Annotated in this window: 55 protein-coding genes and 1 pseudogene (1 of these 56 cut by a window edge); 21 read left to right on the forward strand and 35 right to left on the reverse strand. The window is 66.1% G+C overall.

Annotation, left to right across the window (positions count from 1 at the left end):
• The first annotated feature begins 576 nt into the window (after positions 1-576).
• Entirely contained in the window at positions 577-1,206 is a 630-nt protein-coding gene (locus HWX31_RS29275) for a hypothetical protein (RefSeq protein WP_174961090.1), read from the forward strand.
• A gap of 39 nt (positions 1,207-1,245) precedes the next feature.
• Here the strand turns inward: HWX31_RS29275 and HWX31_RS29280 are convergent, their stop codons facing one another.
• On the reverse strand, positions 1,246-1,704 hold the full coding sequence (locus HWX31_RS29280; RefSeq protein WP_174961092.1) for a DUF6623 family protein: 459 nt from the start codon (positions 1,702-1,704) through the stop codon (positions 1,246-1,248).
• A 343-nt stretch (positions 1,705-2,047) separates the two neighbouring features.
• Here HWX31_RS29280 and HWX31_RS29285 point away from each other — a divergent pair, with 343 nt between their 5' ends.
• Positions 2,048-2,956: a helix-turn-helix domain-containing protein gene (locus tag HWX31_RS29285; RefSeq protein WP_174961094.1), complete on the forward strand. Its 909-nt coding sequence runs from the start codon at positions 2,048-2,050 to the stop codon at positions 2,954-2,956.
• Between the two features lie 305 nt (positions 2,957-3,261).
• Positions 3,262-4,743, forward strand: a complete 1,482-nt coding sequence (locus HWX31_RS29290; protein WP_174961096.1) for an ATP-binding protein — start codon at positions 3,262-3,264, stop codon at positions 4,741-4,743.
• 21 nt (positions 4,744-4,764) lie between these two features.
• On the opposite strand, the gene yfiB is transcribed toward HWX31_RS29290, so the two are convergent.
• From yfiB to yfiR, 3 genes are all read right to left on the reverse strand, one after another.
• On the reverse strand, positions 4,765-5,274 hold the full coding sequence (gene yfiB / locus HWX31_RS29295; RefSeq protein ID WP_174961147.1) for an outer membrane lipoprotein YfiB: 510 nt from the start codon (positions 5,272-5,274) through the stop codon (positions 4,765-4,767).
• Between the two features lie 87 nt (positions 5,275-5,361).
• On the reverse strand, positions 5,362-6,630 hold the full coding sequence (gene dgcN / locus HWX31_RS29300) for a diguanylate cyclase DgcN/YfiN (RefSeq protein ID WP_174961098.1): 1,269 nt from the start codon (positions 6,628-6,630) through the stop codon (positions 5,362-5,364).
• Entirely contained in the window at positions 6,627-7,325 is a 699-nt protein-coding gene (yfiR, locus tag HWX31_RS29305; RefSeq protein ID WP_174961149.1) for a regulatory sequestration protein YfiR, read from the reverse strand. Before yfiR ends, dgcN begins: the two co-directional genes overlap by 4 nt.
• A gap of 414 nt (positions 7,326-7,739) precedes the next feature.
• Between yfiR and HWX31_RS29310 the strand changes: the two genes are divergently transcribed.
• The 4 genes from HWX31_RS29310 (at position 7,740) to HWX31_RS29325 (ending at position 11,405) form a co-directional block, all read left to right on the forward strand.
• A complete protein-coding gene (locus HWX31_RS29310; RefSeq protein ID WP_174961100.1) occupies positions 7,740-7,889 on the forward strand; it encodes a hypothetical protein in 150 nt (49 codons plus the stop codon).
• Positions 7,886-9,061, forward strand: coding sequence for a class C beta-lactamase (gene ampC / locus HWX31_RS29315; protein WP_174961102.1), 1,176 nt, complete (start codon positions 7,886-7,888; stop codon positions 9,059-9,061). Before HWX31_RS29310 ends, ampC begins: the two co-directional genes overlap by 4 nt.
• A 48-nt stretch (positions 9,062-9,109) precedes the next feature.
• Complete coding sequence (locus tag HWX31_RS29320) at positions 9,110-9,823, forward strand: hypothetical protein (protein ID WP_174961104.1); 714 nt, start codon at positions 9,110-9,112, stop codon at positions 9,821-9,823.
• 262 nt (positions 9,824-10,085) lie between these two features.
• Positions 10,086-11,405 (forward strand): hypothetical protein, encoded by a 1,320-nt coding sequence (locus HWX31_RS29325; RefSeq protein ID WP_244143878.1) that lies wholly within the window; start codon positions 10,086-10,088, stop codon positions 11,403-11,405.
• A 248-nt stretch (positions 11,406-11,653) separates the two neighbouring features.
• Here HWX31_RS29325 and HWX31_RS29330 read toward each other — a convergent pair whose 3' ends face one another.
• Positions 11,654-11,941 (reverse strand): barstar family protein, encoded by a 288-nt coding sequence (locus HWX31_RS29330; RefSeq protein ID WP_174961106.1) that lies wholly within the window; start codon positions 11,939-11,941, stop codon positions 11,654-11,656.
• Positions 11,942-12,159: 218 nt separating this feature from the next.
• Here HWX31_RS29330 and HWX31_RS29335 point away from each other — a divergent pair, with 218 nt between their 5' ends.
• The gene (locus tag HWX31_RS29335) at positions 12,160-12,654 is read left to right on the forward strand and encodes a hypothetical protein (protein WP_174961108.1); all 495 of its coding nucleotides are present in this window, start codon (positions 12,160-12,162) and stop codon (positions 12,652-12,654) included.
• Between the two features lie 512 nt (positions 12,655-13,166).
• Here HWX31_RS29335 and HWX31_RS29340 read toward each other — a convergent pair.
• Positions 13,167-13,718 (reverse strand): GNAT family N-acetyltransferase, encoded by a 552-nt coding sequence (locus HWX31_RS29340; protein ID WP_174961153.1) that lies wholly within the window; start codon positions 13,716-13,718, stop codon positions 13,167-13,169.
• Positions 13,719-13,911: 193 nt separating this feature from the next.
• Between HWX31_RS29340 and HWX31_RS29345 the strand changes: the two genes are divergently transcribed.
• Positions 13,912-15,153 (forward strand): NAD(P)/FAD-dependent oxidoreductase, encoded by a 1,242-nt coding sequence (locus HWX31_RS29345; RefSeq protein WP_174961110.1) that lies wholly within the window; start codon positions 13,912-13,914, stop codon positions 15,151-15,153.
• Positions 15,154-15,908: 755 nt separating this feature from the next.
• Positions 15,909-16,073, forward strand: a pseudogene (locus HWX31_RS29350) (NAD(P)/FAD-dependent oxidoreductase); the annotation flags it as partial.
• A 27-nt stretch (positions 16,074-16,100) separates the two neighbouring features.
• Here the strand turns inward: HWX31_RS29350 and HWX31_RS29355 are convergent.
• From HWX31_RS29355 to HWX31_RS29400, 10 genes are all read right to left on the reverse strand, one after another.
• Complete coding sequence (locus HWX31_RS29355; protein WP_174961112.1) at positions 16,101-16,859, reverse strand: FadR/GntR family transcriptional regulator; 759 nt, start codon at positions 16,857-16,859, stop codon at positions 16,101-16,103.
• A gap of 105 nt (positions 16,860-16,964) precedes the next feature.
• Entirely contained in the window at positions 16,965-17,837 is an 873-nt protein-coding gene (locus HWX31_RS29360; protein WP_174961113.1) for an L-fucono-1,5-lactonase, read from the reverse strand.
• A 32-nt stretch (positions 17,838-17,869) separates the two neighbouring features.
• A complete protein-coding gene (locus HWX31_RS29365) occupies positions 17,870-18,811 on the reverse strand; it encodes an ABC transporter substrate-binding protein (RefSeq protein ID WP_042588448.1) in 942 nt (313 codons plus the stop codon).
• Positions 18,812-18,851: 40 nt separating this feature from the next.
• The gene (locus HWX31_RS29370) at positions 18,852-19,889 is read right to left on the reverse strand and encodes an ABC transporter permease (protein ID WP_174961116.1); all 1,038 of its coding nucleotides are present in this window, start codon (positions 19,887-19,889) and stop codon (positions 18,852-18,854) included.
• 21 nt (positions 19,890-19,910) lie between these two features.
• Positions 19,911-21,467 carry a sugar ABC transporter ATP-binding protein gene (locus HWX31_RS29375; RefSeq protein ID WP_174961118.1) on the reverse strand — a complete coding sequence of 519 codons (1,557 nt, stop codon included), beginning with the start codon at positions 21,465-21,467 and terminating at the stop codon, positions 19,911-19,913.
• 35 nt (positions 21,468-21,502) lie between these two features.
• Positions 21,503-22,279, reverse strand: coding sequence for an SDR family oxidoreductase (locus HWX31_RS29380; protein ID WP_174961121.1), 777 nt, complete (start codon positions 22,277-22,279; stop codon positions 21,503-21,505).
• A gap of 39 nt (positions 22,280-22,318) precedes the next feature.
• On the reverse strand, positions 22,319-23,596 hold the full coding sequence (locus HWX31_RS29385) for an L-fuconate dehydratase (RefSeq protein ID WP_174961123.1): 1,278 nt from the start codon (positions 23,594-23,596) through the stop codon (positions 22,319-22,321).
• Between the two features lie 38 nt (positions 23,597-23,634).
• Positions 23,635-24,477: an ureidoglycolate lyase gene (locus HWX31_RS29390; protein ID WP_059718882.1), complete on the reverse strand. Its 843-nt coding sequence runs from the start codon at positions 24,475-24,477 to the stop codon at positions 23,635-23,637.
• A 55-nt stretch (positions 24,478-24,532) separates the two neighbouring features.
• Complete coding sequence (locus HWX31_RS29395) at positions 24,533-25,297, reverse strand: SDR family oxidoreductase (RefSeq protein WP_174961125.1); 765 nt, start codon at positions 25,295-25,297, stop codon at positions 24,533-24,535.
• A 180-nt stretch (positions 25,298-25,477) separates the two neighbouring features.
• Positions 25,478-25,783: a hypothetical protein gene (locus HWX31_RS29400; RefSeq protein ID WP_174961127.1), complete on the reverse strand. Its 306-nt coding sequence runs from the start codon at positions 25,781-25,783 to the stop codon at positions 25,478-25,480.
• A 107-nt stretch (positions 25,784-25,890) separates the two neighbouring features.
• On the opposite strand from HWX31_RS29400, the gene HWX31_RS29405 reads away from it, so the two are divergent.
• The 3 genes from HWX31_RS29405 (at position 25,891) to HWX31_RS29415 (ending at position 27,834) form a co-directional block, all read left to right on the forward strand.
• A complete protein-coding gene (locus tag HWX31_RS29405; protein ID WP_174961129.1) occupies positions 25,891-26,181 on the forward strand; it encodes a DUF3331 domain-containing protein in 291 nt (96 codons plus the stop codon).
• Between the two features lie 139 nt (positions 26,182-26,320).
• Positions 26,321-27,316 carry an oxidoreductase gene (locus HWX31_RS29410; RefSeq protein WP_175933995.1) on the forward strand — a complete coding sequence of 332 codons (996 nt, stop codon included), beginning with the start codon at positions 26,321-26,323 and terminating at the stop codon, positions 27,314-27,316.
• A gap of 215 nt (positions 27,317-27,531) precedes the next feature.
• Entirely contained in the window at positions 27,532-27,834 is a 303-nt protein-coding gene (locus HWX31_RS29415) for a DUF4148 domain-containing protein (protein ID WP_059588975.1), read from the forward strand.
• 163 nt (positions 27,835-27,997) lie between these two features.
• On the opposite strand, the gene HWX31_RS29420 is transcribed toward HWX31_RS29415, so the two are convergent.
• From HWX31_RS29420 to HWX31_RS29445, 6 genes are all read right to left on the reverse strand, one after another.
• Positions 27,998-29,185 (reverse strand): TauD/TfdA family dioxygenase, encoded by a 1,188-nt coding sequence (locus HWX31_RS29420; RefSeq protein ID WP_174964991.1) that lies wholly within the window; start codon positions 29,183-29,185, stop codon positions 27,998-28,000.
• 22 nt (positions 29,186-29,207) lie between these two features.
• Positions 29,208-30,131: an alpha/beta hydrolase gene (locus HWX31_RS29425; RefSeq protein WP_174964990.1), complete on the reverse strand. Its 924-nt coding sequence runs from the start codon at positions 30,129-30,131 to the stop codon at positions 29,208-29,210.
• A gap of 15 nt (positions 30,132-30,146) precedes the next feature.
• A complete protein-coding gene (locus tag HWX31_RS29430) occupies positions 30,147-30,638 on the reverse strand; it encodes a thioesterase family protein (protein ID WP_059730960.1) in 492 nt (163 codons plus the stop codon).
• A gap of 2 nt (positions 30,639-30,640) precedes the next feature.
• Positions 30,641-31,606 carry an L-carnitine dehydrogenase gene (locus HWX31_RS29435; RefSeq protein WP_059588986.1) on the reverse strand — a complete coding sequence of 322 codons (966 nt, stop codon included), beginning with the start codon at positions 31,604-31,606 and terminating at the stop codon, positions 30,641-30,643.
• Between the two features lie 79 nt (positions 31,607-31,685).
• Positions 31,686-32,615, reverse strand: coding sequence for a 3-dehydrocarnitine:acetyl-CoA trimethylamine transferase CdhC (gene cdhC, locus HWX31_RS29440; protein WP_059609672.1), 930 nt, complete (start codon positions 32,613-32,615; stop codon positions 31,686-31,688).
• 67 nt (positions 32,616-32,682) lie between these two features.
• Positions 32,683-33,636: a choline ABC transporter substrate-binding protein gene (locus HWX31_RS29445; protein ID WP_059609673.1), complete on the reverse strand. Its 954-nt coding sequence runs from the start codon at positions 33,634-33,636 to the stop codon at positions 32,683-32,685.
• 263 nt (positions 33,637-33,899) lie between these two features.
• On the opposite strand from HWX31_RS29445, the gene HWX31_RS29450 reads away from it, so the two are divergent.
• The 4 genes from HWX31_RS29450 to HWX31_RS29465 all read left to right on the forward strand — a co-directional run bounded on the left by HWX31_RS29450 (position 33,900) and on the right by HWX31_RS29465 (position 38,875).
• The gene (locus HWX31_RS29450) at positions 33,900-34,844 is read left to right on the forward strand and encodes a GlxA family transcriptional regulator (RefSeq protein ID WP_059637028.1); all 945 of its coding nucleotides are present in this window, start codon (positions 33,900-33,902) and stop codon (positions 34,842-34,844) included.
• A 495-nt stretch (positions 34,845-35,339) separates the two neighbouring features.
• Positions 35,340-37,052, forward strand: a complete 1,713-nt coding sequence (locus HWX31_RS29455; protein ID WP_174964989.1) for a M36 family metallopeptidase — start codon at positions 35,340-35,342, stop codon at positions 37,050-37,052.
• Between the two features lie 80 nt (positions 37,053-37,132).
• Complete coding sequence (locus HWX31_RS29460; RefSeq protein WP_174964988.1) at positions 37,133-38,374, forward strand: M20/M25/M40 family metallo-hydrolase; 1,242 nt, start codon at positions 37,133-37,135, stop codon at positions 38,372-38,374.
• Between the two features lie 135 nt (positions 38,375-38,509).
• On the forward strand, positions 38,510-38,875 hold the full coding sequence (locus HWX31_RS29465; RefSeq protein WP_174964987.1) for a YbjQ family protein: 366 nt from the start codon (positions 38,510-38,512) through the stop codon (positions 38,873-38,875).
• Between the two features lie 43 nt (positions 38,876-38,918).
• On the opposite strand, the gene HWX31_RS29470 is transcribed toward HWX31_RS29465, so the two are convergent.
• The gene (locus HWX31_RS29470) at positions 38,919-39,791 is read right to left on the reverse strand and encodes a LysR substrate-binding domain-containing protein (RefSeq protein WP_174964985.1); all 873 of its coding nucleotides are present in this window, start codon (positions 39,789-39,791) and stop codon (positions 38,919-38,921) included.
• A gap of 130 nt (positions 39,792-39,921) precedes the next feature.
• Here HWX31_RS29470 and HWX31_RS29475 point away from each other — a divergent pair, with 130 nt between their 5' ends.
• Positions 39,922-40,554, forward strand: coding sequence for an FMN-dependent NADH-azoreductase (locus HWX31_RS29475; protein ID WP_174964983.1), 633 nt, complete (start codon positions 39,922-39,924; stop codon positions 40,552-40,554).
• A 163-nt stretch (positions 40,555-40,717) separates the two neighbouring features.
• On the opposite strand, the gene HWX31_RS29480 is transcribed toward HWX31_RS29475, so the two are convergent.
• The 6 genes from HWX31_RS29480 to HWX31_RS29505 form a co-directional block, all read right to left on the reverse strand.
• On the reverse strand, positions 40,718-41,098 hold the full coding sequence (locus tag HWX31_RS29480; RefSeq protein WP_174964981.1) for a hypothetical protein: 381 nt from the start codon (positions 41,096-41,098) through the stop codon (positions 40,718-40,720).
• 10 nt (positions 41,099-41,108) lie between these two features.
• Entirely contained in the window at positions 41,109-41,522 is a 414-nt protein-coding gene (locus HWX31_RS29485) for a DsrE/DsrF/TusD sulfur relay family protein (protein WP_174964979.1), read from the reverse strand.
• A 15-nt stretch (positions 41,523-41,537) separates the two neighbouring features.
• Positions 41,538-41,864, reverse strand: coding sequence for a DsrE family protein (locus HWX31_RS29490; RefSeq protein WP_174964977.1), 327 nt, complete (start codon positions 41,862-41,864; stop codon positions 41,538-41,540).
• 158 nt (positions 41,865-42,022) lie between these two features.
• Positions 42,023-42,328 carry a hypothetical protein gene (locus HWX31_RS35070; protein ID WP_244143879.1) on the reverse strand — a complete coding sequence of 102 codons (306 nt, stop codon included), beginning with the start codon at positions 42,326-42,328 and terminating at the stop codon, positions 42,023-42,025.
• A gap of 40 nt (positions 42,329-42,368) precedes the next feature.
• Positions 42,369-43,322: an alpha/beta hydrolase gene (locus HWX31_RS29500; protein ID WP_244143880.1), complete on the reverse strand. Its 954-nt coding sequence runs from the start codon at positions 43,320-43,322 to the stop codon at positions 42,369-42,371.
• Positions 43,323-43,332: 10 nt separating this feature from the next.
• Positions 43,333-44,844 (reverse strand): flavin-containing monooxygenase, encoded by a 1,512-nt coding sequence (locus HWX31_RS29505; protein ID WP_174964975.1) that lies wholly within the window; start codon positions 44,842-44,844, stop codon positions 43,333-43,335.
• Positions 44,845-44,944: 100 nt separating this feature from the next.
• Here HWX31_RS29505 and HWX31_RS29510 point away from each other — a divergent pair, with 100 nt between their 5' ends.
• Positions 44,945-45,991, forward strand: a complete 1,047-nt coding sequence (locus HWX31_RS29510; protein WP_174964973.1) for an AraC family transcriptional regulator — start codon at positions 44,945-44,947, stop codon at positions 45,989-45,991.
• Positions 45,992-46,073: 82 nt separating this feature from the next.
• On the opposite strand, the gene HWX31_RS29515 is transcribed toward HWX31_RS29510, so the two are convergent.
• The 5 genes from HWX31_RS29515 to betC form a co-directional block, all read right to left on the reverse strand.
• Entirely contained in the window at positions 46,074-46,421 is a 348-nt protein-coding gene (locus tag HWX31_RS29515) for an MTH938/NDUFAF3 family protein (protein ID WP_174964971.1), read from the reverse strand.
• A gap of 89 nt (positions 46,422-46,510) precedes the next feature.
• Positions 46,511-46,789 carry a hypothetical protein gene (locus tag HWX31_RS29520; protein WP_174964969.1) on the reverse strand — a complete coding sequence of 93 codons (279 nt, stop codon included), beginning with the start codon at positions 46,787-46,789 and terminating at the stop codon, positions 46,511-46,513.
• A gap of 189 nt (positions 46,790-46,978) precedes the next feature.
• Positions 46,979-48,121, reverse strand: coding sequence for a porin (locus HWX31_RS29525; RefSeq protein WP_174964967.1), 1,143 nt, complete (start codon positions 48,119-48,121; stop codon positions 46,979-46,981).
• A gap of 246 nt (positions 48,122-48,367) precedes the next feature.
• Positions 48,368-49,339 carry a choline ABC transporter substrate-binding protein gene (choX, locus tag HWX31_RS29530; RefSeq protein ID WP_174964965.1) on the reverse strand — a complete coding sequence of 324 codons (972 nt, stop codon included), beginning with the start codon at positions 49,337-49,339 and terminating at the stop codon, positions 48,368-48,370.
• A 37-nt stretch (positions 49,340-49,376) separates the two neighbouring features.
• Entirely contained in the window at positions 49,377-50,912 is a 1,536-nt protein-coding gene (gene betC / locus HWX31_RS29535; protein ID WP_174964963.1) for a choline-sulfatase, read from the reverse strand.
• Between the two features lie 235 nt (positions 50,913-51,147).
• Between betC and HWX31_RS29540 the strand changes: the two genes are divergently transcribed.
• Positions 51,148-52,053, forward strand: coding sequence for a choline sulfate utilization transcriptional regulator (locus tag HWX31_RS29540; protein WP_174964961.1), 906 nt, complete (start codon positions 51,148-51,150; stop codon positions 52,051-52,053).
• A gap of 163 nt (positions 52,054-52,216) precedes the next feature.
• Positions 52,217-53,086: a formyltetrahydrofolate deformylase gene (gene purU / locus HWX31_RS29545; RefSeq protein ID WP_174964959.1), complete on the forward strand. Its 870-nt coding sequence runs from the start codon at positions 52,217-52,219 to the stop codon at positions 53,084-53,086.
• Positions 53,087-53,355: 269 nt separating this feature from the next.
• Here purU and HWX31_RS29550 read toward each other — a convergent pair whose 3' ends face one another.
• Positions 53,356-54,890: the 3' portion of a trimethylamine N-oxide permease gene (locus HWX31_RS29550; protein ID WP_174964957.1), read on the reverse strand. The gene runs 121 nt beyond the window's last position; 1,535 of the gene's 1,656 nt are visible here — the last part of the coding sequence; the start codon falls outside the window, past its right edge; the stop codon is at positions 53,356-53,358.

The following is a 54,890-nucleotide window of genomic DNA, read 5'->3' on the forward strand; positions in this document are numbered from 1 at the left end:
ATCGTGATGCGTCTTGCATTGCGCAAGCGTTTCGCCTGCCCCGCTTGCCAAAGCGCTCGCCGGATGGATGGTCCGACAGCCGTTGGCAAGGCAGTCGAAATTATATGGGCGTTTTTCTTTCATCTGTCAAAAATGCCGACCAACCAAGGGAAAACACGTAGGCGGAATCGGGGCGCGGTAGCGACGGCGGAGCAACCGTATTTAAAAGGGCACGCTTGCGTCAGGTGCAATCCGGTTGCGACGGCACACGGGATTTCGCCGTTCCGTGAGGCGGGACAAGGCGTTCGGGAATCCGGGGTATTCGACCGCGAGGGGGACGTGATTTAAAGGGAGATATCAGGCGGATAGGACAACCGAACGGCAGGCATGTGACGCATCGTTTCCGGGAATCGGGGCCGGACTGGCAGCCATACAATTTCCAGGCAGGTGGCGCTGCTTAGAAAGTTGTTTGTTATTTTTATGAAATAATGCGCACCCGTTTCCGCAGTCCAGCCAGCCCCCGCCGCGATGCGCGCCTGCCGCCAGCCAGCGATCTGCCCGTTTCTTTCAACGCATGTCGCCTGTCTTGCATCGCCCATGAATCACGCCTTTCGCTTCGTTCCCGCCGCCGCGCTCGCCGGTGCGCTTTTCGCCATGACTGCCTGCGCGTGGAGCCAGGGCATCCCCAACCGGGACGTGACCGGCACAAACGTGTTCCGTGCCGAGCGGCGCGCGACGAACGGCGTGCGCATCCCGCGCGATGCGCATGCCGGGCGCTACACCGCGTCCACGACGCGCGGCCCGTTCGAGACGAACGATACCCGCGAGCTTCGGATGTCCGGCGGCCGCCTCGTGCGCCGCGCGCAGGACAAGCGCGCCGGCGATTCGCACTGGCCCGCGAACCGCGTCACACCCGGCGCGGATGGTCTCGGCCGCCGCTTGCCGGAATATGAACGGCGCACGCTCAATTGGGATGAATATCTGAAGGCCAACGGGACGCCGTACGGCACAAGTCCGCGCGCGACGCAGATGTTTCCGCCGTCGAACCCGCGCATGCCGATGCATCCGTACGGCCGCGCGCACGGGCTGCCCGGCGTGCCGAATCCGTACGACCCGTCGGTGCCGCAGCCCGAGACGCGCGCGTTCTATAACAACGGCGCCGGCACGCGTTGCATCGCGACGGGCGGTGCGGGGACGTCGCGATCGTCGTGCGATCTCCGGTGGTGACGACTCGCGCGGCGCACGTTCTGCGACGGCCGGTCCTGCTCAGACGAAAAAGTCGCCGCCGGCAGACGAGACGATCAATCGCGCGTCAGGGATCGGCGAGTCGATGCCGATGTCGGCCACAAAGAAAAACGATACGCCCATCCCCCATACGACGGTGTGCGGCGCTGATAGATCGAACGTATTCGCAGTATCGAGTTCAGTCCGGTGCTCGCCCGTCAGCAGCAGGTTGTTGAATTCCTGCACCTTGCCCGAGCCGTCGTAGATATGGACATTGCGGATGCTGCCGGAGGTGGCCGCGAACATGAGAAACAGGCGCTGCACCTTCGAGCGCACATCGCCGATGATAACGGGCGTGGCTAGCGGAATGTGAAACCAGCTGTTTTGGCCGGGCTTTATCGCCATGTCTGCGCCCCAGCCGAAATGCCCGACGCGGTCAAGGCTGCCCGGGTTCTCAACTGTCAGCGCGTTGCCGTGAATCCAACTCGCATGAAGAGCCATGTCGTGTCACCCCTTTTTATGTTCATTTAATTGAGATAAACAGTAGTGGCTACGCGCAGCCAATTCAGTCAGCATTTTCCCGAATCAAGAATTCAATATTTCAGGCATTATTTTTGCCTAAATGTTTTATCGCCACCCAAAAACAATTACGCAATTTGAAATTATCTATTTAATATCATCGCCAAACGCCATATTAAAACTCGAGAGCCCGGAAAGACGATACGCGCCAGTTAGTACGGTCCACTTTGCCGCTGCGACGACACCTGCCGAGGCAGGCCATGCTTCCTGGAGCACCGAGCCGGCAAGGTAAAATCCGCTCGGTCATTGCAGCCAAGAGCTCCATATGTCAGAGAAAATGACGGACGCGGCGTCCGGCGACTTCATTCCAGCAGACGTCAGGCAGACGGTCGTCAGTCAGGTCTTGCCGCAAGCGCAAATTGGCGTCAGTCGTCTGCGCTCGTTCCGCCGGAACATGGGGCTGACCGCGCCATACCAACTGGAAGACGCCGATCTGGTCGTGCTGCAATTGCGGCCGTTTGGCGAGCAGCAGCTATGGGTCGACGGGCGGCCCGCTCCGTTCGTTCCGTATGACGCCGGCACCGTGACCGTGCACGATCTCGACAGGAACTGGGTGGCTGACCTCCAGGGCAGCTTCGATTGTCTGCACTTCCACCTGCCACGTCAGACGCTCGAGGAAGTCGCCGACGAAATAGGAGGCAGACGCAAGCCGCGACTCTTCCTGCCGCCGCACCTGAGCGTCCGCGATCCCGTCATTCATGGTCTGGGCCAGGCGTTACTTCCTGCGCTGGCAGAGCCCGAACGTGCATCACAGCTTTTCATCGATCATGTCGTCCTTGCCTTCCAGGCGCATATGGCACATCAGTACGGCGGGGCGATGGCCGACAGGCGGCGCGTCACTGGCCGTCTGGCAGCCTGGCAGGAACTGCGCGCGAAGGAATTCCTCATTCAGCACCTGGATAGCAACGTGTCTGTTGCCGACGTGGCGCGGGAATGCGGGCTGTCCCGCAATTACTTTCTTCGCGCTTTCAGGGAGACGACAGGACTGCCGCCTCATCGCTGGCTGCTCAACCAACGAGTCGAGCGTGCCAAAGTACTTTTGCTGAACAAAGCGCTTCCGCTTGGCACCGTAGCGCAACTGTGCGGTTTTGCGGATCAGAGCCATCTCACGCGGACTTTCAGCAAAGTGACGGGTGTCAGTCCGGGCCGCTGGCGCCTTGAAACTGGCCGATGAACTGCGCCCCGCTGCGAACGATGTCGACGTGCGGCCAGCACAGGCCAGCGGCGTCACGGCAACGGTGACGATCAGGCAATTTCATACAAAGATGAGACCTTTCTTCAAGACCGCCGCCCTGGGCGTACCTACAATCGCGTCGAGCTTCGAGCCTGCGGTCGGTAGCCTTTTCGGGAGTTCGACGCGGCCCGGAAGCCCGAGCTACATGGGCGCGCCCAGCTAGCCCGCCGTTGCTCGGCTCCGGTCCATCGTCAAGGACTGCAGCCCTCGTTGAACCTGTTGTTGAAAGCGAGGGTAGTCAAACCATGGTCGAGATCGGCGATTTGCAAATCGACTTTGCGCAGCGTCATGTAGAAAAGGATGGCGTTGCGATAAAAGTCAGCGGAAAGGCGCTTGACATACTTGAAGTCCTCTTCGACGCGGACGGCAAGGAAGTGTCGAAGTTCGACATCATAGAAAAAGTATGGCCGCACGTCATTGTGGAGGAGAACAATCTCCAGGTGCACATCGCCGCCTTGCGCAAAATCCTTGGCGGACGTCGAGAACTGATCAAAACCATCCCCGGGCGCGGTTACGTACTCGTGCCCGGGCAAGCGCAGCGACATCGTACTCAGCCCCCGGCCTCATCGACCACGACAGCACGCCCCTGCTTCCAGGCAAAGTTGATTGGACGCGATGCAGAACAGCGGACGATCTTCGACCTTCTCGACCGTTGTCGGATCGTCACGCTCGTAGGCGCGGGCGGCATCGGCAAGTCCAGTCTCGCCCGTGCTGTCGCGAATGCGGCGCACCATCAAGGCGTCGGCCGGGTGCTGTTCATCGAGCTAGCGGACGCATGCTCCGCTCACGCGGTGTGCGACACCATGCTGAGCACGCTGAAGCTCCCCCCGCAAGCGGATTTGCTCGCAGCACCGGAAGCCCTGGATGCGATCGCTGCCGCCTCGAATCTCCTCGTGCTCGACAATGTCGAGCAAGTGGCCGATATGGTGGCGTCGCTGACGGACGAGTTGGTCAGAAGGTCTCCAACCCTCCGCGTGCTCGTGACCAGCAGGCAGCCCCTTTGGGTTGTCGGGGAAACGCTGTTCCGCGTAAGGCCACTTGTCGCTCCCGGCGATGGCTACGACGTGGAGGCGATCTTCGCTTGCTCTGCAGTAACACTCTTCATCGAGCGGGCTCGCGCGAGCGCGCCGTCGTTTCCCGTCGACGCCCATAGCCTGGCAATGGTCGGCGAAGTATGCCGCCGGCTCGACGGTTTGCCCCTCGCGCTCGAGCTTGCCGCCTTGAGAGTTGCGACACTCGGATTGGAATTCCTGGCCAACCGGCTGGACGACAGGCTCGACCTGCTGACCGCCGGATTGCGATCGGCCTTGCCGCGGCACCAGTCGCTGCGGGCAACGTTCGACTGGAGCTATACGCTCCTGGACCCAGTCGCGCAGCGGCATTTCAGGCGCCTGGCGTTCTTTACAGATGCGTTCAGCTTCGAAGACGCCTACGCCGTGGCCGGCGACTGTGAAATGTCCGCAGGCAAATTCGCCCTCCTGATCGAGGAACTGACAACAAAGTCGCTGATTTCACTCCATTCCCTCAACGGCCAGCCGCGATACCGGCTATCCGAATGTGCGCGCGCGTATGCCATCGAGAAGCTGCGTGACGAGGGAGAATTGGCGACGGTGCAGATGAGGCATACCCAGTACGTGCGTGCCAGAAAATGCCACGCGTGCGCGGGTTCGTCGCCAGCGGAACGTCGGTCGTCTCTATGCGCCTCCGAACCTCGGCTACTCCCCTGAAGCAAAAAATCCGCCATTCCCTCACCTCGGCGACACCACGATCGCCGCCCTTCGATTCTGCGCCCTGCCCGCCGGCGTCCGGTTATCCCCCACCGGTTCGCGCTTCCCTCTCCCCACGATCGCAATGCGCTTCGCATCCAGCCCGACGTCGACGAGTTCGATCGCCACGACTTCCGCACGACGCCTGGACAACTCCAGGTCATATGCATCCGCGCCCTCCTCGTCCGAGTACCCATAAACGCGCACCCCGTTGATCCCCACCGAACTGAGCGTGCGCCCGATCCGCTCGACGATCCGGCGAACGTCGGGCTTGAGGTTGTACCGGTCGAAATCGAACAGGATCGGTCCGGTCGAACCGAACTCGAAACCCTGCCCGGTCTCATGGAACCCGGCCGACTTGAGCGCCGTGACCTGCGTCTGCGTCAGCCCACGATAAAGCGGCGGCGTCTTGCAGCCGCCGAGCAGCATGCACAGCAGCAGCGCGCCGCCGATGCACATCCGCCCAATGCTCACAGGAAACGGGTTTTCCATCATCGCATCCCCCTAAAACGCGCCGGCCATGCACGCACGGTTTCAAACCGCTGCGACAACCCCGCCCGCTGCGCGAGGCGATAACTTTCAAGCCGGCCCGGCGACCCCTTCAGCCAACTGCCACGACCCCGGCCGCGCGCGCTTGGCCCGGTACATCGCGGCATCCGCCGCGCGCAGCAGGCCGCTCGCGTCCGGCGCGTGATCGGGATACAGCGCAATGCCGATACTCATCATGGTGGGCACCGTGCGGCCATCGGCCAACACGATCGACGGCGCCATGCCGGACAGGATCGCGTCGGCGATCCGGCCGACACTGTCCGCTTCGCGCACGGGCGCCAGCATCACGGCGAATTCGTCGCCGCCCAGGCGAGCGACCAGATCGGCCTCGCGCAACTGCGCGCGCAGCCGCGACGCGATGCCGATCAGCACCACGTCGCCGGCTTCGTGGCCGAAGCCGTCGTTGATCTCCTTGAAACGATCGCAGTCGAGATACAGGACGGCGACCCGCTGGCCCGTCACCCTGGCCTCGCTGAGGGCGAGCGCGAGGCGCGACTCGAACTGCTCGCGGTTCGGCAGGCCCGTGAGGGCATCGTGCGTCGCCTTGTGTTCGAGCGACGCGTTTTCGTCGCGCAGGGTGTTCTGCCAGTCTTCCAACTCGTCGAGCAACGCATTGAAGTCGTCGCCGAGCTGGTTCAGTTCGGCGATCGCCACGGGCTCGACCCGCTGCTCGAACGCACGCTCGCGCCGCACGGCGTGCGCGACGCCGGCCAGCGCGCGCAGCGGCGAAACGATGCTGTGCAGCAGGCGCTTTGAACTGACATAAGCGCCGAACACGCTGACGGCCAGGCAGCCCAGAATGCCGCCGACACCGCCCAGCAGGAAACCGAAAAACTGGTGCCCTCGCCCGCGCACGACGACGTGACCGACGACGATGCCGTCGTGCACGACCGGAATGGTCACCGGCCCGGGCAGCGCAAGGTCGGCGACGCCTCGCTCGAGCCGGGCGATCTTGCTGCCGGCGGGCAACTGCCACGTCGCGAACGGCTGGCCCTTGCCATCCGTGACCACCACCTGCGCCACGTCCTCGTCGCCGGCGATCAGCGCGATCGCCTCGGCCGCCGCGACGCGATCGCCGAACACGAGCGCCGCCTCCACCGTGTAACCGAGCGAGCGGGCCAGCAGGTTCAGATTGTTGCCGGCATAGGCACGCAATGCGATCACGGCGACCACGATCAACGACACGGCGGCCATCGCGACGGCGACGAACGCCAGGCGCAGGTGTGCGCGGCGCAACACGCTTTGCAGCGTCGGGCGCGACGTGCGCGAAGGGGAAGCGGGGGGCGCGGACCGTGTCATGGCGTCACCGGCCGCCGCGCAAGACTGAGCACATTCGGGTGAACGCGCACGCCGCTGCGCGCCACGGCGTCGAGATTGACGTCGAACGTGACGCGTTCGCCGTCGACATTGAGACAGAACATGCTGCCCGCGGTGCAGGGCGGATCGTGTTCCGCAATCGTCAGGACCGGATGGCCGGCCACCGCGGCTCTCACCCGCGTTCGCTCGTCGTCGCTCAGGGTGCCGAGATAGACGACGTCGCAGGCCATGCCGAGCGAGGCATCGTCGAAGCGAACCCGCTGCACGTCGAGCTGCGTCGAGCCGGCCTGCAGCGTGTCGATCAGGCCGCGCGCGTAGTCGGGCCGGCCCGTCACGCACAGATGCAGGCTGACGGGCGTCGTCGGCCAGCGCGTGAAGCTGACGATGCCGAGCACGACCTGACGTACGGCGGCGTCGGGTGTCGAAACGGCGGGATCGGCACGGCTCGCGGCGACGATGCGCACGGTGTCGGCCGGATCGTCCGCGCTGGCGGGAGCCCCGGCGAGTACGGCGGGCGCCGCGCCCAGCACGCAAGCCACCGCGAGCAACGCATGGCGGCGCAGCAAGGCGGCCCGGCCGGGGCGGCCGGACGTCGTCCGCGCGGCGCTCGCCGCCGCGTCCGTTGGCGTCGTTGCAGTCGCAAGACTGGCAGCCGCCGCGCACACTGTCGCATCCATGATGGAAACATCCGCTGGCGTCGCCCGCGGCGCCGCCTCCTGCCCCCCGCCCTGTGCGTGCAGACACCGCATCACGCGCACGATTGCTTCATATTAGGTACAAAGTCGCGCGGACGACCAGTGAGAAACACCCGCCCCAAGCGTCGGAAAGCACGTTGAACGGGTGCTGTGCGCGATATATACAGGCGAATACCGAACCCGCCGCCGATCCGGTCCCGACGTCGGCGAATTGTTCAGCGGATTGAACGCCCTATCCAGCGCTCCGCGCCCCCGGGACAGGGAAGTCCCTTTCATTCGAATAGGTCCGTGCGACGTTTTCTCACAGGGCACACAAGCAAGAATTTCTTTTATCTCCAACAAAATATCCTCGCTTGTCGTCGTGCACTCCCCACATGACAATCACCCATCCGCCGCATGCGTCAGGAGCTCGTTGAATCAGAGATCGGCATCGGCAGCGAGCAAGATGACGGCTTTCCGGATTTTCTCCGTACGGCATCGCGAATTTGGCAAGCCGTCGCGCAGTCTCCAACCCGGCAGCAATCCAAAGGAATTGAAAAAATATGAAGCACGGAATCAAGTGCATCATGGCGGCCGCATTACTTTCCACATGTGCAACGGCAACCATCGGCTACGCGGCCGATGATCGGCAGGACACCGTCAAGAGCGTATCGGACAGCGTCGTCTTGCCGATCATGGCGAAATACGGCATTCCGGGGATGGCAGTAGGAATCGTTGCAGACGGGCAGACGTACGTTTTCAACTACGGCGTCGCATCGCGGCAATCCCGGCGGCCCGTCACGCGCGATACGCTGTTCGAGATCGGCTCCGTCAGCAAGACGTTCACCGCAACGCTTGCATCGTGGGCGCAAGTCTCCGGCCATCTTTCGATGTCGGACAAGACCGGAAAGTACCTGCCGAGCCTGCAGGGCAGCCCGTTCGGCAACGTCACGCTCGTTGAACTCGGCACACACACACCTGGCGGAGTGCCTTTGCAGGTTCCAGGCAACATCCGGAACGAAGATCAGTTGATGCGGTATCTCAAGGACTGGCAACCCACCTACTCGCCGGGCACCTATCGAACCTATTCCAACGTGAGCATCGGGACGCTCGGCCTGATTACGGCAACCAGCATGGGGCAGCGGGATTTCGCCGTGCCGTTGTCCCGTCATCTGCTATCGCCGCTGGGGATGAAAAGCAGCTACGTCGACGTGCCGCGCTCGCGTATGGCCGATTACGCACAAGGCTATACGAAGGATGGCGCGCCGACCAGGATGACCACCGACGTGTTGTCTTCGAAAACGTACGGGATCAAGACGACCGCCGCCGACCTGCTTCGTTTCGTGCAAGCCAACATGGGCGAAGTCAAGCTGGACAAACCGCTTCAGCAGGCAATCACCGACACGCACACCGGCTACTTCAACGCAGGTCCGATGACCCAGGACCTGATCTGGGAGCAGTATCCGTATCCGGTCGCATTGAAGACGCTGACCGAAGGCAATTCCTTGTCGATGGCACTCGATGCAATGCCGGTCAAGGAGATCAAGCCCCCTCAAGCGCCTCTGCAGCAGGTCTGGATCAACAAGACCGGTTCGACCGACGGGTTTGGCGCATATGTGGCTTTCGTTCCTGCCCGGCACATGGGCATCGTCATCCTGGCCAACCGGCACTACCCGAACGAGGAACGGGTCACGGCCGCGTACCGGATACTGACGTCGCTTGGCCTTGACGGTCGATAAGCGCACACCCCGAATACACTGACCCGCTTCTTCTCGACGCTTACCGCCATGTACTACTGGAACCAGCACAATTTCGAAGGGCTCTTGAAGCTGGCGGAAGCGTTCGATGCCCGCCCCGAACTGAAGCCGCTCGCGGACTATTGCCGCTTTCGCGAGCAAGGGCTGCGTCGATATGCATTCGCCGCGCTCGAGCGCTTTCTCGACGCTGCGAGCTCGTTTGACAGCACGACGGCCCGGCGCGCCGCCATCGAGATCCTCGAGGCCAATGCCCGGACTTCGGAAGCGCATCAGTTTCTCACGCAACCGCTGACGGACCGGTTCGTGCTGCCGACGTTGCAGACGTGGATGCACGACGAGCCGGATGCGAACCTGCCGGTCCGGTGGCTCGGCATCCTCAAGCGCGACGATGCACTGCTGGCCGCCGCACTCGCGATGTGCGCCGACGACGCGCCGGTCCGGAAGATGCTGATCGGGCATGCACTCGACTCCGTCGACTTCGCGACCCATCATCTCGACGAGTCGTGCTTCATCGGCAGCGTCGATCACGCGCTTGCAAAACTGGAGTGCGCGAGGCGCCTCATCGCCGATGCGCCGGATGCCGCGGCGTTCGCTCGCCTCGCGTCGGAAGTGGACCATTTCGACCGACTCGTTGCGGACTGGCAAGCGTGGTCACGGAATCCGGTCGGCTCGTTTCCCGAATGGTGCGCGGCGCAAGGGCGGGATTATCGATACGCGGTCAAGGTCTACTACGGCAAGTCGTGAGGCGGCGTTGTCTGGATTGTGCCGGCCCGCTGTCACTCATCGATGAAGACGGCTATCATCCGGCGACCAGGATCAAAAAAACACAATGAATCTAATCGAGAGAATCTTCCGCAGGCGGCCGTCTTCCACTGCAACTGTATCCACTGCACCTGAGCCGGTGCCAGCGCCAACATCAGCGCCGGCGCCTGTATTCGCACCGATACCCACGTCCGACCCAAAACCCAAGCCCGCGCAAACAATCTATCTGGCGCAAGGCCGGCAAATGCCGCTGCGCACCGCGCTCGAAATGATTGCCACCAGCACCGATCGCGAGCTGATCGCTATGTGCATCTCGCACTACTCGGGTTATGTCCGGGAAGCGTCGATCAAGCGGGCGGTCGAGCTCGGCGGCAGCGAGTTTCTCGAGCCGATCGCCAAGCGCGTGAACGATTGGGTGCCAGTGGTTCGCAACGCGGCAACGGACGCGCTGAACACGCTCCTCGCAACCGTTCCCGCCGTGCATTTCGTCGCCCTGCTTCCCGGACTTCGCGATCTCTTGTCGGCCACACGCATCGACCACAGTGCGTGGCTGCTCGGGTTCGAGAAGCGCATCGTGCACGCCGGCGGCGCCGAGGCGATCATCGCGGCGACGGCAAGCGCGGATTTCCGCCTCAAGCGCACGGCCTATCTGCTGGCGATCGACCATCAACTGTTGCCGATCGCCGATCTGGTCAAGCGTGCCCTGCGATCCGGCGACATCATGACCGCGCAGCGCGCAGTCGCACTGCTCGAACGCGTGCCGATGCAGGATCGTGAGCGGTGCATCGAGATCGCCGCGGCGTCTCCGTTCGGACCGGTCCGGTATGCGGCGTTCAGATACGTGACGAGCGATCGGCTCGACGCCGATCAGGAACCCTTCCTGTGGCGCGCGATATTCGACTCGCAGGGCAGCTTGCGATCCGCCGCCGCGCGCTTGCTCGACGAGCGTGGACGGGATGTCACGGGACGATGCATCGCGATGCTCGAAAGCGGGAAGCTGTCGGGTACGCAAATCCGTGCCGGCTTGTCGCTGCTCGCGGAACGACGCGCGCCGGAAGCCACTGCAATTTTGGAGAAATTTTCCGGTGACCCGCGTGCGTTTCTTCGCGCGCATGCCGTCGTGCTGCTGGCTCGGTTGACGCCGTCGCTCAAGGACGAAATCGCGGCGCGTGCGCTACTCGATCCGGCGCGCAGGGTAAGGAAAGCCGGCGTTCGCCTGTGTGCGCTCGGCGCATTCGTTTCGCTCGAACAGATCGAAACGATGCTCGCCCGGCACGGAGATCGTTATGCGGCGCTGGCGATCTGCGCGAGGAATCCGTGGGATTACCTCGCTTGTCTCGTGCTCGTTGCAGAACACCGGACGCCTTCCGAAGGCGCCGATGACGACCTCGTCCTCGCGCTGTGCAAATGGATCAACAACTCGAATACCGCCTGGACGAAGCCCGGTGCTCAGCATCGGCAGATCCTGTCGCGGCCGGACGCAGGCTCACGGCTCGTCGAGCTGGCCCGGGATCGACACGATGCACTGCGCGCGGTGTTGCGGGAATCCGGGATTGAGCTGTGAGCGATGTGCCTGCTGGGAGCATGGGGGCGAGAATCGCGCGTGTTTCAGGTCAGCCGCCATCGCGGGCGTGCGTTGCGTCAAGACACCCGGTTCACTGTCGCCTCGGACTTCCTGCTGCGGATCGTGGCTATGCGTGACTCCTCCAGATGCAGGGACAAAAGCCCATTGGTGATCGAAATACGTTCACGCGCGCCGTTCGCAGACAGCTCCGGAGCGAACACCGAGCATGGATCCGTAAAGCCGCACCGTCAAATGCGCTCGACACTCGACGCGTCGCGCGGGTACTTTCTCTCCATGTCCTGCAGGCAGTCGTTCATCAGCATCGCGTCGTGAGGAAAACGCCGCTCAAACTCGATCCAGTTTTTCAAGCGGAGAACGAGCGGCATCTCCACAAGCCCGGTGATGGCGTCCCAGAATGCGTTCCAGTTCTTTCCATACCAATGTGGAAATTTCAACTGTGTCATCATCCTCTCGTGCAACTGCCGGACGGACTCGATGTCGCCGAGTTCGATTTCTACGAGTTCGTCGCGTGACATGGTCATTACCCGAAAGATATGGACCGCGAGTATACGCCGAACGCACTAGGCGCAACGCCCTACTCATCCGTTTGGGAATCGAGAGCCTTTCGGACAATCCGAAGGTCCGCTTCGAACCTTGCCACGGTTGGCTGAGGCCACGAAAAACGGCACTGGACCAGCCAACCAAGACCTATCGACAATAGTACAAACCTCGTAGCCGGAGAATGTCACGCACGATGAAAATAATCTCCCATTTACTTTTGGGATTAGCGGCAACTTTAATTTGCTGTCCCGTTAGCGCAGCCCCTTCGGAGGAAGGCACCGCCCTTGTCTACAGTGATAGCTACGTGTGGTATCTGGCCAACCGATTGGCGGACACGGCGATGAGTCGCGCCTTCACTCAGCCTCTGCCGCCGGATATCGCAAGTCAATACCACTTCGAACTGGCTTTGTTGTATCACCACGGCATCGTTGCCTGCGACGGGCCGCTTGACGAAATTGCAGACGCTATAAAGTTCTCTGCATTGACGACGATCAAAAGTGACGAAAGCACGAATCCGGGAGACATCTTGAACGCGCTTGGAACCACGGACAACCAGGTGCAGTCGATTCTCGGAAAGTGGAATGCGACCGCCTCTCCCCAGTTTTTCCAAGTCTTTCGTGCACGCAAGGCCTCCACCGCATTCCCGAAATGTACGAATCCGCACTATGTTATTCCGCGCGCACAGTAGCCTCTTGGGGCCATGCGGCGCTTTGCGGAAGAACCATCCGAAGTTCTTCGCGGTCGTTCATCGAACGCAATGTACTTCGTCCGTCCGGGTAATCCACAACAATTTCAGCTCCGCCAATGCGCCGCCTGCAAGGAACGACCGGGGCAAAGTTTGGGTTCATCCTTTCGATGGCGAGCCGTCGAATGTCGTCGCCGCTCGGGCAGTGCTTTCGAAGTTTCTCGACGAATATGCACTTAGCCACGACGTCTTGAGCGACCTGTCCGAAGCATGTGGCTCGGCTCTGCCAACTTCGACGCTCTTCTTTCTGGACAGCATGTCGATCATCATGCTTTTCGACAAATTGGCCGAATGCCTGCCCCACACGTCATTTGCAGGAAAGGGCTCCGGGGAAGATCCCCGTGACATATGGACACGAGAGTACGCTGACGGAGCCGCGACGTTCGTGGCCGGCCCCTTCCATGACTAAGCCGTCTGCCCAAAGCAGACAAGGGCCGTCGATACCCAACAGCCACCTACTCCCGCCGCTCCCGCTTGAGCAACCCATACAGCGCGCTATCCGACACCTCGTCCCCGACCATCCACCGCTCGCGCAGCAGCCCCTCGCGAACGAATCCGAGCCGTTCGAGCACGCGCGCCGACGCAGCGTTGCGCGGGTCGATATCCGCCTCGATCCGGCGCAGATCCAGCGTGCCGAACGCGTGCCCGACCAGCGCGGCAGCCGCTTCACTTGTATATCCGCTGCCCCAATGCGCGCGTTTCAGGCTAAAGCCGATTTCCGCCCGCCGACAGGATTCGTGCACATTGAAGAGCGCGCATTCGCCGAGCACTTCACCGGTTGCCCGCAATTCGATTGCGCAAATGAGGTCCTCGCCGCTGGCGGCCATCGACAACTTGCGAGCAACGCGCTCCGTTGCCTGATCCAGGCTCTTCATCGCCGGAAACGAGAAATAGCGCATCGCCTCCGCATCCGACCAGATCGCGAACAGCGCGTGTGCGTCATCTTTCTGAAGCGGCCGAAGCTTCAGGCGGGCGGTAGTCAGCGTGACGGGCTCGAACAATGGCATGGCGGTGGGCAGACATGAAAAATGGCGGCTCATTAAAACATCGGGGCCGTCCACCGGCAACTGTATGAAGAAGCAGTATCGGCATCCGCTTTCGCGCACACTTGGCCCTCCGCCCCGGTCCCGGGTATGCTTGATCCCCACACGGTCGCTTCGACCGCCCTCGTCTCCCGATCACTCGCTTCAACAAACATCGATGGATTTCGACGTCATCGTTCTAGGCGCAGGCATCGTCGGCGTCTCCGCCGCCCTCCATCTGCAGGACCGCGGCCGCAAGGTCGCCCTCGTCGATCGCGGCGAGCCGGGCGAAGGCACGAGCTTCGGCAACGCGGGGCTGATCGAGCGCTCGTCCGTCGAGCCCTACCCGTTCCCGCGCAGCCCGTTCACGCTGCTGCGCTACGCGTTGAACCGCTCGACCGACCTCTACTGGCACGGCGCGTCGCTGCCCGCGTTCGCGCCGTGGCTCGCGCGCTTCTGGTGGGAATCCGCGCCGCAGCGCCACGCGGCGGCCGCGCGCGACATGCTGCCGCTGATCGAGCGCTGCATCGTCGAGCACGACGCGTTGATCGCGCGCGCGGGCGCCCAGGCGCTGGTGCGCGCGAGCGGCTGGCTGGAAGCGTTCCGCTCGCCCGCCGCGTTCCAGCGCGGCATCGCCGAAGCGCAGCTCACCGCGCGCCGCCACGGGCTCGGCGTGACGCCGCTCGACGCGGCAGCGCTGCTCGCACAGGAACCGAGCCTCGCGCCGGGCTTCTGCGGCGCGCTGCACTGGCTCGATCCGAAAAGCGTCGTCGACCCCGCCGGCCTCGTCAAAGCGTATGCGCGGCTCTTCGAGCAAAGCGGCGGCACGCTGCTGCACGGCGACGCCACGAGCCTCGACGCGCTGTCGCCCGGCTGGCAGGTCGCGACACGCGACGGCGCGGCGGCGGCGCCGGCAGTCGTCGTCGCGCTCGGCCCGTGGTCGGACACCGTGTTCGGGAAATTCGGCTATCGGATTCCGCTGCGCGAGAAGCGCGGCTATCACATGCACTACGCGCCATCGGCGCGCGGCGTGCCGTCCGCGCCGATCGTCGATCGCGAATACGGTTACGTGATCGCGCCGATGCAGCGCGGGCTGCGCCTGACGACCGGCGTCGAGATCGCGCGCCGCCGCGTGCCGCCGACCGGCGTGCAGCTCGACCGCGCGGAACGGCTCGCGCGCCCGCTGTTCGGCTTCGGCGAGCGGCTCGATCCGCAGCCGTGGCTCGGCTTCCGGCCGTGCACGCCGGACATGCGGCCGGTGATCGGCCCCGCCCCCGCGCATCGCGGGCTGTGGTTCACGTTCGGCCACAACCATCACGGGCTGACGCTCGGCCCCGTCACGGGCCGCCTGCTCGCGGAAATGATGACCGGCGAGACGCCCTTTACCGACCCGTCGCCGTATCGCGCCGACCGCTTCTGAACGGCGCGCGGCAGCGCCGCGTCAGGCTCAATCGCAGGCGCGCTCTTGAGAGAAAAGAAAGACTAACACTCCCCCTCGTCACCCGATCCATAACTGCACGCAAATGGATCGTGCCACTTATTGTATTTATAAAACAAGTGAACGTAGTCTCCTCGCGCCCACACGATGCCGCCGGTTCCGCTGGATGATATCGTCCACGCCCCCTTGCTCTTATCACTGTACTCAATCGACCCTGTTGCATAGCAATCAGAATAACGTTGGGTCGTCCCAACATAGCTCTCAACAGGATAAGCCTTTAGAAAATATCTCCGCACCTGACTCAACGTTGGCACAAACGTCTTGCACGCTTCGATAATTCCCCGATCATTTGCGTTTTTGCTCAGCCCGACCCCATCAATGGTCAAGCGAGTGATGTCCCGCGAGTAGCTGCACTGCGTAAAAAAAGAAAGACTCACGGCTACGAGCGCATGCAAGATGCAACCAGAAAGACCAACCGGTCTCAAAAAAACATCTTGATCCATGCGAAACCCCCTCCATCAAACCACGGACTGATCTATGAGGAAAATTATTATAGGTCGATATTTTTCGATATAGTAAATATCAGAATAATCCCATAGACTCACGTCCTTGCTCGATGCGCGGCGATGCGATGCGGATCGAGCTGATGACGGCCCGCTATTACGATCCGAACGCAGCAGCGACGATCAAAGGGACGTTGACCAACATGCAGTTCAACCGCGCGAACGGCTCGCGCGCCGGTAATCGGCCCCGCCCCCGCGCATCGCGGGCTATGGTTCGCGTTCGGCCACAACCATCACGGGCTGACGCTCGGCCCCGTCACAGGCCGCCTGCTCGCGGAAATGATGACCGGCGAGACGCCCTTTACCGACCCGTCGCCGTATCGCGCCGACCGCTTCTGAACGGCGCGCGGCAGCGCCGCGTCAGGCTCAATCGCAGGCGCGCCCGAAGATACGGATCACCGAATCCAGATGCTCGGCCATCGCGCGCCGCGCGGCGTCCGCGTCGCGCGCGCGAATCGCATCGAGAATCGCGCGGTGCTCGAGCGCCGAACGGTGCGGCATGTCGCTCGGCATATAGAGCGACTGCAGCCGCTGGAACATCGGATCGTACTTGTGCGCGAGCAGTTGCTTGATCATCAGCGCATAGGCCGGGTTGTCGCTCGCTTCGGCGATCCGGATATGGAACAGGCGGTCGCCGGGATGCGTGCGCGAGCCGCTGCGGTTGTCTTCCTCGTTGCGCAGGAAGGCCTCGTGGATGCCGGCGATCTGCTCGTCCGACCCATGCGTCGCGGCGAGCGCCGCAGCCTCCGGCTCGATCAGCCGGCGCGCCTGCAGCAACGCGAACGGCGGGATTTCCGTATCGAGATCGAGCGCGATGCCGAGCTCGGGGTCGATCTCGATCACCGCGAGCGCGCCGGGCTGCGCGCTCCGTTCGGGCGGCAGCGCGGCCGCTTCGGGATGGCGGACCTTCACGCCGTCGCCGACGCGCACGCTGACGAGCCCGCTCACCTCGAGCGCGATCAGCGCCTCGCGCACCGACGTGCGCGACACGCCGAACTGCTCGGCCAGCTCGCGCTCGGGCGGCAGATAGCTGCCCGGCGGAAAATCGCCGGACGCGATCATCGAGCTCAGCCGGTCGGCGATCTGCTGGTAAAGGCGGCGGTTCTGAATCGGCTGGATGGACATACGCTGAAGCGGGTCGTCGGTTTGGGTAGAGCGGCGGGGACACATTCCCGGGCCGCAAACGTTATCTAATTCTGTCATTCTATATGCCGGCATCGAGGCTGCGCGTCACGCCGCCACCCCGTAGCAACGCGCCGCCGTGCCGCCCCACACCGCGCGCCGCTCGGGCTCCGACAAGCGCGTCGCCGCCCATCGCTCGACCAGCGCGACGACCTCGTCATAGGAAGCCGCCAGCAGGCACACGGGCCAATCGGAACCAAACATCAGGCGCTGCGGGCCGAACACCTCCAGCGCGACGTCCAGGCACCGCTCGATGTCGCTGAAGTCCCGCGGCCGCAGCCCGTGCACCCAGTCCGCTTCCGTCACGAGCCCGGACAGCTTGCACGCGACGTGCGGCAGCGCGCCCAGCGCGCGCAATGCGTCGCGCCAGCGCGGAAAAGCCGTTTCGTCGCGGTCGAATTCGGCGAGCGCAGGCTTGCCGAGATGATCGAGCACGAGCCAGTGCGCATCATGGCGTGCGCAGAACGCGCGCACGTCCGGCAACTGGCGCTGAAACACCAGCACGTCGTACACGTAGCCCTGCGCCTGCAGCCACGCGATGCCGCGCTCGAACGCGGGCCGGGAGACGAACGCGGCGACGTCGCCCTCATCCTGGACCTGATGGCGAAAACCGAGCAGCTTGTCTCGCCCCCACTCGGCCACGTGGTCCGCGAGCTGCGGGGAACCGATATCCTCCCAGCCGACGATGCCTGCGATGCGCGCGTCGCCGCGCGCGAGGCCGAGCAGGAACGCGGTCTCCTCGCGTCCGGCGCGCGCTTGCACCGCGATCGACCGATCCAGCGCATGCGCGCGCAGGAGCGGATGCAGTTCGTCCGGCAGGCGATCGCGGGCAAGCGCGTCCATGCCCGCGCCGATCCACGGGTAGTGTTCCGCGCGGTAGCGCCAGAAGTGCTGATGTGCATCGATGCGCAAGTCGGTCATGGCGATATCGGTGTGCTCCCTATCGGTCCCGCTCAGTCATACAGCGCCGCGGCCACCTTCGGATCGTCGATGTTGGTCTTGTCGTACCAATAGAAGCCGGTATCGATGATCTTCGGCAGCTTCTCGCCCTTGATCGCCTTCACGGCCGCCTCGACGGTCCGGTAGCCGATGCCGACCGGGTTCTGCGTGATCGCGCCGGCCATCAGCCCGCTGCGGATCGCGTCCTTCTGCTGCTTGCCGGAATCGTAGCCGACGATCACGACCTTGCGCTTCATCTCCCGCACGCCGTTGACGACGCCGATCGCCGATCCTTCGTTGGTGCCGAAGATCCCCTTGAGCTTCGGATACGCCTGCAGGATCGACTTCGTCACTTCGGTCGACTTGAGCTGGTCGCCTTCGCCGTACTGCACGGTCACGACCCGGATCTTCGGATAGGCGGACTTCATCCGCTCGACGAAGCCGTCGCGCCGATCGATGCCGGTGCGGCTCGTCTGGTCGTGCGCGACGACCGCGACCTCGCCTTCCTTGCCGATCAGCTCGGCGAGCTTGTCCGCCGCGAGCGACGCGGCGGCCTTGTTGTTGGTGGCCGCGGTGGTCACCGGAATGTCGCTGTCGACGCCGGAGTCGAACGCGACCACCGGAATCTTCTCGGCCTGCGCCTTCTTCAGCAGCGGCAGCGCGGCCTTGCTGTCGAGCGCCGCGAAGCCGAGCGCGGCCGGCTTCTTCGCGATCGCGGCCGACAGCATGTCGATCTGCTTGTCGATCATCGCCTCGGTCTCGGGGCCCTCGAACGTCACCTTCACGTGATAGTCCTTCGCCGCCTGCACCGCGCCTGATTTCACGGCCTGCCAGAACTGGTGCTGGAAGCCCTTCGAGATCAGCGGGATGTAGGCTTCCTGCGCGTGCGCGGCGGCCGTGAGGCCGATGGCGAACGTCACGCCGACGATCGCGTTCAACAGCGGGTTCCTGATCACTTCGCGTCTCCTTGTCGTATTGCGTGTATTGCGCGTCGGGTCAACGGCGCCGCCGGCGCAGGATGTCGAGGTAGACGGCCAGGATGATGATCACGCCGGTCACGACCGTCTGCCATTCCTGCGCGACCGACATGATGCGCAGGCCGTTGGTCAGCACGCTCATGATGAACGCGCCGATGATGGTGCCGAGTATGCTGCCCGCGCCGCCCGACAGCGACGTGCCGCCGATCACGACCGCCGCGATCGCGTCGAGTTCGTAGCCCTGGCCGAGTGCGGGCTGCGCGGAGTTCAGGCGCGACGCGATCAAGAGGCCGGCGATCCCGCATACGGCGCCGCTGAACGTATAGACGCCGATCTTCCACGCGTCGACCTTCACGCCCGACAGTCGCAGCGCCTCCTCGTTGCTGCCGAGCGCGAACGTATAGCGGCCGAAGATCGTCTTGTTCAGCACGACCGACGCGCCGATCGCGACCAGGAACAGGATCAGCACCGCGTTCGGGATCGGCAGCGCCGGAATCAGGCTGCCGATCAGCGAATCCTGCGCGATCGACGTGAAGCCCGGCGTGTCGTTGAAGTAGATCGGGCGCGTGCCGGATATCACCAGCGACAGCCCCTTCAGCAGCATCATCATGCCGAGCGTCGCGATGAAAGGCGGCACTTTCATCTTCGCGATCACGATGCCCGACACGCAGCCGGACAACGCGCCGAAGCCGAGCGCGGCGACGATCCCGACCGGCAGCGGCATCCCCCAATAGGTGAGCACGACGCCGGTCATCACCGCGCAGAACGTCATCAGCGTGCCGACCGACAGGTCGATGCCCGACGTGATGATCACGTAGGTGCACGCGACCGCCAGCACGCCGTTGACGGCGGTCGCCTGCAGGATCGTGACGAGGTTGTCGACTTCGAGAAAGTTCGGCGATGCGACGCTGAAGAACGCGATCAGCAGCAGCAGGCTGGCGAACGCCAGCAGCCGCTGGCGCGCGGCCGGGTTGAAGAAGCGCGCGCGCAAGCCGGACGCGCCGGCCTGCGCGTCGCCGGAGGCGATCGGGGGAACGGGTTGCATATCGTTGGACATGGTCATCGGTCAGCGTCGGATTCAGGGGATGACGGTCGACTCGCGCTGCGTGGCGAGCTGCATGATCTTTTCCTGGGTGGCCTCGGCCGCGCTCAGCTCGCCGGTGACGCGGCCTTCGCACATGACGAGGATGCGGTGGCTCATGCGCAGCACTTCGGGCAGCTCGGACGAGATCATCACGATCGCCTTGCCGTCGGCCGCCAGCGCGTCGAGCAGCTTGTAGATCTCGCTCTTCGCGCCGACGTCGATGCCGCGCGTCGGTTCGTCGAAGAACAGGATGTCGCAGTCGCGCAGCAGCCATTTCGCGATCACGATCTTCTGCTGGTTGCCGCCCGACAGCAGCCGCGCGGGCTGCGCGACCGACGGCGTGCGGATCGCGAGCTGCCGCACGTACGCCTGCGCGGCGTCGCGCATCGCGCGCGCGTCGAGGAACACGCCGCGGCGCACGAAGCGGCGCAGGCTCGACAGCGCGATGTTGTTCTGCACGTCCATGCCGACCGCGAGCCCGAAATGCTTGCGGTCTTCCGACAGATAGCCGATGCCGTGCGCGACCGCGTCGGCCGGCGTGCGGATCGTCGCCCGCGCGCCGTGCACGCGGATCTCGCCCGCATCGACGGGATCGGCGCCGAAGATCGCGCGCGCGACCTCGGTGCGGCCGGCGCCCATCAGGCCCGCGAACCCGAGGATCTCGCCGCGCCGCAGCGTGAAGCCGACGTCGCGGATCGCGCGGCCGCGCGACAGGCCGCGCACGTCCAGCACGACGTCGTTGGCCGACGTGTCGGGCGGCGTGCGGAACTGCGCGTCGAGCTGGCGTCCGACCATCATCGCAATGATCGCGTCCATCGACGTGCCCGCCATCGGCACGGTCGCAACGTACTTGCCGTCGCGCATCACGGTCACGCGGTCGGCGATCCGGCGCAGCTCGTCCATCCGGTGCGAGATGTAGACGATGCCCACGCCGTGCGCGCGCAGGTCGCGGATGATCCGGAACAGCTCGGCGATCTCCGCGTCGTTCAGCGCGGCGGTCGGCTCGTCCATGATCAGCACGCGCGAGTCGAACGACAGCGCCTTCGCGATCTCGACCATCTGCTGGCGCGCGACCGTCAGCCGGCCGACCGGCGTACGCGGGTCGAGATCGAGCCGCATCCGCGCGAAGATCGCGGCGGCGTCGCGGTTCAGCCGCTCCTCGTCGATGAACGCGCCGAACCGGCCGCGCGGCTCGCGCCCGATGAAGATGTTCTGCGCGACGCTCAGGTGGTTCATCAGGTTCAGTTCCTGATGGATGATGCCGATGCCGAGCGCCTGCGCGGCGCGCGGCTCGGCAACGTCGACCGCGCGGCCGTCCAGCAGGATCTCGCCGCCGTCCTTCTCGTAGACCCCCGCGAGGATCTTCATCAGCGTCGACTTGCCCGCGCCGTTCTCGCCCATCAGCGCATGCACCTCGCCCGCCTGCAGGTCGAAGCGGCAGTCGTCGAGCGCCTGCACGCCGGGGAAGCGCTTGCTGATGCCGCGCAGCTCGACGAGCGGCGCGCCCGCGTGCGGCGGCTCGGTGGGTTGCCGGGTCGGGTCGGATTGCATGTCGGCGTCCAGGGTGCGGGCCACGTTCGCGCCGTTCAGCCGAGCGCGCGGTCGAGGTGCGTATAGCCGCCGTCGACGAACAGCCATTGCCCAGTCGTGTGCGACGCGCGCTCCGACAGCAGGAACACCGCCGTGTCGGCGATCTCGTCGACGGTCGTGAAGCGCCGGCCGAGCGGAATCCTGCCGGCGATCTCGGCCAGCTTCGCATCGGGATCGTCGAACCCGGCGATCCAGTTCCGGTAGAGCGGCGTCATCACTTCGGCGGGCACCACCGCATTGACGCGCACGCCGTCGTCGCGCAGCGACGCCGCCCATTCGCGCGTCAGCGCGAGCTGCGCGCCCTTCGCCGCGCAATAGCCGCTCGTATCGCCCTGGCCCGTGACGGCCGTCTTCGACGACATGTTGACGATCGCGCCGCGCGCCGCCTTCAGATGCGGCACGCAGTAATGCGCCATCACGTAGTAGTGGATCAGGTTGCGTTCGAGCGACGCGACGAACGCGTCGCGCCCCGCGTCGAGGCCGACCCGGTCGTTCACGCCCGCGTTGTTCACGAGGCCGTCGAGCCGGCCGAAGCGCGCGACGGCCTGCTCGACCGCGGCGCGGCACTGCGCGTCGTCCTGCAGCTCGACCGCGAAGAACGCCGCGCGCGGCTGCCGGCGCTGCAGGTCGCGCCAGAACGCGTCGTCCGGCGCGTGGCGCGCGAACACCACCGGTATCGCGCCCTCTTCGGCGAGCCGCGTCGAAATCGCGGCGCCGATGCCCGACGCGCCGCCGGTCACGATCACGACCTTGTGCTGCAGGTTCAAATCCACGTTGCGCCTCCGTCGTTCCTGTTGTCGTCGCGTGCCGCGTCAGCCCCGGAAGCGATACTGCTCCAGCGATTCCGGTTTCATCTCGATCGAGAAGCCCGGCGCCGTCGGCGGCAGGTAGGCCGCGCCGCGCACCACGCACGGCGTGACGAAATGCTCGTGCAGATGATCGACGTACTCGGTCACGCGCCCCTCCTTCGTGCCGGAGATGCACACGTAATCGATCATCGACAGGTGCTGCACGTACTCGCACAGCCCGACGCCGCCCGCGTGCGGACAGACCGGCAGCCCGTATTTCGCGGCCATCAGCATCACCGCGAGAATCTCGTTGACGCCGCCCAACCGGCACGCGTCGATCTGCACGACGTCGATCGCGCCGCGCGCGATGAACTGCTTGAACATCACGCGGTTCTGGCACATCTCGCCGGTCGCGACCTGCACCGGCGCGATCGCCTCGCGAATCTTGCGATGCCCTTCGACGTCGTCGGGGCTCGTCGGCTCCTCGATGAACCACGGCCGCGCGAATGCGAGCGCATGCACCCAGTCGATCGCCTCGTCGACTTCCCATACCTGGTTCGCGTCGATCATCAGCTTGCGGTCGGGGCCGATCACGTCGCGCGCGATCGTCACGCGGCGGATGTCGTCCGCGAGGTTCGCGCCGACCTTCAGCTTCACGTGGTCGAACCCGGCGTCGACCGCTTCGCGGCACAGGCGGCGCAGCTTGTCGTCGCTGTAGCCGAGCCAGCCCGCGGACGTCGTGTAGCAAGGGTACCCCTCCCGCTCCAGCGTGGCGATGCGTTCGGCCCTGGCCGGCGCCTGCCGCCGCAGGATCGCGAGCGCCTCGTCCTCGGTCAGGCAGTCGCGCAGGTAGCGGAAATCGATCGCACGCACGAACGCCTCCGGCGACAGGTCGGCGACGAGCCGCCACAGCGGCTTGCCTTCGTCCTTCGCCCACAGGTCCCACACCGCGTTGACGACCGCGCCGGTCGCGAGATGGATCGCGCCCTTGTCCGGCCCGATCCAGCGCAGCTGGCTGTCCGACGTCATGCGCCGCCAGAACCGCCCCATGTCCTCGCGAATCCAGTCGAGGTCGAGGCCGATGACGAGATGGCGCATCGCATCGATCGCCGCGCAGCAGATCTCGTTGCCGCGCCCGATCGTGAACGTGAGCCCGTGCCCTTCGAGGCCCGCGCGATCGGTCTCGAGCACGACGTAGGCGGCCGAGTAATCGGGGTCCGGGTTCATCGCGTCGGAGCCGTCGAGCGCGCGCGAGGTCGGAAAGCGCACGTCGATGACGCGCATCGATCGAATGATAGGCATGGCGAACGATCCGAGAAAGGGGTCCTGTGGGTCCGGAATCAGGCCTGCACGGTGCGCTGGCGCTGCTCGCCGAGCCCGTCGATGCCGAGCGTCATCACCTGGCCCGCGCGCAGGTAGACGGGCGGCTTCTGCCCGAGCCCGACGCCCGGCGGCGTGCCGGTCGAGATCACGTCGCCCGGCTGCAGGCTCATGAAGCGGCTCAGGTAGCTGACGAGGAACGGCACGCGGAAGATCATCGTCGCGGTCGAGCCGTTCTGGTAGCGCCGGCCGTCGACGTCGAGCCACAGCCGCAGCGCGTGGGGATCGGGCACCTCGTCGGCCGTCACGAGCCACGGCCCGAGCGGGCCGAACGTATCGCTGCCCTTGCCCTTGTCCCAGGTGCCGCCGCGTTCGAGCTGGAATTCACGCTCCGACACGTCGTTCACGACGCAGTAGCCGGCGACGTGCGACAGCGCGTCGGCCTCGTCGATATAGCGGCCGCCCCGGCCGATCACGACGCCGAGCTCGACTTCCCAGTCGGTCTTCTCCGAACCGCGCGGAATCTCGACGTCGTCGTTCGGCCCCGCGATCGCGCTCGTCCACTTGCCGAACACGACCGGCTCCTTCGGCACCTCCATCCCGGATTCGGCCGCGTGATCGGAATAGTTGAGCCCGATGCAGATGAACTTGCCGACCCGGCCGACGCACGCGCCGAGCCGCGGCGCGCCGCCGACGAGCGGCAGCGTCGCCGGGTCGAGGCCGGCGAGGCGCGCGAGCGACGCGGGCGCCAGCACGTCGCCGGCGATGTCGTCGACCACGCCGGACAGGTCGCGCAGGCGGCCCTGCGCGTCGAGCAGGCCGGGTTTTTCATGATGCTTCGCGCCGTATCGCAGCAGTTTCATATCGTCGGAAAAAAGGAAGGTAAAGGGTGTGGGACGCGCGGTCAGTTCGACACGGTCAGTTAGACCACCCGCCGTCGATCAGATGGATCGCGCCGGTCGTGAACGACGACTCGTCGGACGCCAGATACAGCGCGAGCGCGGCGACTTCGTCGGCGCGGCCGATGCGCCCCATCGGCTGGCGCGCGATGAACGCGTCGCGCACCACGTCCGCCGACACCTGGCGCACGCGCGCCTGTTCCGCGATGCGCGCCTCCAGCGACGGCGACTCGATCGTGCCGGGGCAGATCGCGTTGCAGCGAATGCGCTGCTCGACGAAATCCGCGGCGACGGACTTCGTCAGGCCGATCACCGCGGCCTTGGTCGCGCCGTACACGAAGCGGTTCGGCACGCCCTTCACGCTCGACGCGGCGGACGCCATGTTGACGATCGACGCGCCGCCGGCGGCGATCATCGCGGGCAGCAGCGCGCGGATCAGCCGGTACATCGACGTCACGTTCAGGTTCCACGAGAACGCCCACGCATCCTCGTCGCAGTCGAGGATCGTGCCGTGGTGCACGTAGCCGGCGCAGTTGAACAGCACGTCGAACGGGGCTTGCGCGGCCGCCAGCCCGACCACGTCGCGCGCGCTCGTCACGTCGAGCCGCTGCGTCGACAGCGCGCCGCCCGCGCCCTGCGCGTCGGCCACGAGCCGCGCCAGCGACGCTTCGTCGATATCCGTCGCCAGCACGTCGGCGCCCTCGCGCGCAAACCGCAGCGCGGTCGCGCGGCCGATGCCCTGCCCCGCCGCCGTGACCAGCGCACGCCTGCCCTGCAATCTCATGAGCACCTCTCCCGATGGAGGCCGGCAGCGCGGCCGGCTGATTGGCACAAAGGACTAATGGTCCAGCCAATCATAGGAAGCGCTCGGCGATTTGTCACGGAAATGGGATTCAGTGTTTTCCCGGGGATGGAAATGGGGATTTCGGCGGGAATTCGCCTTTATTCGCAGCGGCCCGCCGCGTCAACCTGTCAGAAACGTCATGTTCGCGTCAGCATCGCAACGGGCGCGCCGCGCGATCATGCCGATGCCGGGTTGCGCTGCCGGCGACGCCGCGCTTTTCCGCCCGCCGACGATCGTCACGGGCACTCCGTCCTGCGCGGCGCCGCCCGCGTCTGAGCGAGCAGACGCGGCGGCGCAACCCGCTTTTTCCGCCCCGGACTTCGGTCCGGGGCGCTTTTGTCGACGATTTCCCAAGAAAATACGCGTCGATTGTTTCTGAATCGGCAAAAGGTAATTCGAACGAAGCAGGATGTTTTTTCCGGTCACAGACGCTTACATTTAGCGCACCACTACTGGAAACTGCTACGGAATCGACTTTGGCCAGTGCCATCCACTGCCGGCGCCGATACCGCACGAGCTTTAGGAAACGGCAAATGAAGTCCCCCCAATCCCTGCCTGCGCTCGATCCCGCGGACGTTCTCGTCGAAATCCTCGAACGTTCCGATACGCTGCTCGTCGTCCGCTGGGTCGAACCCGGCCGCTGCCATTACGGCGAACAGCGCTGGCGCCGCCGCTTCGCGCAACGCACCGGCACCTGCGCGCTGTCGCGCCAGGTGATCCAGCGCGGCGACGAAGTGTTTCGCCCCGCCGAACGCCCGGCGCCCGCGAACGCCGGCGCGATGATCTCCGCCGCCGAAGTGCTCGCACTGGCCGGCGGCAAGTAACCGCTCGGCCCGGCGTTAGAAGCGCCGATCTATTTCCCCCGCTTGTCTGTCCCGCGGACGCGCATTATCGTTACATCAAACAATGTAATGATTGCGCGGCGCGGCGCATGGTGCCGCCGCCGAACCGAAGGAGGCAGACATGCATGCATGGAGCGCGCGCCACGTCCCGGCGCAAGGCGGCAAGGTCGCGGTCGTGACCGGCGCCAACAGCGGCCTGGGGTGGCAACTCGCCGAAACGCTCGCCGCGAAGGGCGCGCTGGTCGTGATGGGCTGCCGCGATGCCGCGCGCGCCACGGCGGCGGCCGACGCGATCCGCGCTCTCCATCCTCACGCACGCGTCGAAGTCGCCGCGCTCGACCTGGCCGACCTCGCGTCGATCGAACGCTTCGCCGCCGGCATCGGCGACCGCCACGGCTGCGTCGACATCCTCTGCAACAACGCCGGCGTGATGTTCCTGCCGCTGCGGCACACCCGCGACGGGTTCGAGATGCAGTTCGGCACGAATCATCTCGGCCATTTCGCGCTGACCGGCCGGCTGCTGCCGATGCTGCGGGCCGCCCGCCGCGCGCGCGTCGTCACGATGTCGAGCGGCTTCGCCCGAGGCGGCCGGCTGCGGCTCGACGACCTGCGCGCCGAACAAGGCTACAACCGTTATCTCGCTTACTGCGACAGCAAGCTCGCCAACCTGATATTTGCGATCGAGCTGCAGCGCCGTTTCGAGCGCGCGGCGCTGGCGGGCATCAGCGTCGCCGCGCACCCCGGCTACGCGGCGACCAACCTGCAGTTCGCCGGCCCCGAAATGGACCGTGCGCCATGGCGCGCCGCGCTGATGCGCGTCGCGAACCGTTATCTCGCGCAGCCCGCCGACATGGGCGCGCTGCCCGCGATCTTCGCGGCCACGTCGCCCGATCTCGCGGGCGGCGCCTACGTCGGCCCGTCCGGCTGGTTCGGCGCGCGCGGCCTGCCGGCGCCGGCGGGCGTGCCGCGCGCGGCGCGCGACGCCGGCGCGGCGGCGCTGCTGTGGGAGGCGTCGGAAGCCGCGACCGGCGTGCGCTTCCTCAGCGCCGAGCCGCACGCGAACCGCGCCGCGCCCCGGCCGCACGGTGCCGCCGCCACCGCACCCGATGCTCGCTGAGCGCTCACGCTCGACCGCCCGCGTTCGTCATGCTTGTTGCATCGCTTGAAACGAAAGCTTGTTGAAAGCGTTGCTCGACGCTTTATTTTTACCGCCCAGTAAACAATCTTTAATCAAAATCAGCGTTTACCCTGAAGACCCCGGTGACTAAGATTTCATCAATCGCTTACGACATCGAGTCGAACGCGACACCCAATAAAACATCGGAGGTCATCATGAAATCGCTCATCACCGCAGTCGTTGCCGCTACCGCCCTGTCCGCTTCGTTCGGCGCATTCGCGCAAAGCACCGTGACCCGCGCGCAAGTGCGCGACGAGCTGGTCCAGCTCGAGAAGGCCGGCTACAAGCCGGGCGTGTCGAGCCCGTACTACCCGCAAGACATCCAGACGGCCGAAGCGCGCGTGCACGGCGCCGACAACAGCGGCTACGGCGCGCAAGCCGCGCCGGTCGTCCGCGCAGGCAGCCCGGCCACCGCGACGTCGTCGAACCCGCGCGACTCGATCTTCTTCGGCCAGTAAGCCGACGCGCCCCGCGCGGGCGCCGCGCTTCGCGCAATCCGTATCCGGACGAGCCCTTGAACAGGGCTCGTCTTTTTTGTGAACGACATACCTCCGCCGCCTGGCAACAGGTGGCTTCGCCCGGGCGCTGCGCGTCCGGGCGCTTTTTCGCCGGCGCGACGGCTCATGCCGTGGGCGTCGCCGCGCGAGACAGCACCCGCGACCGCGACAGCAGCTCGTCGCGATCGACGTAGCAGCCCTGCAGGTGCCGGCGTCCGGTCGACGGATCGAACTCGGTGCGCGCATGCAGCACCCGCCGGTTGTCGAACGCCCACATGTCGCCCGCGCGCAGCCGCCGCTGTACCCGAAGGCGCGGCTCGCGCGCCAGCGCGAGAAAGCGCCGGTACGCACGGTAGATCGCCGGCATCGACGCGGCCGGCGCATCGACCGGCCCGCGCAGGAAATTCGCGTGGCGCACCTCGATCACCTCGCGGCGCGCGTTCAGCCCGATCACCGGCGCCGAGCAGCGGTAGTCGCTGGCCGCGCTCTTGTTCCAGAACTCGAACGGCGTCGCCGCGAGCAGGGCGAAATCGTCCGGGTATGCGTCGCGCAGCGCGTCGGCGAGCGCGAAGCCGTCGATGAAAATGCTGTCGCCGCCCGTCGCGTCGTTCGCGAGGCAATGCAGGAACTGCACGCCCGGCTGCAATTCGCGGGTCGGCAGGTCGGTATGCGGCGGCAGGTTGATCGACGTGTACGCATTGCTGTCCGGGCGCGGCTTCGACTCGACGTCGAACAGCGCGCCGAAATTGGTCTCGCGCACCAGCCCGACCCGCCGTGCGATCTCGTCCACCCGCCCGCGTTCGGGCGGCACGCCCTCGACCAGCGTCAGCCCCGTGCGCTGCAGCGCGCCGAGCCACGCGCGCAGCGCCGCGTCGTCGTGCATCACGTCGCGCCACGCGAATACCGCGATCGCGTCCGGATCGTCGCCGGTCCACATCTGGCGGCCCTGCGCCGCGTGACGCTCCGCGCGCGACGCGTCGTCGTAGGCATGCGCCCGGAGCCAGCCGGGCGACCACGCGCTGCGGTGGCCGTCGCGCCATTCGACGTGCAGCGCGCCGTCGTGGCCCACCTGCACGCCGCGCATCGCGAGCGCATCGGGCGCGTCGACGATCTCGAACACCTGCTCGCGGGTCTGCGCATGCACGCAGGCCGGACACGAACAGGTGTCGCGCAGCCAGTCGAAATGAAACGGCGAGCGGCGTCCGTCGCTCCACGCGACGCTCACCAGCCCGTCGCCGAGCGTCGCGGCCGCGATCGTCACGTCGGTGGAAAACGTCCGCCAGTCCTCGATACGCGATGGTGCTGCCTGCATCGTTGCCTCCTCGAATCGAACGCTACGCGCACGGCGCGCGCAGGAAATCGCCGACCATCCGGTGCATCCGCGCCGCCTGCGGGCTCGTGTCGAGCGCGCGCCAGCAGCCGTGCACCAGCCCCGTTCCCAACCAGAAGCGCGCGGCGCCGCCTGCCGCGCGAATCCGCTCGACGTAGACCCGCGCATCGTCGCGCAGCGGGTCGTGCTCCGCGCCGATCGCGAGCACCGGCGGCAACCCGTCGAAGCGCGCGGCGTCGAGCGGCGCGACCGCGTCCACCCGGCCGTTCCAGTACAGCGCGCGATAGCAGTAGACGTCGTCGAGCGTCAGCATCGGCGCATGCGCTTCGGCATCGCGCGCCGGCGGCTGCGGTTCGAAGCCGAGCATCGGGTAGACGAGCGCGACACCGTCGATACCCCCCTCCCCCGCATCGCGCAGCGCCGTCGCGACGGCCGCGGCGAGCATGCCGCCCGCGCTGTCGCCCGCGAGCGTCAGCGGCCGCGCACACGGCCCGAACGGCAAGCGTTCTGCGAGCGCCGCGCGCGCGACGGCAACGCAATCGTCGAGCGCGGCCGGCGCCGGATGCTCGGGCGCGAGCCGGTAATCGACCGCGATCACCGCGAGCCCCGTGTCGGCCGCGAGACGCGCGGTGATCAGCGCATGGCTGTCGAGCGAGCCGACGACGAAGCCGCCGCCGTGAAAGAACAGCACGGTGCCGCGTGGCGCCGCGTGCGCGTGCCGGTAGCGGCGCAGTGCAACGACACGGCCGTCCGGCGCGCGCCACGCGCCGTCGTCCTGCACGATTCCCGGCGGCAGCCCGGCAGGTGTCCACGCCGCCGCGAAACGTTCGTAGATGCGCCGCTGCTCCGCCGGCGAACGCGTGGCCGCATCGGCCGGATACCACGCGTCGACCGCCGCGACGAACGCCGAGATTTCCGTTTCGAGCATCGTTCGCGCGCCGCGCTAGCGGCGTGGCGGCAAGCCGATCACGCGCCCCGCATAAGCGGGCGGCGGGCAATCGCGCTGCAACGCGTGCAGCGCGGCGACCTGTGCTGCAACGTCGTCGTCGAACGGCGCCGACTTCGCGCCGTCGCGCGTATCGACGTGCAGCAGCATCTGCTCGCTCGCCGATACCGCGTCGTCGCGCCCGTCGGCGAACAGCTCCAGATACAGATGCAGCCGCTTCGCGTCGTGCGCGACCACGCGCGCGTCGACGCGCACGCGTGCTCCCTCCTTGATCTCGTGCAGATAGTTGACGTGCGCCTCGAGCGTGTAGACCGAGCGCCCCCGCGACCGGCGCGCCGCATCGTCGAGACCGATCCGGTCCAGCAGCGCATCGGTCGCGAAGCTGAAGATCAGCAGGTAGAACGCATCGCGCAGGTGTCCGTTGTAATCGACCCATTCGGGCCGCACGACGTCGTGGTAAATCGTCAGCGGGGTATCGCCCTTCGTCATATCTAGTCCTCGAATCGCATGCCGTGCCGCGCCTTCACCGCGGCGATCGCGCGCAGCACTTCGGTGATGCACTCGTCGCGATAGCGCTCGAGCTCCTTGATGCTGCGCGCACCCTGCTGCTCGGCCGTGCCGTCGACCACGCGGTCGATCAGCGCGTCGGTCAGCCGCGGCGCGACGAGCTTCGTCCACGGCAATTCGAGCGCCGGGCCGAACTGCCGCATGAAGTGTCGCATGCCCGCGTCGCCGCCCGCGAGCGTGTAGGTCAGGAACGTGCCCATGAACGACCAGCGGATGCCCGCGCCGAAGCGGATCGCATCGTCGATCTCCCCCGTCGTCGCGACGCCTTCGTCGACGAGATGCAGCGCCTCGCGCCACAGCGCTTCGAGCAGCCGGTCCGCGATGAAGCCGGGCACTTCCTTGCGCACGTGCAGCGGCCGCATGCCGAGCTTGCGGTAGATCTCCATCGCGGCGTCGACCGCTTCGGGCGCGGTGCGCGCGCCGCCGAGCACCTCGACGAGCGGCAGCAGGTACACCGGATTGAACGGATGGCCGACGACGCAGCGCTCCGGGTACGACGCGCGCGCGTAGAAATCCGTCGGCAAGAGGCCGGACGTCGACGATGCAATGATCGCGTCCGGCTTCGCCGCGCGGCTGATCTGCTCGTGCAGTTCGAGTTTCAGCGCTTCGCGCTCGGGCGCGCTTTCCTGGATGAAATCGGCGTCGGCGACGCATTCCTCGATCGTCGCGACGAAGCGCAGGCGCGCGGGAGAGGCGCCCGGCGCGAGGCCGACGCGTTCGAGCGCGGGCCACGCGTTCGCGACGTTCGCGCGCAGCTGATGTTCCGCGCCGAGCGCGGGGTCCCATACGACCACGTCGAGGCCGTGCGCGAGCGCGCGGGCGACCCACCCGCTGCCGATCACGCCGGTGCCGATCGCGGCGAACGTCTTGATGTCGGTGATCACTGCCATGTCGAACGCATCCTTGAAATCGGGTGAAATGCGACGGCGGTCTTCGCGTCGAAGCCGCCGCCGTCCTGCAATGGAAAGCTCAGGCGAACTCGGCGATCGCGCGGCGTTCGAGCAGCCGTTCGCCGCGCGCCGGCAAGCCGAGCTTGCGGCGCCCTTCGGCGGGCGTCAGCACACGGCCGCCGAGACGCTCGACGATCTCTCTCGCGCGCTCGACGAGCGTGCCGTTGCTCGCATGCACGCCGCGATCGAGCCACAGGTTGTCCTCGAGGCCGACCCGCACATGGCCGCCGAGCAGCATCGCCTGCGCGACCATCGGCATCTGCATGCGGCCGATCCCGAAGCCGGCCCAGTGCGCGCCGGGCGGCAGGTTGTCGACCATCGCCTTCATCGTGCCGGTATCGGCCGGCGCGCCCCACGGAATGCCGAGGCACAGCTGGAACAGCGGCGGATCGTCAAGCAGTCCTTCCTTCAGCAGCTGCTTCGCGAACCACAGATGCCCGGTGTCGAAGATCTCCAGCTCCGGCTTCACGCCGAGCGCCTGGATGCGCTTCGCGCCGGCGCGCAGCTGCGCGGGCGTCGACACGTAGATGTAGTCGCCGTCGCCGAAATTCAGCGTGCCGCAATCGAGCGTGCAGATCTCCGGCAGCAGCTCCTCGACGTGCGCGAGGCGCGTGAGCCCGCCGACGAGATCGGTGCCCCGGCCAAAGCGCATCGGGTCCTCGCCGGGGCCGATCTCGAGATCGCCGCCCATGCCGGCCGTCAGGTTGATGATGACGTCGACGTCCGCCGAGCGGATCCGGTCGACCACCTCGCGATACAGGCGCGGGTCGCGGCTGCCGCGCCCCGTCTGCGGATCGCGCACATGGCAGTGCGCGACCGTCGCGCCGGCCTTCGCGGCCTCGATCGCGGCGTCCGCGATCTCCTTCGGCGTGACCGGAATCGCCGGATGCTTGCCGACCGTATCGCCCGCGCCGGTGACGGCGCACGTCACGATGACTTCGTGATTCATGCTGGTTGCCTCGTTGTGTTCGGGTTGTGTCGTGTGTCTGGTGGATCGTCGCTGCGCGCCGCGGCCGTCACAGGCCGAGATAGGACTTCACCGCCGGCAGGCCGTCCTTGCCGTCGAACGTCTTCACGCCCGCGAGCCACGGATCGAGCACCTGCGGATTCTTCTTCAGGTACGCCTTCGCGGCCTCGGCCGGCTTGGTCTTGTTCATCACCGCCTGCATCAGCTGGTTTTCCAGTTGCGTGGAGAAGCGCAGGTTCGTGACGAGCTTGCCCGCGTTCGGGCAGCGCGCGATGAAGTCGGGCGCGGTCAGCGTGTAGACGCGCGCTTCGCCGTAGTTCGGGCCGAACGCGGCGTCGCCGCCCGACAGGTAGTTCATGCTGATCTGGATGTTCATCGGATGCGGCTCCCAGCCGAGGAACACGACCCACTTCTTGTCGCGGATCGCGCGCTCGACCGTGACGAGCATCCCGGCCTCGCTCGATTCGACGAGCTTGAAGCCGCCGAGCCCGTACTGGTTCGTGTCGATCATCTTCTGGATCGTCGCGTTCGCGCTGCTGCCCGGCTCGATCCCGTAGATCTTGCCGTCGAGCTCCGCGCGATGCTTCGCGATGTCGTCGAAACTCTTCAGGCCGGCCTGGTATGCGTAGCTCGGCACCGCGAGCGTCGCCTTCGCGCCGGACAGGTTCGGCGGTTCGACGACGTTGATCGACTTGCTGTCGAGGAACGGCTGAAGCTGCTTCTGCTGCACGGGCCACCAGTAGCCGAGCGACACGTCGAGCTGCTTGCTCTTCAGCCCCGCGAACGAGATCGGCACCGACGCGATCGTCGTGGTCGGCTTGTAGCCGAGCGCTTCGAACACCGTCGACGCCATCGCGGTCGTCGACGTGATGTCGGTCCAGCCGATGTCGGCGAAGCGCACGGTGCGGCAGGTCGCGGGGTCCGCTTCGGCCTGCGCCGCGGTCGACCACACACCCGCCGCCAGCCATGCCGCGGCGAGCGCGGCGATCGTTCTCGACTTCATGGTTCCCTCCCGGTTCGACTCAGTGAGCAGCGGGTGTGCGGGATGCGTCCCGGCCTGCATCGTGGACTCAAAAGTAACGAGCCATATTCAGCGCAAGGCGACCGCCGGCGACATTTTCTTGACTGGGTGCGACTATGCGGAGAAACCACTAGATCGGATGGGGGCCTTGTCGGGCGGGGCCGAGCGGCCGGTCGAATATTGTCCGCGCTTGTCCCGTTGCGCCGCCGACGTTACGCTGCGGTCGTCCAACCCTGCCCGCCACCATGCCCGAGGATTTCCACTTCCTGCTGCTGCCCGGCTTCTCCGCCCTCGGCTTCATGTCCGCGGTCGAGCCGCTGCGCGTCGCGAACCGCTTCCGCGCGCAGCTTTACCGCTGGCACGTACTCAGCGCGGACGGCGGCCCGGTGGCCGCCAGCAACGGCATCCCGGTCGCCGCGGAGGCCGCGTATGCGGACGTGGAACGCGTCGGCACGGTGTTCGTCGTCGCGGGCTTCGACCCGCTCGTCTGCTACACGCGCGCGCTCGGCGACTGGCTGCGGCGCCAGCATCGGCACGGCGCGACGCTCGGCGGCATCGATACCGGCAGCTTCGTGCTCGCCGAAGCCGGGCTGTTCGATGCGTCGCATCCGCTCACGCTGCATTGGGAAGCGCTTGCCGCGTTCCGCGAGCGCTACCCGGGCCTGAAGGCGACGCAGGAGCTGTTCGAGATCGGCGAGCGGCGCATCACCTGCGCGGGCGGCACCGCGTCGATCGACATGATGCTCGACCTGATCGGGCGGCGGCACGGCGCGGACCTCGCGGCCGCGATCTCCGAGCAGTTCGTCGTCAGCCGGATCCGCCAGCGCTCGGACAGCCAGCGGCTCGAGATCGCCGCGCGCTACGGCGTGCACAACCGCAAGCTGATCCAGGTGATCGGCACGATGCAGCGCCACATGGAGACTCCGCTCGGGCCCGACGCGCTCGCCGACGAAGTCGCGATCACGCGGCGCCAGCTCGAGCGGCTGTTCAGCGCGACGCTGAACGACACGCCGACGCGCTTCTACCTGAACCTGCGGCTCGACCGCGCGCGCGAGCTGCTGCAGCAGACCGACATGAGCATCACGTCGGTCTGCGTCGCGTGCGGCTTCGAATCGCCGTCGCACTTCTCGCGCACCTATCGCTCGCGTTTCGGGATGAGCCCGCGCAGCGACCGCCGCGCGTTGCGCTGACGAGCCCGCGCACAAAACAGCGGAATATTGCGCAATTCCGCATCATTTCCGGCCGCTCGATGAACAATCCCGCCAATTGCTCGAAGTATCGAAGCGAGCTTCGAAAATAATTTGCAATGTTCACGAAAATATTCTGTAACATGTAAAAAAAATAGATAGGCAGCCTAACGAGGCGAACACGCCGGCCGACGCGAGTCGAGCATGCAGGCTGCCACTCCAACTTTGATCCGAGGGGTATGACATGACGATGCTCGATACACCGTCGCAGTACCTGCCTGCCGTCCGCTTCTCCCCGTCTTCCGCCGTCCGGCGGTCCGTTCGCATTCCACCTTTCTCCTGTTTCGCTTCGACCTGACGCTTAGCTGTCCTTAGTCAGTCGCAGCGCCGCAACGCGCGTCGACGCGCCGGCTTTCACAAGCCGGCGCGCGGGCCGTGTCGTACCTGCGCCTCGCGAGGGCGCGGGCTTCCCCCCAACCGTTGAATCGAGGATGACGTATGCAAACATCACGCAAGGCACTGCCGTTGGCACTGAGCATCGCGCTGGGTTTCGGCGTCGCAACCAGCTCCGCCGCCGACTACAAGAACGGGGACCCGCAGGCGTCGAGCCTGCGCGAGAGCCTGACGCGCGGCGTCGCGCCGCCCGCCGCGAAATCGGATGCGCCGAGCGGTCAGTTCCGCGCGGACGGCGTCGCCGTCACGCTGTACAACCCGCCCTATCAGGCGAAGAAGGCCGCCGCCACGCCCGCGGCGACCGCGCGCGACTTCGTCGCGTCGCAGGCCGCCCGGCTCGGGCTCGACGCGGCCGCGCTCGCCGGCCTCGTCGTCACGTCGGAGCGCAACGACCCCGACTTCACCGTCGTGCGCTTCCAACAGCAGGCGGCCGGCCTGCCCGTCTACGGCAGCGACATCGCGGTCACGGTCGGCAAGGACGGCCGCATCCTGTACGTCGCGAGCAACGCAATCAGCGGCGCGGCCCCGAAGTCCGCCAAGTCGCAGGCCGTCGACCAGCAGCAGGCGCTCGACCGCGCGCGCGCGTATCTCGGCGTGAACGGCTTCGTGAACGTCGACGCGCAGCTCGTCGCGTTCGTCGACGCCGCCGGCACGCATACCGCGTGGAAGGTGCGCGGCAAGCCGCAGAACGGCCCGAAGGGCGACTGGGAACTGCTGATCGACGCGGGCAGCGGCGAAGTGCTGCGCGCCGAGGACAAGGCGTTCTACGCGACCGACGGCACCGGCTTCGTGTTCCGCCCCGATCCGCTGTCGCCGACGAAAAGCAGCTACGGCAGCACCGGCTACAAGGACAACAACGACGCCGACTCCACGCAGCTCACCGCCGCGCGCGTGCGCGTGACGCTGAAGGAGCTCGCGCAATCGGGCTCGACCTACAAGCTCTCCGGCCCCTACGCGTCCTGCGTCGATTTCGATGCGCCGCTCGACAAGGCGTGCCCGGTGCAGGCAACGCCGAACTTCGAGTTCACGCGCGGCAACCTCTATTTCGAGGCGGTCAACGCGTACTACCACATCGACACGTTCCTGCGCTACGTGAACCAGACGCTCGGCGTCAAGGCGCTGCCGTACCAGTATTCGGGCGGCGTGCAGTACGACCCGCACGGCGAATCCGGCGCGGACAACTCGTCGTACTCGTCGGGCAGCGGCAAGCTGACGTTCGGCCAGGGCGGCGTCGACGACGCGGAGGACGCCGACGTGGTGATCCACGAACTGGGCCACGGCATCCACGACTGGATCACCAACGGCGGCCTGTCGCAGCAGGAAGGCCTGTCGGAAGGCACGGGCGACTACCTCGCCGCCGCCTACAGCCGCGACTTCAACCAGTGGAGCCCGTCCGACGCGCAATACAACTGGGTCTTCAACTGGGACGGCCACAACGAATTCTGGGGCGGCCGCGTGACCAACTGGAACGTCGGCCGCACCTATGCGCAGGCGCGCGGCGCCGAGATCCACACGGCCGGCCAGTACTGGGCGTCGTGCAACCTCGTCGCGCGCGACGCGATCGGCGGCGCGGCGATGGACAAGGCGTTCCTGAAGGGCCTGTCGATGACCAACGGCTCGACCAACCAGAAGGCCGCCGCGCAAGCCGTGATCAACGCCGCCGCCACGCTCGGCTACAGCGCCGCGCAGATCGCCGCGATCGGCAACGCGTACAACAAGAGCTGCACGTATGCCGTGACCGTGCCGACGAAGTCGTGACACCGCAGCAGGCCGGGGCGGATCGCACGACCTGCGAGCCGCCCCGATTTCTCGACATCACTATCCTGATGAGATCGAACATGCCTACTTCATCGCTGAAACAACTGAGCGCCGCGCTATGCGGCACGCTGTTCGCCGTGGCCGCGCACGCGGCGCCCGTGTGGATCACGCTCGGCGACGGCGCCTACCGCCAGCTGCAGCGCATCGACGCCGGCGCGACCGCGCGGTACACCACGACGGTCCCGGCCGGCCAGGCCGCCGACGGCGCCGCCCGCCGCGACACCGTCCACGTCGTGCAGGTCGACGACGCCGTGCTGGGCGAGCTCGCGGCTGCGGTGCACCGCAGCCGCGGCCACGGGCCGGGCTACGTCGTGCACGACTCCTACGACGAAGCGCGCCAGGCGCTGCAGCCGCTGCCGCTCGCGAAGCAGGCCGCGCCCGAGTACAAGGTCGCGGACTCCCAGCAGATCCGCAACTGGGTCCAGCAGCTGCAGGCCAGCAACATCGTCGGCACGATCACGTCGTTGTCCGGCTTCACGAACCGTTATTACACGACGTCGCACGGCGTCGCCGCGTCGGACTGGCTCGCGCTGCAATGGAAGCAGCTCGCGGGCGCGCGCGCCGACGTCACCGTCGAGCAGTTCGCGCACACCGGCTGGCCGCAGAAATCGGTCATCCTGACGATCAAGGGCAGCGATCCGGCGGCGGGCACGGTCGTGCTCGGCGGCCACCTCGATTCGACCGTCGGCTGGACGACCGAGAACACCCGCTCGCCCGGCGCGGACGACGATGCATCCGGCATCGCGAGCCTGACCGAGGCGCTGCGCGTGCTGCTCGCGAACAACTACAAGCCGAAGCGGACGATCAAGTTCATCGGCTATGCGGCGGAGGAAGCCGGCCTGCTCGGCTCGAAGGCGATCGCGAAGCAGTTCCGCGCGCAGAACGCGAACGTGGTCGGCGTGCTGCAGCTCGACATGACGAACTACAAGGGCGACGCGAAAGACATCTACCTGATCTCCGACTACACGAACGCCGCGCAGAACACCTACCTGTCGAACCTGGCGCGCACCTATCTGCCGGAGCTGACGGTCGGCACGTCGCGGTGCGGCTATGCGTGCTCGGACCATGCGTCGTGGAACGCGCAGGGCTATCCGGCGTCGTTCCCGTTCGAGGCGGACCAGAACGACAGTCCGTACATCCATACCGTGAACGACACGCTGGAGAACTCGGATCGCCAGGCCAACCACGCGTTGAAGTTCGGCAAGCTGGCGCTGGCCTACGCGGTCGATCTCGGCGACGGCGGCACGGCAGCCAAGCCATGACGGCGCGCGGCTGAGCCGCTCGCACGCGCGAAAGCGAAACGGGCGCAAAACGGGCGCGAGCGGATGTTCGCGCCCGTTGTCGCATCCGCTAGAATCGTCGCTCGCTTTCCACGCGCCGCCGTGCGCCCATCGACCATGAAAGACACCGACCGCTCCCTCGACGACCTCGCGCCCGAACGCGTGACCACCGCCTTCGACCTGCCCGGCCACGCCACCGTGCGCTCGCTCGGTGTCGCGCAGGGGATCGTCGTGCGCTCGCGCTCGATCGTCGGCAGTTTCGGCGCGGCGCTGCAGACGCTGTTCGGCGGCAACATCACGCTGTACACGTCGCTGTGCGAGAAGGCCCGCGAGCAGGCGTTCGACAAGATGCTCGCCGACGCGCGCAAGCTCGGCGCGAATGCGATCGTCGCGATGCGCTACGACTCGACCGAGATCGGCTCCGGCGTGACGGAAGTGATCTGCTACGGCACGGCTGTACGGGTGGCGCGCGCGTCGGCGTGAATCGGGCGGCGCGTTCATCGGCGAGCGCGCCGGCCACACAAGCTCAACCGGCAGCCGCGCTGCCGAGCGGCCGCATCTCGAACTCGTCGCGGATCGTCTGCGCGAGCTCGCGCACGAGCGCGCCGCCGGCATCGTGCATCAGCACGTATTCGACGCTCGGGAGCGGCGGCAGGCCGTCCGCCGCCGTCAGCTCCCGCAACCCGTCATCGATCGCGCTGCGCGGCAGCGGCGTCACCGCGAACCCGGCCCGCGCCGCCGCCTTCACGCCGGCCATGCTCGGGCTGACGCACGCGATGCGCGACGCGACCTCGGCGCGTGCGAGCGCCGTGAGCGCCGCCTCGCGGAACGGGCATGGCTCGGGAATGCACGCGAGCGGCAGCGCGCCGTCCGGCAATGGCTCGTGGCGCGCGAACGCCCACACGAGCGGCTCGGCGCCGAGGAGGATGCCCTGCTCGTCGCGTTCGCAACGGCTGCCGACCACCAGATCGAAGCGGCCCGCGTCGAACGCCTGAACCAGATTGCCCGGCACGTCAACGGCGAGCTCGAGCGCCAGCCCGCGATGGCGCGCGCCGAAGCGGCGCAGGATGTCAGGCAGCCAGCCGCACGCAAACTCGTCCGACGCGCCGACGCGCAGCCGCCCCGGTGCGCCCGCGCCGCCGAGGCAAGCCCTGGCCTCGGCGCTGAGATTGAGCATCGCGCGCGCATAGCCGAGCAGCAGCATGCCCTGATCGGTCAGCGACACGGTGCGGGTATTGCGCATCAGCAGCGTGCATCCGGCCTGCTCCTCGAGCCGCGCGACCTGCGCGCTGACGGCGGACTGGCTCAGATGCAGCCGGCGCCCCGCGCCGGTAAAGCTGCGTGCGTCCGCGACCGTGACGAAGGTCTGGAGCAGCGCGGTGTCGAGTGGCGCATTCATCCATCACCAAAACGGGTAAGTCGGAACAATTAATATCGTTTCCGGATGATACGTCGACCCGCTAGTCTTGTCGCTGTCTTCGCGAGCATCGGCTCGCGTCCTCCCTTCCCCTTGCACAAGAATGACCGACATGGCTCGACTGCTCTACATCGAATGCTCACCGCGCAAGCGCGATTCCGCGTCCATCGACATCTGCCGCGCCTTTCTCGACGCGTACCGCGAAGCCCACCCGGCGGATACCGTCGATACGCTCGACATCTGGGATCTCGCGTTGCCTGAATTCGACGGCGACGCAATGGCGGCCAAGTACGCGGGGCTCTCCGGCGCCGCGCTGACGCCGGCCCAGGCGTCGGCCTGGGCGCGCATCGAGGCGCTCGCGGCGCCGTTTCATGCGGCCGACAAGCTGCTGTTCGGCATCCCGCTGTGGAATTTCGGCATCCCGTACAAGCTCAAGCACCTGATCGACGTCATTTCGCAGAAGGACGTGCTGTTCACGTTCGACGGCACGGGGTTCGCCGGCAAGCTCGCCGGCAGGAAGGCGGCGGTCGTCTATGCGCGCGGGCTCGATTACGCGTCGCCGGGATCGTTCACGCCGGCGCGCGAATACGATCTGCAGCGGCCCTATGTCGAGACGTGGCTGAAGTTCGTCGGCGTGACCGACGTGCAGGGCATCGTGGTCGAGAAGACGCTGCTCGGCGACGACGGCCGCTCGGATCGGCGCGCCGCGGCGGAAGCGGCGCGCGCGCTGGCGCGCGACTTCTGACGCGGCCCGCGCTTGCCGGGCCGTCAGTTCGTCAGCCTTTCGTCGGGGCGCAGCGTCAGGGCCCGCACGCCGTCTTCTTCGGTCCGAACGGCATGCCGCAACGGTTGTGAGCGAAATGCAAGCGTTCCCTCCGGTCAGCAGAATGCGGTGAAGCCGTGGGCCGTTACCAGTGCCAAACCTGATCGAAGCGGTCGAACAGGGCGGGAATCTCGGCACGCGCGAGCAGTGTCAGGCCGCCGATGACATCTTCCTGCGCCAGTCCACAGTCACGCATGTCTTCCGTGACCGCATACACGGCAACGCCGACGCCGATCATTTTGTCCAGATCCTTATCGAGCGCCGGCGGATGGACCTGCCGGCGCGCGCCGAAGGCGAGGCCGGTGGCGTCCTGCCCGCGCGCTGCATAGTTCACGGCGCTTGCGCACAGCAGCAGGCTGATGTCCGCGCCGGCGTTTTTCAGCACATGGTTCAGCCACAGGATGGTGTCATCCTGTTCTTCCAGGGTAGCCCGGTACGCTGTCTCAACAATGCTCAGGATTTTCATGGCGCGGCTCCTATTTCGTCGGGATGACCAGCACGGCGTTGCTCTGATTCGCAGAGTCGAGAAAATCCTTCGGGCTGCCTCGGCGAGGACCCTCGATCCAGTCACCTGCGCCGCGTTCGTCCACACACAGGCCGCAGTTGATCCAATCGAGCTTGACGCCCTGCTGGGCCGCGAGTTGAAACAAGGCTGCCACCCAGTCCCGGGTCGTCGGGTGATCCTCCTCCTCCACGGATGTGCCCTTGACTGGATTGGCATGTGGGGCTTGCGCCTTCATGGTCAGATTGACTGCACCTTCGTAGGCGAACACCGTCACGTCGTGCCCCCGTCGCAGTGCGGCATCCACGATGCGCAGCGCCGTCGTGCTCGCTGCCTTTTCATACGGGGGATCCATCAGTGCCAGGGTCAATTTCATACCGATAGCCATCACGTTCTCCTTGATTCAGTGCCAAATGGCCTTGGTCCCAGCCACAAAGAGAAGATCCACGAGCTGCCCGATGTCCGCCTTCTGGACACCTTCCGCCGGCCGTTCGATCGCCCGTTCGCGCAGGGAGAATTCATCGGCAAGAACAGTGACGCCGCTGCGCGTCAGGTCCGCATATCGCTCGCTGAATTTTGCTCCCGGGCGAGTGGAAAGCACGCCGTTTTGAACCAGGAAAAGCGTGACCGTGTTGCCCCGCTGGCGTAAGCCCCTGACCAGTTCCTCGACGTGCCGGGTATCCCCGGCACCATATGGACCGCGCGATTCTACGAACAGGTAATTTGCCATGTCAGCCTCCAGCCCGAAGAAGCAGTTCCCACCGATGAATTGCCCCGGTGTCGCGCCAGTCGCAACGGGCGATCGACTCGCCATGCGGCGCGTGGGCCGCGCACAGCTCATGAATTGGGTATAGCAGAACGGACGGATAGTCCAAGTAACTCAACGTGTCACGGCTCGGGAAGGCTTATGCGTGTGGTCACGCCGTTGTTGAAGCACGGTACACGCAGGCAGCCTCTCCGGAGAGTTTCGGCCGGTACGGGCCGAGGAGCGGACATTCCCCGGTAGGCGCGAATGTCGCTTCCTGGCCGGTCGTCGTCAGTCGTGATCGGAGGAAACTGGCCGAACGCCAACGGCTTGAGCTTTTTGCCGTCCCGTCCCGCAATGATCGGGGGCATGCCCTGGCGTACCGCTTCGCGCACAACCAGTTCGCCTGTATAGCCATACGCACCGTAGATCATCAATTTCCCGCTCATCTTCAAAGTCGCTTGCGTGAATCGTGTTGGCGCGCCCAGGCTAGACAGCCACGGTTCCGATAGGTCGGTCGGCTCCGAGGTGTCTTTTCAGGAAGGCCAGCTGCAACGCGATATTTTGCAAGCACACCGCTTCATCTTCGAGATGCAGCTCGAAGTGATTTCCATCCACAAGGTGAAATTCGCAGTCCGGAATGCGCGTCGCTGCCCGATATGCCGCCGAGGCAGGCGTGACTGTGTCGCGTCGACCGGCAACGATGAGCGTCGGTGCTTTCACCCGACGCGCGGAGCGAATCGGGCTGTAGAACGGAATCTCCAGAAAGATCCGCGACAGCACCCTGTTTTCCCAGCTTGGTCCCGCCGGAACCAAGCGGGCATAGCCCTCCGAGCACTCGGCGCTCGTCAGCGCCGCCGCGTCGCCGGGTTGCCCGACAATTGGGCTGTAGTGCGGACAGCCGAATAGTCTGCCGGCTTGGTCTCGCAACGCCGCTATCGCCAACCGAAGGGTGACGTGCGCCGGCACCTGCCGCAGGCTCGCGACACCGCTCACGTGCGGCACCTGGGCGATCACCGCGTGAATCCGCTGATCGTTTGCGGCCGTTTCGATCACGTGGCCGCCTGAAAACGAAGTGCCCCACAGGACGATGCGCGCGGTATCGATGCCGGAAAGCGTCCGCACGTGCCGGATCGCCGCAGCCCAGTCGGCAAGGTGCCGGCGCGGGCTGACCCAATGCCGCGGCATACCCTCGCTATCGCCAAAATTGCGATAGTCGAACAGATATACCGCGTACCCTTCGTCAACGAAACGCCGCGCAAAAGCCGGTAAGCCTGCAGCGCGAATCGCGCCGAAGCCGTGCGCCATCACGATGACGGGGGGCCGTTGGCCCGAGTCGGGCAGCATGAGTGTCCCGGCGCAGTACTCGCCCTGGCTCGGGAACGTGGAGTCGAATCTGAGCATGGTTACTTCCGGTTCCGTCAGTTGACGAATGTCGTGCATGCATGCCGCTTCACGCGGACACGGTGCGCTTGTCTGCCCGGCGTGCCGGAGAAGCCGGCATGCCGCTCCCGGGGCGCCTGAATTCGAGCGCAGGGTCGGCGATCGTCTCCTTCAGCAGCATCTCGCGATCGGCCTCGAGGTTGTGAAGAACGCGCCACGGCAACGCCTGGCCCTGACGCGGCAGGACACCCTGACCACGCTGCACGTAGCCGGATTGCAGCGAACCCATGATCGATTCGTCGAGCATCTCGCCCGACGGCGCGTGCGCCGTCACCATGTCGAAACCTTCCGCATCCATGTGCTTCATCAAGCGGCAGACGTAGGTCGCTGCCATATCGACCTTCAGTGTCCACGGTGCGTTCGTGTAGCCGAACAGGTAGGCGAAATTCGGAACGTCCTGAAGCAGCACGCCCTTGTATGTCATCAGGGCGCTGATGTCGAGCTGTCGGCCGTCGACGTGCACCTTCATGCCGCCGAGCGATTGGAGCTGGAGACCGGTCGCCGTGACGATGATGTCCGCGTGGAGCACTTTGCCGGACTTCAGCAGAATGCCGTTTTCCGTGAACGTCTCGATGTGGTCGGTCACGACGGATGCCTTTCCTGCGCGGATGACCTTGAACAGATCGCCGTCGGGCACCGCGCACAGCCGCTCGTCCCACGGGTTGTATCCGGGTGTGAAGTGCCGCATGTCTACGCCGCCGCCGACCTGCTTCTCGACGTGGGCCAGCAACCACGACCGGATCCGGCGGGGCCATCGCTTGGCCGCCTTGTAGATGAGGCGTTGCAGCCGGATATTGCGCCAGCGGGCCATCCCGTATACCCAGCGAGTCGGCAACACGCGATCCAGCACGGCCGAGATCTTGTCGTAGCCCGGCACCGAAAAGATGTAGCTCGGCGACCGCTGCAGCATGGTGACGTGAGCCGCCCGGCCGGCCATCGCTGGCACGAGCGTGACGGCCGTTGCGCCGCTGCCGATCACCACGACCCGCTTGCCGCGATAGTCGAGATCCTCGGGCCAGTGCTGCGGATGGATGCGCAAGCCGGTGAATCTCTCCTGCCCCGGAAAATGCGGCAGATATCCGCGGTCGTGGTTGTAGTAACCCGTGCACGGAACGAGGTAGTTGCAGGTGAAGGTCGACGTGTCGCCGCTGTCTTCATGCCGGGCGCTGACCGTCCAGCGGCGCTGCTCCGTCGACCAGCGCGCGTCTTCGATCCTGACGCCGAAATGGAGGAATCGGTCGACGCCATGCTCGCGCGCGGTGTCGGCAATGTATTGCCGGATCGACGGCCCGTCAGCGAGGACCTTGTAGTCGTGCCACGGCCGGAATGCATAGCCGAAGCTGAACATGTCCGAATCGGACCGGATCCCTGGATAACGGAACAAGTCCCATGTCCCGCCGATCGCATTGCGCCGCTCCAGAATCGCGACGCGTTTGTCCGGACACGCTTTGGCCAGATGGCACGCCATGCCGATACCGGAAATGCCTGCGCCAATGATCAACACGTCGTAGTCGGTTTTCATCGGATGTCTCCTCGCTGAGTTTTTGATCGACATACGCACTCTAGCGACCGCGAGAGGCCGGCGTTTGACGTCACGAGACTAATATTTTACATTTTGAGACATGGATCCATTGGTCAGATCAAGCGGCCTTCGCGGCTATCCGGCACTGATGCGCGACATGGGCCACGATCCCGTGCCGCTGCTGCGCCGCTACCACATTGCGGAAGAGTCGCTGAACCGGGACGATGCATTGATTTCGCTTCGCTCCGGCACGCACCTGCTGGAAGCCAGCGCAGAGGTGACGCGATGCGGCGATTTCGGTCTGCGCTTGTCCTCGCATCAGAGCATCGACGTGCTCGGTCCGTTGAGCATCGTGCTGCGCAACGCCCCCACGATCAGGGATGCCCTGAACGATTTGATTCGCTACCTGTTCGTGCATAGCCCGGGCATCGTCGTGTCGGTCGACGAGCGCAGCCCCGTCGTGAAGAACACGGTCGCGATATCCATCGACATTCGCCTGTCCGGCCCGATCGTCACGCGGCAAAACAGCGATCTTTGCCTCGCGGACGCACATAATTTCCTGCGGCTGTTTGCCGGAGACAAATACGATCTACGCGCCGTATCGATACCGCACGAACCTGTCGTCAGCCGCGCGGTGTACGAGCGCTTCTTCGGGGCGAGACTGCTGACTGAACCGGTCGGCGCAACGTTGTACATTGCGCGTGATACGTATTCCGCGAACGTTCAAGGCGCGAACGCCGCGTTTCGTCAGATCGCGGAAGACTACATTTTCCGGAATTTCGGTGCGGCCCAAGGGAGCGCGTCCGATCGCGTTCGCCAAGTGCTGCGGCAAACGCTTGGCGCGTCGAGCTGCGACAAATCCAGTGTCGCCGCGCTGCTGGCGCTGCATCCAAGAACGCTGCAGCGCCGTCTTTCGGACGAGGGCACGTGTTTCGAAACCATCAAGGACGAGGTTCGCCAGCAGCTCGCGGCGCATTACCTTCAGAACACCAGACTGACGATCGGCCAGATTTCGCTGATGCTCGGCTATCCGGCTCAGTCCGCATTGTCGCGTGCCTGCCACCAATGGTTTGCACTCACGCCATCGGATATCCGCAGCGGAAATCAACGGGATTCGAGGGCATGCGATGGAGAGACTGAAGGTTAGGGATCTCCCATTTCGCCCGCCGTCGGGCCCACCGGCCGGGGTGCATCAGGAATCGAACCCGAAAACCATGCGGATGTGCGGTCTAGCACGTGACATGCAGGATCGCATTGGTCCGGTCAGGGTGCTCCTTGAGTTTGGCGATGGCTTCCGCCGTCGGCAGGATGACCAGTTCGACTCGTCGACGCTTGGCCTCGTGCTTCACCTCGTCCATCACCGGTAGCGCCCCGGTGCCCGTACCGATCACGAGCCGATGGCACTCCCAAGGTATATCTTCCGCCGCAGACAGCGGTGTGTGCCCGAATGCCTCGCGGAACTGCCGGGAGGGCTTCTTCTTGCGTTTGCGAACCTGCCCGTGATCAATTACCACGTCATGCTGATAGGTCACGCCATCAATGCGGATGAAACCAAACGCAAATGCTTCGAAGCGCATACCCGCCTCCGCCGGTTTCGTGCCGACTACGTCGACAATCAGGACGTGCAGTAACGAGCGTCGTCAAGGCCGGCATAAGTCGGCCATCCTTATCGGCGCGCTGTCGGGTCTTTCAGTGGGCGCTTGCCGTCGATGATCGCTTTTGCTTCGTCGATGGCCGCATCCAACGCCCAGTTTTCGCGACGGTAGCCCTCTTCCTCGAGGCATTGAACCGGAATTTGCATGGCGGGCTGAGCATCGGTGTCGTTCGGGACAAGCACGAAGCCGTGGAACCCGAATATCTGCAAATCCGCACCGCCGACGCCTTGTTTCAGGAGCGTTTGAACTGAATATTCAAAGCCATTGTGCGTATTCTCGGCGCGGGCCATGATCGTCTCCAGCGTGGTCGTCTCTTGATCCTAGCACCAACGAATAGGGCTCGATTGCAGCGTTGGCCGAACGCCAACGATCCCCCCGCATTCTCCGGTAGTCCGCGATGAACAAAAAAATAGCGCGAACCGGAGTTCGCGCCAAAGAGAGACCTCGCTGAAGACTGGATGCCGCGGCGCTCGCCTCGCTCAGAACGAATGCCGCATGCCGATCCGCACGTCGGCCTGGGTCTGCGTCGTCGACGGCGTGAAGCTGTAGCCGATCACCGCATCGACGCCTTGCGACGCGCGCAGGTAATCGCCGGAGATGTACACGTCGGTGCGCTTCGACAGCAGGTAGTGGAGGCCCGCCGTGCCCTGGTTCCAGTGGTGGCCTTCGAAGCGCGTGTGCTGGTAGCCCGCAATCAGGCTGAGCGCCGGCGTGAACTGGTACAGGCCGCCGCCTTCGTACACCTGCATGTGCGACGAGTTGCCGAAGCCCTTGATCGTCGTGTACGAGTAGTTCGCGTCCAGCGTCAGCTTGCCGATCGTGTAGCTCGTGCCGACGCCGAACGTGCCCTGGCTGTCGACGTTCATCGGCGTGTTCGCGAACAGGTCGGTGCGCGCGCCGGTCGCCGGATCGACGGTGACGGTCTGCTGGCCGAGGAACGTGTGCGTGCCGATCATCGCGTACGGATCGAACGCGTAGATGCCGTTCGGGTTGTTCAGGCGCGTGTATGCGGCGCCGATCGAGAAGTCGCCCTTCGTGAAGCTCGCGCCCGCGCTCCATGCGCTGTTGCGGTGGAAGTTGCCCGCGACGTTGCCGAACGAGTACATCGCGCCGAACTTGAAGCCGCTGAGATCGTTCGACAGGAACTTCACCGAGTTCGGCAGGCGGTCGCCGTTGAAGCGGTCGAAGTCGCCCTGGTGAATCGCGTAGCCGCTGCCCCACGCGGAGATGTTGTAGATCGACACCAGCTCGTTGGTGATGTCGAGCTGGTTGCCGAACGACAGCGTGCCCCAGTCGTTCTGCAGTCCGACATAAGCCTGACGGCCGAACTGCGCGCCGCCGAAGCCGAGCTGGCCGTTGCCGAGGTGGAAGCCGCTCTCGAGCGTGAACACCGCCTTCAGGCCGCCGCCCAGATCCTCGGTGCCCTTGAGCCCGAACCGGTTGCCGTAGGCGACGCCGTCGTCGAACTTGACCACGTGCGCGCCGCCCGTGTTGTTCACCCACGTAATGCCCGCATCCAGAATCCCGTACAACGTCACGCTGCTCTGCGCATGGCTCACTGCCGGTGCGCAGGCCGCCGCGCATGCAAGCGCGGCTGCTGCGGCCATTTTCGTCTGCTTCATTGTCGACCACCCTCCCTGACCATTCGATGGAAAGAACCCCAGACCTCGTTGGCGGCGTCGAGCGCCGCCTCATTCGCATTCAGTACGTCTGATGGCTTCGCCGTTTCGTTTTCCGCAATAGCGAACGCCATGGGCAAAAAATACAAACCCATATTTCGTGTCACCCGTCTGAAGGCGACATCAAATGGTCTGGTTACGACCGACCGGGAAAACACGGATGGCCGACGGCGCACGCTGCGCGGCCCGTCAGCGGCCGTCCAGCGCCGCGCGCACGGCCGGCAGCCCGGGGGCGCCCGCGGCCGTCGTCACGCCGTCCAGCCACCCCGCGACGAGCGACGGCTCGGCCTTCAATGCATGCCGGGCGGCGAGCGGAGCCGGGGTCTTGTTGTTCAGCATGTCGGCGATCATCCGGTTCTCGATGTCGACGGTGAACGTCATCTGCCGGAACAGGCGCGCAAGGTTCGCGCACTGGTCGGCGAAGCCCGCGCGGGCGACCGTGTTGACCGTCGCGCCGCCGTAGTTCGGGCCGAAGTACGTGTCGCCGCCCGCGAGATAGGTCAGGTGGAATTTCGTGTTCATCAGGTGCGGCTCCCACGCCAGAAACACGATCCAGCGCTGGTCGCGCACCGCGCGCTCGACCTGCGTCAGCATCCCCGTCTCGCTCGATTCGACGAGCGCCCAGTTCGCCGGGCCGAGCGCGTGGTCGGCCAGCATCCGCCGGATGTTCTGGTTGGCCGGCGCGCCGGGCTCGATCCCGTAGATCTTCCCGTCGAAGCGGCCCGCATGGCGTTCGAGATCGGCGAACGTGCGCACGCCCGCGGCGGCGACGTAGTCGGGCACCGCGAGCGTGAACTTCGCGCCGCTCAGGTTCGCGTGCAGCACGTCGATCGCGCGCGCGTCGACGAACGGCTTCACGAGCGGCCCCTGCGCGGGCATCCAGTTGCCGAGGAACACGTCGACCTGCCCTTTCTTCAGCCCCTGATAGGTGATCGGCACCGACAGGTTCGACACGTCCTGCCGATAGCCGAGCGCCGTCAGCACGACGCCGGCCATCGCGTTGGTCGCGTCGATGTCGGTCCAGCCGGGCCCGGCCATCCGCACGTCGCGGCAGGCCTGCGGCTCGGCCGCGCGGGCCGCCGTCATGCACAGGGCGGCGGCGCACGCCGCGCCGGCGATCGTTCGTGCTGCGTTGCGATATCGCTTGGTCATGCGCTTCATCATCCGCTCCGTCTTCGGTGATCGAAATACGTGCCGCTCAGCGCGCGATGCGCGGAAAGCGCGCCATCGCCTCGAGCGTGTCGAGTTCAATGTGGTTGCGCATGTAGCGCTGGCTCGCGTCGGCGAACGGCTGCCAGTCCCACGCATGAATCCGGCCCCGCGTCGTCGCCGCGAAATGAAAGCGCCGCCGGCGCTGGCTCGCGAGCACCTGCCCGTGCAGCTCGGCCAGGTTCCAGCGCGCCGCCGCTTCCGCGCGGAACGCCGCGAGCACGTCCGCCGCGTGCGGCTCACCGGCAAGGTTGTGCAGCTCGCGCGGGTCGTCCTTCAGGTGGTAGAGCTGGTCGGGATCGGCCGGGCAATGCACGTATTTCCAGTCGCCGCGCCGGATCATCACGATCGGCGCGATCGCGCCCTCGGCCAGGTACTCGCCGAGCGCGACGTCGTGCGCCGGCGCGCCGCGCAGGTGCGGCACGAGGCTCGCGCCGTCGACCGGGTCCGGCCAGCCGCCGTCCGGCGCGCCGCCCGCGAGCTCGACGAGCGTCGGCAGCAGGTCGACGTGCGACACGGGCCCCGCCACGCGCGCCGCGTCGAAGCGGCCCGGCGCATGCACGATCAGCGGCACGCGGCAGCCGCCCTCGAAGAACGTCATCTTGTACCAGAGGCCGCGCTCGCCGAGCATGTCGCCGTGGTCCGACGTGACGATCACGATCGTGTCGTCCGCGAAGCCGCATTGCTCGAGCGCCGCCAGCACGTTGCCGAACTGCGTGTCGACGTAGGACGTCGCGCCGTAATACGCATGACGTGCGTTGCGGACCTGCGCGTCGGTGGGCGGCGTGCGGTCGTTCTCGCAGACGGCGCGCAGCCGCCGCGAGTGCGGATCGCAGTCGGCCAAATCGAGCCGAACCGCCGGCATGTCGATCTCGTCGTCGCGGTACAGGTCCCAGTAGTCGCGCGTGATCGCGTACGGGTCGTGCGGATGCGTGAGCGACACGACCATGCAGAACGGCCGCGCATCCTGCCCGGCCGCCCGTTCGCGCGCGAGGTCGAACAGCTTCTGGCGCGCGGCGAACGCGACTTCGTCGTCGAAATCGAGCTGGTTGGTGCGCACGCACGGCCCCGCGTCCAGCACCGAGCTCATGTTGTGATACCAGCTCGGCCGCTCTTCCGGATGCGCCCAGTCGGGCACCCAGCCGAAATCGGCCGGATAGATGTCGGTCGTCAGCCGCTCCTCGAAGCCGTGCAGCTGATCCGGGCCGCAGAAGTGCATCTTGCCGGACAGCACGGTGCGGTAGCCGGCCGCGCGCAGGTAGTGCGCGAACGTCAGCGTTTGCGCCGGCAATTCGGCGGCGTTATCGTAGGCGCCGATCGCGGACGGCAGCTTGCCCGTCAGCAGCGAGAAGCGCGACGGCGCGCACAGCGGGCTCGCGCAGTACGCGGCGTCGAACACGACGCCTTGCGCGGCAAGCCGGTCGAGCGTCGGCGTGCGCGCGACGCGGTTGCCGTAGGCCGGCAGCGCGAACGGCGTGAGCTGGTCGGCCATCAGGATCAGGAGGTTCGGTGTCGGGTGCGTCATCGTCGATCGTCGGGAAAGTCGGTTCAGGTCGGATGCGTGCGCGCCGCCTTGACGGCGATTCGTCTGCCGCAACGGAAGGCGGCCGACGCAGGCCGCGCAGCATGCGGCCGCGACGTGCCAGAATGGCCGGAAGCCCTGCGTGCAGTACCGCGCAGCGCGCCGCACGACCGCACTATTGCGCGCCGAAACCCGCCCGGGAAGGTATCCGGTCCTTATGGGCCCATTAGGGACGCTTATGTCGAAACCCGATCCGTTGCCGTCGATGCAGGCGCTGCGCGCGTTCGAATCGGCCGCGCGCCTCGCGAGCTTCACCGCGGCCGCGCGCGAACTCGGCTCGACGCAGCCGGCCGTCAGCCAGCAGGTGTTCCAGCTCGAGGCCGAGCTCGGCGTGCCGCTGTTCGAGCGCAGCCCGCGCGGCGTCACGCTGACCGACGACGGCCGGTGCCTGTACGAAGCGGTCCGCGCGAGCCTCGACACGCTGCGCGCCGCGACCGCGACGCTGCGCGCGCGGCGCGAGCACGGCACGCTGACGCTCGTCACCGACTTCGGCTTCGCGACCTACTGGCTGATGCCGCGCCTCGCGGGCCTGAAGCGCGTAATGCCGGACGTCGACGTGCGGGTCGTCACGTCGCAGGACTTCGACGCGCAGCGCGATCACGCCGACATCGCGATCCTGTTCGGCGACGGCCACTGGCCGACTTGCACGGCCGCGCGGCTGTTTCCGGAAGCCGTCACGCCGGTCTGCTCGCCCGCGTTCCGCGCCGCGCATCCGCGGGTCGCGCAGCCCGGCGACCTGCTCGACCTGCCGCTGCTGCACGTGCAGCCGACCCGGCCCGAGCGCTGGCTGTCGTGGCGCGGCTGGTTCGACGCGCACGGGCTCGCCGCGCCGGCGGCCGCGCACGGCGTGACCTTCAACAGCTACGCGCTCGTGATCCACGCGGCGCTGCTCGGCGAAGGCGTCGCGCTCGGCTGGACGCCGCTCGTCGACGAACTCGTCGCGTCGGGGCAGCTCGTGACGCTCGTCGATGCGCCGGTCGTCACGTCGCGCGGGTATTTCCTCGTGCGGCCGCCGGCGCGGCCGGAGCCGAGCGCCGCGCCGGTGTTCCGCCGCTGGCTGCTCGACGCGTGCGCGCTCGCATGATGCGCCGCGCGGCCCCGCGCTGACGCGCCGATACCAGCCACACGGCGAGTCGGTTCTATCCGCTCGGAATCTGACCTGATTTACTTGGGCATCGCGATTCGCCGTCGCGGCGCCCCCCGTGCGCCGCGCGACGCCGATCGCCCACCGAGACCCGAGGAGCCCCATGAGCGACGCCCAACGCCCCGAACAATTCGTCCTGACGCTGTCGTGCCCGAGCGCGGCCGGCCAGGTCGCCGCCGTCGTCGGCTTTCTCGACCGCCACCGCTGCTACGTCGACGCGCTGAACGTGTTCGACGACGATCTCAGCAACCGCTTCTTCGTGCGCTGCGTGTTCCATCCGACCGACGAAACGCTCAGCGTCGACGCGCTGCGGCACGAATTCACGCCGATCGCCGCCGGCTTCGACATGCAATGGGCGATCCACGACGTCAATGCGCGGCCGAAGGTGCTGATCATGGTGTCGAAGCTCGAGCACTGCCTTGCCGACCTGCTGTTCCGCTGGCGGATGGGCGAGCTGAAGATGGACATCGTCGGCATCGTGTCGAACCATCCGGACTTCGAACCGCTCGCCGCGCAGCACGGGCTGCCGTTCCGCCATTTCCCGATCACCGCCGACACGAAGGCGCAGCAGGAAGCGCAATGGCTCGACGTGTTCGAGACGAGCGGCGCGGAGCTCGTGATCCTCGCGCGCTACATGCAGGTGCTGTCGCAGGAAACGAGCGCGAAGCTCGCGAACCGCGCGATCAACATCCATCACTCGTTCCTGCCCGGCTTCAAAGGTGCGAAGCCGTATCACCAGGCGCACACGCGCGGCGTGAAGCTGATCGGCGCGACCGCGCACTTCGTCACCGACGATCTCGACGAAGGCCCGATCATCGAGCAGGTGGTCGAGCGCGTCGATCACGCATATCGCCCGGAGCAGCTGCTCGCGGTCGGCCGCGACGTCGAATGCATCACGCTCGCGCGCGCGGTGAAGGCGTTCATCGAGCGGCGGGTGTTCCTGAACGGGGATCGGACGGTCGTGTTTCCGTAAGCGGCCGGAATTCGCGCGGGCAACGCGACGGCGCCGCAATCCGATGCGTGACGATCAACAGCAGGTACGGCGGGCCATCAGGTCATGATGGTGCCGACGCGCTTCATGCGCACGCTCGGCGACGATACGCGGACGGCGGATGACGAGGCCGCGAGCTGAACGACGCGACGCGGCGCTGCGCACGGCAAGCCGGTGTTCGCAGGTTCGTCGCGCCGGACCCGTGTGCGGTTTCCGTGTCCGGCGCGAGAATCGCTGCACCCGCTGCGTGCTTACTTCACCCACGCAAGGTAATACGACAGCCAGATCGTCAACGCGGCTCCAACCAGCGCCGCATACGGCGCGAGATTGGGCCATGCTGCGCGCTTCGGCACTTCGAGCTCCATGTCGCGCTGCATCTGCGCGGGGAAGCGGCCGCGATCCTGCCAGTAGTGGCGATAGAGGAACACCGGCACGATCAGCAGCATCGCGATCAGCCCGTTGCGCAGCGTGCCTTCGCCCTGCAGGTTCGCGCCCGCGCCGACGTAGACGAGGTTCGCGTAGCCGCACAGCGAGCCCGCGACGAGCAGCCACGTCGGGCAGCGGAACGGACGCTCCCAGTTGCCGCGGTCCATCCGGTGGATCCAGCCGGACTGAAGGTTCAGGAATACGAACAGCATGTAGCAGACGTTCGAGATCGACAGCACCGTCATGTAGTCCGACATCATCAGCAACACGAGGTTGAAGCCGAGATCGGTCCACATCGCGCGCGTCGGCGAGCCGTGCTCGTTCACGTGCGACAGGTACTTCGGCAGCCAGCCGTCCACCGACGCCTGGTACAGCGTGCGCGACGAGCCCATCATCGACGTCATCACGATCAGCAGGATCGACAGCATCAGCATCACGACGACCGCGTTCGCGACCCACGCGCCGCCGCCGACGATCTTCGCCATCGCGGCCGCCACGCCGGTACCGTCGCCGATCGCCGGATCGAGCATCGCCTGCGTGCCGAGCGCGCCCTGGAACGCCATCGGCACGAGCGTCATCACGACGAGGCACAGCGCGCCCGACCAGAAGATCGCCTTCGCGGTGTCGCGGCGCGGATCGCGGAATTCGCGCGTGTAGCAGACGGCCGTCTCGAAGCCGTACGATGCCCAGCCGGCCATGAACATCGCGCCGAGCGCCATCACGACGCCCTGCCCGTTCCACGAACCGAACGTCGTCGCGCTCAGGTTGCCCTGCGCGTCGTGGCCGAGCGGCAGCAGCGGCAACAGGTTCGACATCGGCACGTCGCCGGTCACGAACGGCACGATGCCGACGATCAAGAGCGGCGTGAGCGACGCAATGCCGAGAATGCGCTGCGTGCGCGCGGCCTTCGACGCGCCGCTGTGCTGAAGCTTGAACGTGATGAGGAGCAGGATCGTCGCGATGATGAACGTCGCGTTGATCCGCAGGGACAGGCCCGGCTTGATGAAGCTCAGGTCTGCGATCTTGAGCTGCCATTGCAGCACCGCCGCATCGGCGGGAAAGAGGCTCGTCAGCGCGTAGCTCGCCGCGAGACCGCATCCGAGCGCGAGCATCGGCGACCACGCGAGCCAGTTGCACCACACGGATACCGGGGCAATCAGTTTGCTGTAACGCACCCAGCCGATCGCGCCGTACACCGACGCGCCGCCCGATTTATGGGGAAATAGCCCGGAAATTTCCGCATAAGTCGCGCTCTGGATCAGCCCCATCGTGATCGCGGCGATCCAGATCGCCCACGCGGGCTGGCCGATCGTCGCGCATACGCCGCCGATCGTGAACAGCACGCCTGCCGGCACGCCGC

It is taken from the genome of Burkholderia ubonensis (assembly GCF_902833085.1).
In the GTDB taxonomy this organism is placed as follows: Bacteria; Pseudomonadota; Gammaproteobacteria; order Burkholderiales; family Burkholderiaceae; genus Burkholderia; species Burkholderia ubonensis.

What these genes read in the sequence shown, in the direction of transcription:
- HWX31_RS29275 (WP_174961090.1), top strand. Translation starts at nt 577, where the DNA reads ATGAATCACGCCTTTCGCTTCGTTCCCGCCGCCGCGCTCGCCGGTGCG.
- HWX31_RS29280 (WP_174961092.1), bottom strand. Translation starts at nt 1,704, where the DNA reads ATGGCTCTTCATGCGAGTTGGATTCACGGCAACGCGCTGACAGTTGAG.
- HWX31_RS29285 (WP_174961094.1), top strand. Translation starts at nt 2,048, where the DNA reads ATGTCAGAGAAAATGACGGACGCGGCGTCCGGCGACTTCATTCCAGCA.
- HWX31_RS29290 (WP_174961096.1), top strand. Translation starts at nt 3,262, where the DNA reads ATGGTCGAGATCGGCGATTTGCAAATCGACTTTGCGCAGCGTCATGTA.
- yfiB (WP_174961147.1), bottom strand. Translation starts at nt 5,274, where the DNA reads ATGGAAAACCCGTTTCCTGTGAGCATTGGGCGGATGTGCATCGGCGGC.
- dgcN (WP_174961098.1), bottom strand. Translation starts at nt 6,630, where the DNA reads ATGACACGGTCCGCGCCCCCCGCTTCCCCTTCGCGCACGTCGCGCCCG.
- yfiR (WP_174961149.1), bottom strand. Translation starts at nt 7,325, where the DNA reads ATGGATGCGACAGTGTGCGCGGCGGCTGCCAGTCTTGCGACTGCAACG.
- HWX31_RS29310 (WP_174961100.1), top strand. Translation starts at nt 7,740, where the DNA reads ATGCGTCAGGAGCTCGTTGAATCAGAGATCGGCATCGGCAGCGAGCAA.
- ampC (WP_174961102.1), top strand. Translation starts at nt 7,886, where the DNA reads ATGAAGCACGGAATCAAGTGCATCATGGCGGCCGCATTACTTTCCACA.
- HWX31_RS29320 (WP_174961104.1), top strand. Translation starts at nt 9,110, where the DNA reads ATGTACTACTGGAACCAGCACAATTTCGAAGGGCTCTTGAAGCTGGCG.
- HWX31_RS29325 (WP_244143878.1), top strand. Translation starts at nt 10,086, where the DNA reads ATGCCGCTGCGCACCGCGCTCGAAATGATTGCCACCAGCACCGATCGC.
- HWX31_RS29330 (WP_174961106.1), bottom strand. Translation starts at nt 11,941, where the DNA reads ATGTCACGCGACGAACTCGTAGAAATCGAACTCGGCGACATCGAGTCC.
- HWX31_RS29335 (WP_174961108.1), top strand. Translation starts at nt 12,160, where the DNA reads ATGAAAATAATCTCCCATTTACTTTTGGGATTAGCGGCAACTTTAATT.
- HWX31_RS29340 (WP_174961153.1), bottom strand. Translation starts at nt 13,718, where the DNA reads ATGCCATTGTTCGAGCCCGTCACGCTGACTACCGCCCGCCTGAAGCTT.
- HWX31_RS29345 (WP_174961110.1), top strand. Translation starts at nt 13,912, where the DNA reads ATGGATTTCGACGTCATCGTTCTAGGCGCAGGCATCGTCGGCGTCTCC.
- HWX31_RS29355 (WP_174961112.1), bottom strand. Translation starts at nt 16,859, where the DNA reads ATGTCCATCCAGCCGATTCAGAACCGCCGCCTTTACCAGCAGATCGCC.
- HWX31_RS29360 (WP_174961113.1), bottom strand. Translation starts at nt 17,837, where the DNA reads ATGACCGACTTGCGCATCGATGCACATCAGCACTTCTGGCGCTACCGC.
- HWX31_RS29370 (WP_174961116.1), bottom strand. Translation starts at nt 19,889, where the DNA reads ATGTCCAACGATATGCAACCCGTTCCCCCGATCGCCTCCGGCGACGCG.
- HWX31_RS29375 (WP_174961118.1), bottom strand. Translation starts at nt 21,467, where the DNA reads ATGCAATCCGACCCGACCCGGCAACCCACCGAGCCGCCGCACGCGGGC.
- HWX31_RS29385 (WP_174961123.1), bottom strand. Translation starts at nt 23,596, where the DNA reads ATGCCTATCATTCGATCGATGCGCGTCATCGACGTGCGCTTTCCGACC.
- HWX31_RS29390 (WP_059718882.1), bottom strand. Translation starts at nt 24,477, where the DNA reads ATGAAACTGCTGCGATACGGCGCGAAGCATCATGAAAAACCCGGCCTG.
- HWX31_RS29395 (WP_174961125.1), bottom strand. Translation starts at nt 25,297, where the DNA reads ATGAGATTGCAGGGCAGGCGTGCGCTGGTCACGGCGGCGGGGCAGGGC.
- HWX31_RS29405 (WP_174961129.1), top strand. Translation starts at nt 25,891, where the DNA reads ATGAAGTCCCCCCAATCCCTGCCTGCGCTCGATCCCGCGGACGTTCTC.
- HWX31_RS29410 (WP_175933995.1), top strand. Translation starts at nt 26,321, where the DNA reads ATGCATGCATGGAGCGCGCGCCACGTCCCGGCGCAAGGCGGCAAGGTC.
- HWX31_RS29415 (WP_059588975.1), top strand. Translation starts at nt 27,532, where the DNA reads ATGAAATCGCTCATCACCGCAGTCGTTGCCGCTACCGCCCTGTCCGCT.
- HWX31_RS29420 (WP_174964991.1), bottom strand. Translation starts at nt 29,185, where the DNA reads ATGCAGGCAGCACCATCGCGTATCGAGGACTGGCGGACGTTTTCCACC.
- HWX31_RS29425 (WP_174964990.1), bottom strand. Translation starts at nt 30,131, where the DNA reads ATGCTCGAAACGGAAATCTCGGCGTTCGTCGCGGCGGTCGACGCGTGG.
- HWX31_RS29430 (WP_059730960.1), bottom strand. Translation starts at nt 30,638, where the DNA reads ATGACGAAGGGCGATACCCCGCTGACGATTTACCACGACGTCGTGCGG.
- HWX31_RS29435 (WP_059588986.1), bottom strand. Translation starts at nt 31,606, where the DNA reads ATGGCAGTGATCACCGACATCAAGACGTTCGCCGCGATCGGCACCGGC.
- cdhC (WP_059609672.1), bottom strand. Translation starts at nt 32,615, where the DNA reads ATGAATCACGAAGTCATCGTGACGTGCGCCGTCACCGGCGCGGGCGAT.
- HWX31_RS29445 (WP_059609673.1), bottom strand. Translation starts at nt 33,636, where the DNA reads ATGAAGTCGAGAACGATCGCCGCGCTCGCCGCGGCATGGCTGGCGGCG.
- HWX31_RS29450 (WP_059637028.1), top strand. Translation starts at nt 33,900, where the DNA reads ATGCCCGAGGATTTCCACTTCCTGCTGCTGCCCGGCTTCTCCGCCCTC.
- HWX31_RS29455 (WP_174964989.1), top strand. Translation starts at nt 35,340, where the DNA reads ATGCAAACATCACGCAAGGCACTGCCGTTGGCACTGAGCATCGCGCTG.
- HWX31_RS29460 (WP_174964988.1), top strand. Translation starts at nt 37,133, where the DNA reads ATGCCTACTTCATCGCTGAAACAACTGAGCGCCGCGCTATGCGGCACG.
- HWX31_RS29465 (WP_174964987.1), top strand. Translation starts at nt 38,510, where the DNA reads ATGAAAGACACCGACCGCTCCCTCGACGACCTCGCGCCCGAACGCGTG.
- HWX31_RS29470 (WP_174964985.1), bottom strand. Translation starts at nt 39,791, where the DNA reads ATGAATGCGCCACTCGACACCGCGCTGCTCCAGACCTTCGTCACGGTC.
- HWX31_RS29475 (WP_174964983.1), top strand. Translation starts at nt 39,922, where the DNA reads ATGGCTCGACTGCTCTACATCGAATGCTCACCGCGCAAGCGCGATTCC.
- HWX31_RS29480 (WP_174964981.1), bottom strand. Translation starts at nt 41,098, where the DNA reads ATGAAAATCCTGAGCATTGTTGAGACAGCGTACCGGGCTACCCTGGAA.
- HWX31_RS29485 (WP_174964979.1), bottom strand. Translation starts at nt 41,522, where the DNA reads ATGGCTATCGGTATGAAATTGACCCTGGCACTGATGGATCCCCCGTAT.
- HWX31_RS29490 (WP_174964977.1), bottom strand. Translation starts at nt 41,864, where the DNA reads ATGGCAAATTACCTGTTCGTAGAATCGCGCGGTCCATATGGTGCCGGG.
- HWX31_RS35070 (WP_244143879.1), bottom strand. Translation starts at nt 42,328, where the DNA reads ATGAGCGGGAAATTGATGATCTACGGTGCGTATGGCTATACAGGCGAA.
- HWX31_RS29500 (WP_244143880.1), bottom strand. Translation starts at nt 43,322, where the DNA reads ATGCACGACATTCGTCAACTGACGGAACCGGAAGTAACCATGCTCAGA.
- HWX31_RS29505 (WP_174964975.1), bottom strand. Translation starts at nt 44,844, where the DNA reads ATGAAAACCGACTACGACGTGTTGATCATTGGCGCAGGCATTTCCGGT.
- HWX31_RS29510 (WP_174964973.1), top strand. Translation starts at nt 44,945, where the DNA reads ATGGATCCATTGGTCAGATCAAGCGGCCTTCGCGGCTATCCGGCACTG.
- HWX31_RS29515 (WP_174964971.1), bottom strand. Translation starts at nt 46,421, where the DNA reads ATGCGCTTCGAAGCATTTGCGTTTGGTTTCATCCGCATTGATGGCGTG.
- HWX31_RS29520 (WP_174964969.1), bottom strand. Translation starts at nt 46,789, where the DNA reads ATGGCCCGCGCCGAGAATACGCACAATGGCTTTGAATATTCAGTTCAA.
- HWX31_RS29525 (WP_174964967.1), bottom strand. Translation starts at nt 48,121, where the DNA reads ATGAAGCAGACGAAAATGGCCGCAGCAGCCGCGCTTGCATGCGCGGCG.
- choX (WP_174964965.1), bottom strand. Translation starts at nt 49,339, where the DNA reads ATGAAGCGCATGACCAAGCGATATCGCAACGCAGCACGAACGATCGCC.
- betC (WP_174964963.1), bottom strand. Translation starts at nt 50,912, where the DNA reads ATGACGCACCCGACACCGAACCTCCTGATCCTGATGGCCGACCAGCTC.
- HWX31_RS29540 (WP_174964961.1), top strand. Translation starts at nt 51,148, where the DNA reads ATGTCGAAACCCGATCCGTTGCCGTCGATGCAGGCGCTGCGCGCGTTC.
- purU (WP_174964959.1), top strand. Translation starts at nt 52,217, where the DNA reads ATGAGCGACGCCCAACGCCCCGAACAATTCGTCCTGACGCTGTCGTGC.